At 54.8% G+C, this 57671-nt stretch carries 52 protein-coding genes and 7 tRNA genes (2 of these 59 running past the window's edge); 41 read left to right on the forward strand and 18 right to left on the reverse strand.

What is annotated here, in order from left to right; all coding sequences use genetic code 11:
- Nucleotides 1-154, reverse strand: the beginning of a protein-coding gene (locus OGX93_RS05995) for a DUF2264 domain-containing protein (RefSeq protein ID WP_286449704.1). 1628 nt of this gene lie to the left of the window's left edge; the window shows 154 of its 1782 coding nt (coding positions 1-154); it begins with the start codon at nucleotides 152-154; its stop codon lies off the left edge, out of view.
- Nucleotides 155-347: 193 nt separating this feature from the next.
- Between OGX93_RS05995 and OGX93_RS06000 the strand changes: the two genes are divergently transcribed.
- Nucleotides 348-1196 carry an AraC family transcriptional regulator gene (locus OGX93_RS06000; RefSeq protein WP_286449703.1) on the forward strand — a complete coding sequence of 283 codons (849 nt, stop codon included), beginning with the start codon at nucleotides 348-350 and terminating at the stop codon, nucleotides 1194-1196.
- Nucleotides 1197-1263: 67 nt separating this feature from the next.
- Here OGX93_RS06000 and nei read toward each other — a convergent pair whose 3' ends face one another.
- From nei to ybgI, 8 genes are all read right to left on the reverse strand, one after another.
- Complete coding sequence (nei, locus tag OGX93_RS06005) at nucleotides 1264-2055, reverse strand: endonuclease VIII (protein ID WP_153258602.1); 792 nt, start codon at nucleotides 2053-2055, stop codon at nucleotides 1264-1266.
- A gap of 14 nt (nucleotides 2056-2069) precedes the next feature.
- Entirely contained in the window at nucleotides 2070-2714 is a 645-nt protein-coding gene (gene pcp, locus OGX93_RS06010; RefSeq protein WP_286449702.1) for a pyroglutamyl-peptidase I, read from the reverse strand.
- Between the two features lie 9 nt (nucleotides 2715-2723).
- Nucleotides 2724-3719, reverse strand: a complete 996-nt coding sequence (locus tag OGX93_RS06015; protein ID WP_286449701.1) for a DUF979 domain-containing protein — start codon at nucleotides 3717-3719, stop codon at nucleotides 2724-2726.
- On the reverse strand, nucleotides 3716-4441 hold the full coding sequence (locus tag OGX93_RS06020; RefSeq protein WP_012133295.1) for a DUF969 domain-containing protein: 726 nt from the start codon (nucleotides 4439-4441) through the stop codon (nucleotides 3716-3718). Before OGX93_RS06020 ends, OGX93_RS06015 begins: the two co-directional genes overlap by 4 nt.
- Before the next feature lie 79 nt (nucleotides 4442-4520).
- Nucleotides 4521-5255 (reverse strand): 5-oxoprolinase subunit PxpA, encoded by a 735-nt coding sequence (gene pxpA / locus OGX93_RS06025; protein ID WP_200030883.1) that lies wholly within the window; start codon nucleotides 5253-5255, stop codon nucleotides 4521-4523.
- On the reverse strand, nucleotides 5245-6177 hold the full coding sequence (pxpC, locus tag OGX93_RS06030) for a 5-oxoprolinase subunit PxpC (protein ID WP_012133297.1): 933 nt from the start codon (nucleotides 6175-6177) through the stop codon (nucleotides 5245-5247). The genes pxpA and pxpC overlap by 11 nt, the downstream gene beginning before the upstream one ends.
- A complete protein-coding gene (gene pxpB / locus OGX93_RS06035; RefSeq protein WP_047458123.1) occupies nucleotides 6171-6827 on the reverse strand; it encodes a 5-oxoprolinase subunit PxpB in 657 nt (218 codons plus the stop codon). The genes pxpC and pxpB overlap by 7 nt, the downstream gene beginning before the upstream one ends.
- Nucleotides 6828-6852: 25 nt before the next feature.
- Nucleotides 6853-7596, reverse strand: coding sequence for a radiation resistance protein YbgI (gene ybgI / locus OGX93_RS06040; protein WP_024130534.1), 744 nt, complete (start codon nucleotides 7594-7596; stop codon nucleotides 6853-6855).
- A 266-nt stretch (nucleotides 7597-7862) separates the two neighbouring features.
- Here ybgI and OGX93_RS06045 point away from each other — a divergent pair, with 266 nt between their 5' ends.
- A complete protein-coding gene (locus OGX93_RS06045) occupies nucleotides 7863-9344 on the forward strand; it encodes an MFS transporter (RefSeq protein ID WP_114847761.1) in 1482 nt (493 codons plus the stop codon).
- A gap of 365 nt (nucleotides 9345-9709) precedes the next feature.
- Here OGX93_RS06045 and OGX93_RS06050 read toward each other — a convergent pair whose 3' ends face one another.
- The gene (locus tag OGX93_RS06050) at nucleotides 9710-9916 is read right to left on the reverse strand and encodes a YbfA family protein (RefSeq protein WP_024130535.1); all 207 of its coding nucleotides are present in this window, start codon (nucleotides 9914-9916) and stop codon (nucleotides 9710-9712) included.
- A 309-nt stretch (nucleotides 9917-10225) separates the two neighbouring features.
- On the opposite strand from OGX93_RS06050, the gene kdpF reads away from it, so the two are divergent.
- From kdpF to potE, 9 genes are all read left to right on the forward strand, one after another.
- Nucleotides 10226-10315: a K(+)-transporting ATPase subunit F gene (gene kdpF / locus OGX93_RS06055; protein ID WP_286449700.1), complete on the forward strand. Its 90-nt coding sequence runs from the start codon at nucleotides 10226-10228 to the stop codon at nucleotides 10313-10315.
- Nucleotides 10315-11994: a potassium-transporting ATPase subunit KdpA gene (gene kdpA, locus OGX93_RS06060; protein ID WP_286449699.1), complete on the forward strand. Its 1680-nt coding sequence runs from the start codon at nucleotides 10315-10317 to the stop codon at nucleotides 11992-11994. Before kdpF ends, kdpA begins: the two co-directional genes overlap by 1 nt.
- 20 nt (nucleotides 11995-12014) lie before the next feature.
- On the forward strand, nucleotides 12015-14063 hold the full coding sequence (gene kdpB, locus OGX93_RS06065) for a potassium-transporting ATPase subunit KdpB (RefSeq protein WP_286449698.1): 2049 nt from the start codon (nucleotides 12015-12017) through the stop codon (nucleotides 14061-14063).
- A gap of 8 nt (nucleotides 14064-14071) precedes the next feature.
- Nucleotides 14072-14638, forward strand: a complete 567-nt coding sequence (kdpC, locus tag OGX93_RS06070; protein ID WP_101743884.1) for a potassium-transporting ATPase subunit KdpC — start codon at nucleotides 14072-14074, stop codon at nucleotides 14636-14638.
- Nucleotides 14638-17325 carry a two-component system sensor histidine kinase KdpD gene (gene kdpD, locus OGX93_RS06075; RefSeq protein WP_058668770.1) on the forward strand — a complete coding sequence of 896 codons (2688 nt, stop codon included), beginning with the start codon at nucleotides 14638-14640 and terminating at the stop codon, nucleotides 17323-17325. Before kdpC ends, kdpD begins: the two co-directional genes overlap by 1 nt.
- Nucleotides 17322-17999: a two-component system response regulator KdpE gene (kdpE, locus tag OGX93_RS06080; protein ID WP_286449697.1), complete on the forward strand. Its 678-nt coding sequence runs from the start codon at nucleotides 17322-17324 to the stop codon at nucleotides 17997-17999. The genes kdpD and kdpE overlap by 4 nt, the downstream gene beginning before the upstream one ends.
- A 278-nt stretch (nucleotides 18000-18277) precedes the next feature.
- Entirely contained in the window at nucleotides 18278-18382 is a 105-nt protein-coding gene (gene speFL / locus OGX93_RS06085) for a leader peptide SpeFL (RefSeq protein ID WP_114149115.1), read from the forward strand.
- Between the two features lie 256 nt (nucleotides 18383-18638).
- Nucleotides 18639-20837, forward strand: coding sequence for an ornithine decarboxylase SpeF (gene speF, locus OGX93_RS06090; protein ID WP_024130539.1), 2199 nt, complete (start codon nucleotides 18639-18641; stop codon nucleotides 20835-20837).
- The gene (gene potE / locus OGX93_RS06095) at nucleotides 20834-22153 is read left to right on the forward strand and encodes a putrescine-ornithine antiporter (protein ID WP_012133311.1); all 1320 of its coding nucleotides are present in this window, start codon (nucleotides 20834-20836) and stop codon (nucleotides 22151-22153) included. Before speF ends, potE begins: the two co-directional genes overlap by 4 nt.
- Nucleotides 22154-22242: 89 nt before the next feature.
- Here the strand turns inward: potE and pgm are convergent, their stop codons facing one another.
- Nucleotides 22243-23883: a phosphoglucomutase (alpha-D-glucose-1,6-bisphosphate-dependent) gene (pgm, locus tag OGX93_RS06100; protein WP_012133312.1), complete on the reverse strand. Its 1641-nt coding sequence runs from the start codon at nucleotides 23881-23883 to the stop codon at nucleotides 22243-22245.
- A gap of 24 nt (nucleotides 23884-23907) precedes the next feature.
- Entirely contained in the window at nucleotides 23908-24453 is a 546-nt protein-coding gene (seqA, locus tag OGX93_RS06105) for a replication initiation negative regulator SeqA (protein ID WP_071259742.1), read from the reverse strand.
- A gap of 197 nt (nucleotides 24454-24650) precedes the next feature.
- Between seqA and ybfF the strand changes: the two genes are divergently transcribed.
- The 4 genes from ybfF to fur all read left to right on the forward strand — a co-directional run bounded on the left by ybfF (nucleotide 24651) and on the right by fur (nucleotide 27263).
- Nucleotides 24651-25424, forward strand: a complete 774-nt coding sequence (gene ybfF, locus OGX93_RS06110) for an esterase (RefSeq protein WP_049009846.1) — start codon at nucleotides 24651-24653, stop codon at nucleotides 25422-25424.
- 128 nt (nucleotides 25425-25552) lie between these two features.
- The gene (gene ybfE, locus OGX93_RS06115; RefSeq protein ID WP_012133315.1) at nucleotides 25553-25846 is read left to right on the forward strand and encodes a LexA regulated protein; all 294 of its coding nucleotides are present in this window, start codon (nucleotides 25553-25555) and stop codon (nucleotides 25844-25846) included.
- Nucleotides 25847-25996: 150 nt separating this feature from the next.
- Nucleotides 25997-26527 carry a flavodoxin FldA gene (fldA, locus tag OGX93_RS06120; protein WP_047458152.1) on the forward strand — a complete coding sequence of 177 codons (531 nt, stop codon included), beginning with the start codon at nucleotides 25997-25999 and terminating at the stop codon, nucleotides 26525-26527.
- A 289-nt stretch (nucleotides 26528-26816) separates the two neighbouring features.
- A complete protein-coding gene (gene fur / locus OGX93_RS06125; RefSeq protein ID WP_007373881.1) occupies nucleotides 26817-27263 on the forward strand; it encodes a ferric iron uptake transcriptional regulator in 447 nt (148 codons plus the stop codon).
- A 123-nt stretch (nucleotides 27264-27386) separates the two neighbouring features.
- On the opposite strand, the gene chiQ is transcribed toward fur, so the two are convergent.
- The 4 genes from chiQ to nagE form a co-directional block, all read right to left on the reverse strand.
- Nucleotides 27387-27719, reverse strand: a complete 333-nt coding sequence (chiQ, locus tag OGX93_RS06130; protein ID WP_286449696.1) for a ChiQ/YbfN family lipoprotein — start codon at nucleotides 27717-27719, stop codon at nucleotides 27387-27389.
- 49 nt (nucleotides 27720-27768) lie between these two features.
- Nucleotides 27769-29175 carry a chitoporin ChiP gene (chiP, locus tag OGX93_RS06135; RefSeq protein ID WP_012133319.1) on the reverse strand — a complete coding sequence of 469 codons (1407 nt, stop codon included), beginning with the start codon at nucleotides 29173-29175 and terminating at the stop codon, nucleotides 27769-27771.
- A 443-nt stretch (nucleotides 29176-29618) separates the two neighbouring features.
- Entirely contained in the window at nucleotides 29619-31286 is a 1668-nt protein-coding gene (gene glnS / locus OGX93_RS06140) for a glutamine--tRNA ligase (RefSeq protein ID WP_286449694.1), read from the reverse strand.
- A 404-nt stretch (nucleotides 31287-31690) separates the two neighbouring features.
- Nucleotides 31691-33640 carry a PTS N-acetyl glucosamine transporter subunit IIABC gene (gene nagE / locus OGX93_RS06145; RefSeq protein WP_071259749.1) on the reverse strand — a complete coding sequence of 650 codons (1950 nt, stop codon included), beginning with the start codon at nucleotides 33638-33640 and terminating at the stop codon, nucleotides 31691-31693.
- A 343-nt stretch (nucleotides 33641-33983) separates the two neighbouring features.
- On the opposite strand from nagE, the gene nagB reads away from it, so the two are divergent.
- From nagB to OGX93_RS06205, 12 genes are all read left to right on the forward strand, one after another.
- Entirely contained in the window at nucleotides 33984-34784 is an 801-nt protein-coding gene (gene nagB / locus OGX93_RS06150; RefSeq protein WP_012133326.1) for a glucosamine-6-phosphate deaminase, read from the forward strand.
- A 58-nt stretch (nucleotides 34785-34842) separates the two neighbouring features.
- Nucleotides 34843-35991, forward strand: coding sequence for an N-acetylglucosamine-6-phosphate deacetylase (gene nagA, locus OGX93_RS06155; RefSeq protein ID WP_012133327.1), 1149 nt, complete (start codon nucleotides 34843-34845; stop codon nucleotides 35989-35991).
- 8 nt (nucleotides 35992-35999) lie between these two features.
- The gene (gene nagC / locus OGX93_RS06160; protein ID WP_012133328.1) at nucleotides 36000-37220 is read left to right on the forward strand and encodes a DNA-binding transcriptional regulator NagC; all 1221 of its coding nucleotides are present in this window, start codon (nucleotides 36000-36002) and stop codon (nucleotides 37218-37220) included.
- A gap of 46 nt (nucleotides 37221-37266) precedes the next feature.
- Nucleotides 37267-38019, forward strand: coding sequence for a ribonucleotide monophosphatase NagD (nagD, locus tag OGX93_RS06165; RefSeq protein WP_012133329.1), 753 nt, complete (start codon nucleotides 37267-37269; stop codon nucleotides 38017-38019).
- 279 nt (nucleotides 38020-38298) lie between these two features.
- The gene (asnB, locus tag OGX93_RS06170; protein WP_047458165.1) at nucleotides 38299-39963 is read left to right on the forward strand and encodes an asparagine synthase B; all 1665 of its coding nucleotides are present in this window, start codon (nucleotides 38299-38301) and stop codon (nucleotides 39961-39963) included.
- Between the two features lie 222 nt (nucleotides 39964-40185).
- Nucleotides 40186-40262 (forward strand) — tRNA-Met (locus tag OGX93_RS06175).
- 8 nt (nucleotides 40263-40270) lie between these two features.
- A tRNA-Leu gene (locus OGX93_RS06180) sits at nucleotides 40271-40355 on the forward strand.
- Nucleotides 40356-40378: 23 nt separating this feature from the next.
- Nucleotides 40379-40453, forward strand: a tRNA-Gln gene (locus OGX93_RS06185).
- Nucleotides 40454-40489: 36 nt separating this feature from the next.
- Nucleotides 40490-40564: transfer RNA gene (locus OGX93_RS06190), tRNA-Gln, on the forward strand.
- A gap of 16 nt (nucleotides 40565-40580) precedes the next feature.
- Nucleotides 40581-40657, forward strand: a tRNA-Met gene (locus OGX93_RS06195).
- Between the two features lie 6 nt (nucleotides 40658-40663).
- Nucleotides 40664-40738: transfer RNA gene (locus OGX93_RS06200), tRNA-Gln, on the forward strand.
- Nucleotides 40739-40781: 43 nt separating this feature from the next.
- Nucleotides 40782-40856 (forward strand) — tRNA-Gln (locus OGX93_RS06205).
- A 101-nt stretch (nucleotides 40857-40957) separates the two neighbouring features.
- Here the strand turns inward: OGX93_RS06205 and ubiF are convergent.
- The gene (gene ubiF, locus OGX93_RS06210; protein WP_286449693.1) at nucleotides 40958-42133 is read right to left on the reverse strand and encodes a 3-demethoxyubiquinol 3-hydroxylase; all 1176 of its coding nucleotides are present in this window, start codon (nucleotides 42131-42133) and stop codon (nucleotides 40958-40960) included.
- Nucleotides 42134-42278: 145 nt separating this feature from the next.
- On the opposite strand from ubiF, the gene miaB reads away from it, so the two are divergent.
- The 10 genes from miaB to rihA all read left to right on the forward strand — a co-directional run bounded on the left by miaB (nucleotide 42279) and on the right by rihA (nucleotide 52609).
- The gene (gene miaB / locus OGX93_RS06215) at nucleotides 42279-43703 is read left to right on the forward strand and encodes a tRNA (N6-isopentenyl adenosine(37)-C2)-methylthiotransferase MiaB (protein WP_199976628.1); all 1425 of its coding nucleotides are present in this window, start codon (nucleotides 42279-42281) and stop codon (nucleotides 43701-43703) included.
- A 243-nt stretch (nucleotides 43704-43946) separates the two neighbouring features.
- Nucleotides 43947-44993, forward strand: coding sequence for a PhoH family protein (locus tag OGX93_RS06220; protein WP_012133334.1), 1047 nt, complete (start codon nucleotides 43947-43949; stop codon nucleotides 44991-44993).
- Entirely contained in the window at nucleotides 44990-45457 is a 468-nt protein-coding gene (ybeY, locus tag OGX93_RS06225; protein WP_275155546.1) for an rRNA maturation RNase YbeY, read from the forward strand. The genes OGX93_RS06220 and ybeY overlap by 4 nt, the downstream gene beginning before the upstream one ends.
- Before the next feature lie 84 nt (nucleotides 45458-45541).
- Nucleotides 45542-46420: a CNNM family magnesium/cobalt transport protein CorC gene (gene corC / locus OGX93_RS06230; protein WP_024130542.1), complete on the forward strand. Its 879-nt coding sequence runs from the start codon at nucleotides 45542-45544 to the stop codon at nucleotides 46418-46420.
- Nucleotides 46421-46444: 24 nt separating this feature from the next.
- Nucleotides 46445-47983: an apolipoprotein N-acyltransferase gene (lnt, locus tag OGX93_RS06235; RefSeq protein ID WP_110494537.1), complete on the forward strand. Its 1539-nt coding sequence runs from the start codon at nucleotides 46445-46447 to the stop codon at nucleotides 47981-47983.
- A gap of 360 nt (nucleotides 47984-48343) precedes the next feature.
- Nucleotides 48344-49252 (forward strand): amino acid ABC transporter substrate-binding protein, encoded by a 909-nt coding sequence (locus tag OGX93_RS06240; RefSeq protein ID WP_047458175.1) that lies wholly within the window; start codon nucleotides 48344-48346, stop codon nucleotides 49250-49252.
- A 162-nt stretch (nucleotides 49253-49414) separates the two neighbouring features.
- Entirely contained in the window at nucleotides 49415-50155 is a 741-nt protein-coding gene (gltJ, locus tag OGX93_RS06245) for a glutamate/aspartate ABC transporter permease GltJ (protein WP_110494538.1), read from the forward strand.
- Entirely contained in the window at nucleotides 50155-50829 is a 675-nt protein-coding gene (gene gltK, locus OGX93_RS06250; protein WP_012133340.1) for a glutamate/aspartate ABC transporter permease GltK, read from the forward strand. The genes gltJ and gltK overlap by 1 nt, the downstream gene beginning before the upstream one ends.
- On the forward strand, nucleotides 50829-51554 hold the full coding sequence (gene gltL / locus OGX93_RS06255) for a glutamate/aspartate ABC transporter ATP-binding protein GltL (protein WP_012133341.1): 726 nt from the start codon (nucleotides 50829-50831) through the stop codon (nucleotides 51552-51554). The genes gltK and gltL overlap by 1 nt, the downstream gene beginning before the upstream one ends.
- Before the next feature lie 116 nt (nucleotides 51555-51670).
- Nucleotides 51671-52609: a pyrimidine-specific ribonucleoside hydrolase RihA gene (gene rihA / locus OGX93_RS06260; RefSeq protein ID WP_286449692.1), complete on the forward strand. Its 939-nt coding sequence runs from the start codon at nucleotides 51671-51673 to the stop codon at nucleotides 52607-52609.
- Between the two features lie 93 nt (nucleotides 52610-52702).
- On the opposite strand, the gene OGX93_RS06265 is transcribed toward rihA, so the two are convergent.
- Complete coding sequence (locus OGX93_RS06265; protein WP_012133343.1) at nucleotides 52703-53185, reverse strand: zinc ribbon-containing protein; 483 nt, start codon at nucleotides 53183-53185, stop codon at nucleotides 52703-52705.
- A gap of 235 nt (nucleotides 53186-53420) precedes the next feature.
- On the opposite strand from OGX93_RS06265, the gene leuS reads away from it, so the two are divergent.
- The 4 genes in view from leuS to nadD are tightly spaced (at most 14 nt apart) and all read left to right on the forward strand, a layout consistent with a single transcriptional unit that may run on beyond the window.
- On the forward strand, nucleotides 53421-56003 hold the full coding sequence (gene leuS / locus OGX93_RS06270; protein ID WP_199976632.1) for a leucine--tRNA ligase: 2583 nt from the start codon (nucleotides 53421-53423) through the stop codon (nucleotides 56001-56003).
- A 14-nt stretch (nucleotides 56004-56017) separates the two neighbouring features.
- A complete protein-coding gene (gene lptE, locus OGX93_RS06275) occupies nucleotides 56018-56611 on the forward strand; it encodes an LPS assembly lipoprotein LptE (RefSeq protein WP_024130546.1) in 594 nt (197 codons plus the stop codon).
- Nucleotides 56611-57642: a DNA polymerase III subunit delta gene (gene holA, locus OGX93_RS06280; protein ID WP_012133346.1), complete on the forward strand. Its 1032-nt coding sequence runs from the start codon at nucleotides 56611-56613 to the stop codon at nucleotides 57640-57642. Before lptE ends, holA begins: the two co-directional genes overlap by 1 nt.
- Nucleotide 57643: 1 nt before the next feature.
- On the forward strand, nucleotides 57644-57671 hold the 5' end (the start) of the coding sequence (nadD, locus tag OGX93_RS06285) for a nicotinate-nucleotide adenylyltransferase (protein WP_114847778.1). It continues 614 nt past the right edge of the window; 28 of the gene's 642 nt are visible here — the first part of the coding sequence; it begins with the start codon at nucleotides 57644-57646; its stop codon lies off the right edge, out of view.

Raw genomic sequence — 57671 nt, forward strand, 5'->3', positions numbered from 1 at the left:
ACAGACGAGAGAAACCTTCCATTCCGGCGACATCCGCCGGATAGTGTGCGGACGTTTCTCCGGCGTCCAGACGCGTGTTTCCTCGCCTCAAATGGGGGACGGCTGACGCCAGCCATTGTTGCGCCAGTCCGACGTATTCTTGCCTTATTCGCATAATGAAACCTCGTTTCATTTGATAAATGTTGGACGCATAATAAGGATTCAGACGGACAGACAAATGTGATAATTGTCGTATTTTCGGACAACGTCGGTGATGAATAACAACATTCATCCGCTTTTAGCGACAAAAATTCGATTAGAGTGATAAAAGTTTAAGTTTATTCACATTACGGGAGAGGCGGGCAGAAATGCAGCGAATGGAAGACAGCAGTTATCTTGAGAATATCAACCTCAACGATAAGTCGATTTACTTTAACCGCATGAAGAATATGCCTGCCAACTACTACCACTGGCATCAGTGTGTGGAGTTCCTGTCAGTTTCTCAGGGAGTTGGCATCGCGCTAATGGAGCACCAGCAGTACACCGTTAAACCGGGGCGTATTTTTATTTTTCCGCCGGGAAAGCTGCATAAGGTGTTTGTCGAGCAGGACGATCGTAATGTTTATCACCGTACAACGCTGCATTTTAATGGCTCAATTATTGAGCAGTACCTGCGGGATTTTCCGCGTCAGCAAATGTTGCTGCGTCAGCTCTGCGGTCGGGGAGAAAAGGCGCGGGTATTTGATGTCGGCGACGTACAGCCGGTGATTGAAACGCTGCTGAGCCGTTTTGAAACGCTGGTAAAAAGCAAAACGTTCAGCGTCAGCGACAGCGCATTTCTGGTGATGCAGATTATCAGCCTGCTGCCGCATCAGGAGCAGGCGACGGGATACAATACCTTTTCGGTCAGCATTATCCGTTGGATAGAAACTCATTTTCACCAGCGCTGCTCGCTGGACGATATCGCCCGCGAGATGGGCTGCTCGCGCGGACATGCCTCACGCCGCTTTCACGAGGAAACGGGCGGCACCATTCAGGAGTATCTGATGATGCGCCGTATCCGTCAGGCATGTGAATTGCTGCTGCACACCAACAGCTCAGTGCGTGAGATTGCCGAACAGGTCGGTTTCTCCGAGTACGCCTGGTTTATTACCTGTTTTCGCAAGAATATGGGTAAAACGCCGTTGCAATATCGCAAAACCTATTCCCCCGCCTAGTTCCCACGCCGGATGGTCTGGCCTGTAGGCCGGATAAGGCGAAGCCGCCATCCGGCGCGTTGACGAATTACGTCTGGCAGTGTGGACACCAGTAGAACGGGCGCGAGGAGAGCGTCGTTTTCTCAATAATGCCGCCGCAGCGCTCGCAGGCTTCGCCGTCCCGGTGGAACACCTTAAAGCGAAACAGCGCGCCGTGATGCGTGTTCTCATCCGCCTGACCGCGCGTGGTATAAGAAAGACGCGGGATATCAAGCAGCGCATGAGATAACGCCTCCAGCTGTTGGTCACTGAGATCTTTCGCCTTATGCTGCCCCGTCAGCCCTACCTGCCAGAGAATTTCCACACGCAGATAGTTGCCCAGCCCGGCGAGAAACGCCTGATCCAGCAACAGCCCGGAAAACTGACGATTACGAAAACGCGCAGAGAGCAGACGCGCTTTTACATCATCGGGCGTCAGCCGCGGGTCCAGCACGTCCGGCCCGACGCGTTGCAGAAACGGGTGGGTGGCGAGCTGTTCCGGCGTCAACATTTCAATGTCGGACGCGCTGTAAAGCAGAATGGTTTTATCCGCCGTTTGCAGGTTAACGCGTAATACCCGGCTGGTTGCCGGGATGTTCCCCGTCTCCACTACTCGCCATACGCCATACAACTGGTTATGGCTGTAGAGCGTCAGCCCCTGCGAAAAGTGGGTCAGCAACGCTTTCCCCCGCGTTTCGATATGGGTGACTGTCTGCCCAATCAGCGGCGATTCATACGGTTTTAACTGCGAAAAGGCAAACCAGACGTCCGTCAACGGTTTGCCTTTGATCGCCGCCTCCAGGTTATCCGCCGCACGACGGATCTCCGGGCCTTCAGGCATAGTTCTGTCCTTTGTTAGTGAGTTGCTCCGCCTGTTACTGCAATGTCAGCTTCCACATGAAGCGCTGTGACAATGGCGATTTCCAACGCCTGACGCACCGTTTCCGCCGCCATGCTGGGCGCACCAGGATGTGCCGCCGCCTGTTCCGGCAGATAAGGAATATGGATAAATCCACCCTTCACGTCCTGAATATCGCGCAATTTATGCAACAGTCCATACATTACGTGGTTGCAGACAAAAGTGCCTGCGGTCTGAGAGACCGATGCCGGAATCCCCGCTTCGCGCATCGCCGAGACCATCGCTTTGATCGGCAGCGTGCTAAACCAGGCTGCCGGGCCTTCCGCCACGATGGGCTCATCAACCGGCTGCCTGCCGCGATTATCGGGGATACGCGCATCGTCAATATTAATCGCCACGCGCTCCACGGTAATATCCGTGCGCCCTCCGGCCTGCCCTATCGCCAGCACCAGCACCGGGGATAACGCGTCAATCGCCGCATTCAGCACGGTGAGAGAGTCGCCAAAGACGCAAGGGAGCTGGCGGGCCACCACGCGACACCCTGCGATAATAGCATTGTCGAGACGCGAGACCACTTCCCAGGAAGGGTTAACCTGCTCGCCGCCGAAAGGTTCAAACCCGGTGATTAATACCGTCTTCATCCTTCCTCCTTACAGAAACATCAGGAAATACATCAGGAACACGTTAACCAACAGCAGCACAATACCGGTCGGCACCTGCGCTTTAATCACCGCATTTTTATCCGGCAGTTCCAGCAGCGCCGCAGGCACGATATTAAAGTTTGCCGCCATCGGCGTCATCAGCGTTCCGCAGTAGCCGGAGAACATGCCGATTGCCGCCATCACCGCCGGGTTCCCGCCATGTTGCAGCACCAGGATTGGAATCCCAATCCCCGCCGTCACAATCGGGAATGCGGCAAAGGCGTTCCCCATCACCATCGTCAGTAGCGCCATACCGATGGTGTAGACCGCCACGGCGATAAAACGGCTATCGACGGCAAGATATTCCTGGGTGAGATACGAAATTCCACTGCCGACGCCTGCCGCGGTAAATAACAGCCCTAACGTGGCGAGGATCTGCGGTAAAATGAACGCCCAACCGATGGAATCCAGCAGACGACGCGCTTCCTGAATCGGCTGGTGCACCTTCTCATGCGTCATCTTTATCGCCATCCCCAGACCAATCAATGACCCCGCAGTCATGGAAAACAGCGTCACCAGCGTGGCGTGATTGCCCGGCCCGAATAGCGCCTCCTGCAATCCGGGAACATGGTTGAACATAAGCACGCCGATCACCGTGATCACCGGGATCGCCAGCGCCGGATAAAACAGGCGGTTGCCCAGACGACTGGCGCTTTCCTCACGCTGTTCGCGAGTTCGCTGGTGATAGCTTCCGAGCTTCACGCCGCCAAAACCGGCAATCAGCGCCATCACCACCACCGCCCCACCGACGGCGATGTTAACCATGCGTTTGTCGCCCACCAGCTGATAAGTCCAGTCGCCGAGCAGGAACAGTACGCCATAAACGCCCCAGAATAACCCCGTCGTCAGGCGACGCGGGTTGGCTTTGTCCTGCCACGACATGACGGCGACAATCAACAGCACCACACCGGCCAACCAATAGAGATAGCTTTGTTGAAAATTCATTTCGCCTCTCCTTTGCTCATCGCCGCGCTGACTTTCGCCACTTCACGTTGCAGATAATTGTCCAGACGCCACAGGCGCGCGCCGTGAATCAGAAAAGCGCAGATCGCCGTCGGAATCCCCCACAGCGCAATATGCAGCGGCTCGGTCTGAATCCCGCCGGACTCCAGCATGAAGTTGTGCATAAAGATGATGGCGCCAAAAGCCACGAAAATGTCTTCGCCAAAAAACAGCCCGACGTTATCGGTGGCTGCTGACATTGCCCGCAGCCGGTAGCGAACCGTGCCTGGCAGCTCCCCGTGTATTTTCTCTGCCGCCCCTTCCGCCATCGGCGCCAGCAACGGACGCACCATTTGCGGATGGCCGCCGAGACTGGTCAGCCCCAGCGCTGCCGTCGCTTCGCGGACAAACAGATAGACAATCAGCAGACGTCCTGCCGTGGCGCTGCGGATTTTCGCGATCCACGCCTGCGCGCGCTCTTTGAGCCCGTGGCGTTCCAGCAGACCGATAACCGCCAGCGGAATCAGCAGAATAAAGGGCAGGTTACGGGTATTGAGGAACCCTTCACCCAGTTTTTCGAGGATCGTGGCGATCGGCATCTGCGCCGCCAGTCCCGTGACGATCCCGGCAATAATGACCACTAATACCGGGTTAAAGCGTAAAAGAAATCCAGCCACAATGACGGCGATACCCATCAGTGGCCAGAGAGAAATTGCGTCTCCCATGATCCGTTCCTGTCAGTCGTGTTGCGTTGTTTTTATTTGCACAGCGCCTCTTCGGGCACTGTGTCAGCCTGGTTATTGGTTATGCCATAATCCTGATACTGCGTTCTTCAAACGCCGCGCGCAAACGACGGGCAAAAGCGAGTGCGTGCTCGCCGTCGCCGTGAATACATACCGTTTGCGCCACAACGTTCGCCCATTCACCGGTAATGCTTTTCACTCTACCGGATTCCACCATGCCCAGCGTTTGCGCCAACGCGTGCTCTTCGTCTTCTACCAGCGCGCCCGACTGGGTTCGCGGCACCAGGCTGCCGTCAGCCTGATACCCCCGATCGGCAAAAACCTCCTGACGCGTCGTCAGGCCATAATGCTCGCCTGCGCGAATCAGTTCGCTGCCCGCCAGCCCGACCAGAATCAGCGACGGATCGCAGGCATGTACCGCTCTGGCGATGGCATCCGCCAGCTGTGGATCTTTCGCCGCCTGGTTGTACAACATACCGTGCGGTTTGACATGACGCATAACGCCGCCTTCCGCGCGGGCTATCGCCGCCAGCGCGCCGATCTGGTACAGCGTCTGGCCGTAGACGGTTTCCGGCGGTAACGTCATGGCGGTGCGGCCAAAGTTTTCCCGATCCGGGAAACTGGGATGTGCGCCAATCGCTACGCCGTTTTTCAGCGCTTCGCGCACGCTCGCCAGCATGGTTTGCGCATCGCCCGCGTGAAACCCGCAGGCGATGTTGGCGGATGACACCAGTTGCAGTAACGCCGCATCGCTGGCGCACCCTTCTCCTAAGTCTGCGTTAAGATCAATGTTCATCATTAAGTCGCCATGTTAACTGTTCCAGATAACGCTGCTGGTCGTGACGCGCCTTAAGCGCCTCCTCCAGCGTACACTGAACAAAATGGATCGGTTGCCCGAGAGGGATCTGCGCCAGATGATACATATCCGCCTCAATGATGCAGGCGATACGCGGGTAGCCGCCGGTGGTCTGGGCATCGTTCATCAGCACGATCGGCTGACCATTATGCGGCACCTGAATAACGCCCGGCAGCAGCCCGTGCGACAGTAACTCACGTTCGGTGGTACGTTTCAGCGGTTGCCCCTGCAAACGATAGCCCATACGGTTACTTTGCGGGCTAAGCTGCCACGGCGAGCGCCAGAACGCCTCCTGCGAGGCCGCTTCAAACTCCTGGTATTCCGGGCCAGGCAACGCGCGAATCCGGTTCCCCCACAGCAGCTGTTTAACGCCCTGCGGGCCGCTGAACTGGCGTTCTGACCTTCCTGTCGCCAGCCGATCGCCATCTTTTAACAAGCGCCCTTCCAGCCCGCCAATGCCGACTTTCAGGTCGGTGCTGCACGACCCCATCACTTCAGGCACGTCAATGCCGCCCGCCACGGCCAGATAGCTGCGCATTCCGTGGAGCGGGCGCTTCAGCGCCAGACGCTGCCCCGCTTTCACCGGCAGCCGCCAGCCGGTCCAGACCGGTTGGTCGTCCAGACGGGCCTCGCACCCGGCGCCGGTCAATGCAAACCAGCCGTCGGATTCAAATTCCACCACCAGTTGGCCGAGCGTAATCTCCAGCGCCGGAGCACTGGCGTCATTCCCCACCAGCAGGTTCGCGATATGCAGCGCCGGTTTGTCCAGCGCGCCGCAATGGCTAATACCGGACTGACGATAGCCGTGTCGTCCCCCATCCTGCACTGAGGTGTACATACCCGCGCGAATAATGTTCAGCATACCCCCTCCTTCTGCGGGACAAAGCGTATGGTGTCGCCCGGACGTAACAGGATGGGCTCATCCCGCTGTGGGTCGAACAGCTTCAGCGGCGTATGGCCGATTAGTTGCCAGCCGCCCGGCGTCGGCAGAGGGTAAATCCCGGTTTGCGGGCCGCCAATCCCCACGGAACCCGCCGGAACAATCAGGCGCGGTTCTGCCCGTCTTGGCGTGTGTAATTGTTCCGGTAAGCCCCCGAGATACGGGAAGCCCGGCTGAAAACCTAAAAACCAGACGACGTACTCTACTGAAGCGTGCAGTTCAACCACCTGCTTTTCGCTTAATCCGCTGTGTCGCGCCACCTCCGCCAGATCCGGGCCGCCCTCGCCGCCGTAGGTCACGGGAATTTCGATAAAGCGTGAATCAGGCTCCAGCGCCTCGCTCTCTTCCCACCAGCGCTGCAAACGTTCAATCGCATCCAGCGCCAGCGTCTGCGGCTCGCGCAGGATCACCGTGATATTGTTCATACCCGGAATCGCTTCAACAACATTCGGCATATCGACCAGACGCTGCGCCAGTCGCCAGATGCGTTTCTGGGATGCCAGCGTGACCGGCGGCTCAAGCTCCAGCACCACCGCCGTTTCACCTAACAGATAACAACGCGCTCGTTGCACTTTCGTCCCTCTCGTGTTTTATGCGTTATGCCGGATTGGGAATATCAATAAAGGTCACATCCAGACTCGTATTTTCAGTCAGCCATTCGCTTAACGCGCGAATACCGCCGCGCTCGGTGGCGTGGTGTCCGGCGGCATAGAAATGCAGCCCCTGTTCGCGGGCGGAGTGAATCGTCTGTTCAGAGACCTCGCCGGTAATAAACGCATCCACGCCAAAGCGCGCGGCGCTGTCGATAAAACTTTGCCCGCCACCGGTACACCAGGCCACACGCTGCACTTTTTCCGGCCCGGTATCGCCGCACCATAACGGTTTACGCCCCAGGCGCGCTTCAATCCACGAGGCCAGTTCCAGCCCCGGCACCGGCATTGATAACTCTCCCCACGGCACCAGCGGCTCGATTTCCCCCATCACGGTTATGCCGAGCAGCGCCGCCAGCTGCACGTTGTTTCCCAGTTCAGGGTGCGCATCCAACGGCAGATGCCAGCCATAGAGGTTAATGTCATTCGCCAGCAGCGTTTTCAGCCGGTTGCGTTTCATACCGCGAATGACCGGAGATTCCCCTTTCCAGAAGTAACCATGATGAACGATGACCGCATCAGCCTGCTGGCGTACCGCTTCATCCAGTAAGGCCTGGCTTGCCGTCACGCCGGTCACGATTTTTTGCACCGTCTCTTTGCCTTCAACCTGTAAGCCATTCGGCGCGTAATCGCTGATGGCCGCGCTGTTCAGCTTTTCATTGATCAGTTGTTCCAGTTCGGTGTTTTTCATCATCGCTCCCTTCTTCATATGTGCACTACGTTAAAATAGCGTTCTCCCGTCACTTCGTCGATAGCCATTTCTTCGACACATTGAGAAACAATCACGCCGTTTTAAGATGCAAAATGCTTACCCTTACTCGATCTGATTCATGTATATTTATGCAATCAGACAGCATATTGCAAAAATAATCAGATCTGTATCGAAGTTATAACTTTAAGGAAACACACTCACGCCGCGGATTTCTTTTGCGGTGTGACATCCATCCCGGAATCACAATGAATAAACCATCTTCTCAACCGCGCGCCATTTATTACGTCGTCGCACTGCAAATTTGGGAATACTTCAGCTTTTACGGCATGCGCGCCCTGCTGATTCTCTATCTCACCAACCAGCTAAAATACGACGATAACCATGCGTATGCGCTGTTCAGCGCTTACTGTTCGCTGGTCTATGTCACCCCGATTCTCGGCGGGTATCTGGCGGATAAAGTGCTCGGTAATCGCATGGCGGTCATGCTGGGAGCATTTTTGATGGCCGTTGGTCATCTGGTGCTGGGGGCGAGTGAAATCGCGCCGACCTTCCTTTATTTGTCGCTGGCGATCATCGTCTGCGGTTACGGTCTGTTCAAATCCAACATCAGTTGCCTGTTGGGTGAGCTGTATAAACCGGAAGATCCACGCCGCGACGGGGGATTCTCACTGCTGTATGCCGCCGGCAATATCGGCTCGATCGTTGCCCCTATCGCCTGTGGTTATGTTCAGGAAGAGTACAGCTGGGCGATGGGTTTTGCGCTGGCCGCCATCGGCATGATCGCCGGGTTAATTATCTTCCTGTGCGGTAATCGCCATTTCGCCCACACCACTGGGGTGAATAAAGTCGCGCTGCACGCCAGGACGTTTGTTCTGCCCAACTGGTGTTGGCTGCTGGTGCTGTTGGTCGCCGCGCCGCTGCTGATCACGGTGCTGTTCTGGAAAGAATGGTCAGTCTATGCGCTGATTGTCGCCACCGTCATTGGTCTTGCGGTGCTGACAAAAATCTACCGTCAGGCACAGACGCAAAAACAGCGTAAAGAGCTGGGGCTGATTGTGGTTCTCACCTTCTTCAGCATGTTGTTCTGGGCGTTCGCCCAACAGGGCGGCAGCTCCATCAGTTTGTACATCGACCGATTTGTGAACCGTACGATTCTGGGTTACGAAGTACCGACGGCAATGTTCCAGTCAGTGAATGCCTTCGCGGTCATGCTGTGCGGCGTGGTGCTGGCCTGGCTGATTAAGGAGAGTATGGGCGGCAACCGTACCGTGCGGATCTGGGGGAAATTCGCCCTGGGTCTCGGTTTAATGAGCGCCGGATTCTGCATTCTGACCGTAAGCGCCCGGTTATCTGCCGCCTACGGTCACTCTTCTATGCCACTGATGATCTTAGGGTTGGCGGTAATGGGTTTTGCCGAGTTGTTCATCGACCCGGTCGCAATGTCGCAGATTACACGTATTGAGATCCCTGGCGTGACGGGCGTTCTGACCGGCATCTATATGTTGCTCTCCGGCGCGATCGCCAACTATCTGGCTGGCGTCATTGCCGATCAGACCTCGCAGAGCGCGTTTGATGCAAGCGGCGCGATCAACTACGCCATCAATGCCTATATCGATGTGTTCGACCAGATAACCTGGGGAGCGCTGGCCTGCGTGGCACTGGTACTGCTGATTTGGCTGTATCAGTCGCTCAAATTCAGAAACCGCCCGCTGGCGGTTGAGTCCTGAATGACATTACGCCCGGTGGCGCTACGCTTACCGGGCCTACAGCGTGGCACTATCTGTAGGCCGGATAAGGCATCACCGCCATCCGGCATAACGTATAAAAAAACCGCCACATTTCTTACGCCCGGTGGCGCGACGCTTACCGGGCCTACAGCGTGGCACTATCTGTAGGCCGGATAAGGCATCGCCGCCATCCGGCATAACGTATAAAAAAACCGCCACATTCCTTACGCCCGGTGGCGCGACGCTTACCGGGCCTACAGCGTGGCACTATCTGTAGGCCGGATAAGGCATCGCCGCCATCCGGCATAACGTATAAAAAAAACCGCCACATTTCTGTTGGCGGTTTTCTCGGACGATGCTGTATATCAGTAGAAATCGCAGGTCACTTTTTCTGCCTGCTCCATCCACACCGGTTTATCGCTGGTTTTCGACCAGACGCGATGCAGATAGCTGTAAAAACGAGCACGGTCTTTCCAGAACAACATGACCGGCAGCGCCAGAACCCCAGCCACAACGGCGAGAGTGCGGCGTAACAAAACAACATGAGCTGGATATTCTTTATAGAGTTCCATACTTTTCTCCCCTTTATCTGGCCGGTAATCATCACCGGTAAAGTCAAATTGGTTATCTGCTGAAAATAGTACCGCTTTGCGTGTAATTTTACCACTCATCCGACCACTTATTTTTGTCTATTTAAGCTTTATTTACATTCGCCCTGTAATTAAGTTACATAAAAGTTAAATTAATACTAATCATTAGTTAAATGATGGTCTTTTCCATTTTTATACTTTTTTTACACCCTACGCGCCGATTTTTGCGAAATCTTTGCAGGCAAAAAATTACCCTCCGCATATCAGAAGAAAAACCACTGGAGGTGCACCGTGAGTGCAGGCGTAATCATCGGCATCGTGCTGATTTTCTTACTTTTGGGTTACCTGGTGTATGTCCTGATTAATGCGGAGGCATTCTGATGGCGGCCCAGGGATTTTTACTGACAGCCAGTTTTTTACTGATCCTGTTCGTGCTCGCCCGCCCTTTAGGCGTGGGTCTGGCGCGACTTATCAACGACATTCCCCTGCCAGGCACCGCCAGCGCAGAGCGTCTGCTATGGCGCGGGTTGGGGATACCGACGCAGGAAATGGACTGGAAACAGTATCTGCTGGCCATTCTTACCCTGAATCTGTTGGGTCTGGCAGTGCTGTTTCTGATGCTGCTGGGGCAAAACCTGCTGCCGCTGAACCCGCAGCAGTTGCCTGGCCTTTCCTGGCATCTGGCGCTCAATACGGCCATCAGTTTTGTCACCAATACCAACTGGCAGTCCTACGGCGGGGAAACCACCTTAAGCTACTTCAGCCAGATGGCGGGACTGACCGTACAGAACTTCCTGTCGGCGGCTACCGGTATCGCAGTGATCTTCGCTCTGATCCGCGCCTTTACGCGCCAGAACATGGATACGCTGGGCAACGCCTGGATGGATTTGGTGCGCATTACGCTGTGGATCTTATTGCCGCTCGCCCTGTTAATCGCCCTGCTTTTCATCCAGCAGGGCGCACTGCAAAACCTGCTGCCCTATCAATCGTTCACCAGCGTTGAAGGTGTGAAACAGCTTTTGCCGATGGGGCCGGTAGCTTCACAGGAAGCCATAAAGATGCTCGGCACCAACGGCGGCGGGTTCTTCAACGCCAACTCATCGCATCCGTTTGAAAACCCGAGCGCATTAACCAACATGGTACAGATGCTGGCGATCTTTTTGATTCCCGCCGCGCTTTGCTTTGCCTTTGGCGATGCGTCAGGCGATCGCCGTCAGGGGCAGATGCTGCTGTGGGCGATGTCGATCATTTTCGTGATCTGCGTCGCCGTGGTGATGTCGGCGGAAGTCCAGGGCAATCCTCATCTGCTGAAGTTTGGCGCCGACAGCAGCCTCAATATGGAAGGCAAAGAGAGCCGCTTTGGCGTGCTGGTCAGCAGCCTGTTCGCCGTCGTGACCACGGCGGCCTCCTGCGGGGCGGTTATCGCTATGCATGACTCCTTTACCGCGCTGGGCGGCATGGTGCCAATGTGGCTGATGCAAATCGGCGAAGTGGTCTTTGGCGGCGTCGGTTCGGGTTTGTACGGCATGCTGTTGTTCGTATTGTTAGCCGTATTTATCGCCGGGCTGATGATTGGCCGCACGCCAGAATATCTGGGTAAAAAAATCGACGTGCGCGAAATGAAAATGACCGCCCTGGCGATTCTGATTACCCCGACGTTGGTATTGCTCGGTACGGCGCTGGCGATGATGACCGAAACCGGCCGCAGCGGAATGCTCAACCCCGGCCCACACGGTTTTAGCGAAGTGCTGTACGCCGTCTCTTCGGCGGCCAACAACAACGGCAGCGCCTTTGCCGGTCTGAACGCCAACACGCCCTTCTGGAACTGCCTGCTGGCCTTCTGCATGTTTGTCGGTCGCTTCGGGGTGATTATCCCGGTCATGACAATTGCCGGATCGCTGGTCGGTAAAAAGCGCCAGCCGGCCAGCCCCGGCACACTGCCGACGCACGGCGCGCTGTTTGTCGGCCTGCTGATCGGTACGGTGTTGCTGGTGGGCGCACTGACCTTTATTCCTGCGCTGGCGCTTGGGCCGGTTGCTGAACACCTCTCTTTATATTGAGCGAAGCGGAGTACATGGTGATGAGTCGCAAACAACTGGCGCTGTTCGAGCCCTCCCTGGTCGCTCAGGCGCTGATCGAGGCCGTGAAAAAATTAAGCCCACATACCCAGTGGCGCAATCCGGTCATGTTTATTGTCTGGATCGGCAGTCTGCTGACGACCCTTATCACGGTGGCGATGGCAACCGGGCAGATGCCAGGTAATCCCCGGTTTACTGGCGCGATAAGCCTCTGGCTGTGGGTTACCGTCCTGTTCGCAAACGTTGCCGAAGCGCTGGCGGAAGGTCGCAGCAAAGCGCAGGCCAGCAGTCTGAAAGGGGTGAAGAAAACGGCATTTGCCCGCAAACTGCGTGAACCAAAGTATGGCGCGCAGGCGGATCGCCTCCCTGCCGATGAGCTGCGTAAAGGGGATATCGTCCTGATTGAAGCGGGCGATATTATTCCCTGCGACGGCGAGGTCATTGAAGGCGGCGCATCGGTGGACGAAAGCGCCATTACCGGTGAGTCCGCGCCGGTGATTCGTGAATCCGGCGGCGACTTTGCCTCAGTGACCGGCGGAACACGTATTCTCTCCGACTGGCTGGTCATCGAATGCAGCGTGAATCCCGGCGAAACCTTCCTTGACCGGATGATCGCGATGGTGGAAGGCGCGCAGCGCCGTAAAACGCCAAACGAAATCGCGCTGACCATTCTGCTGATTGCCCTGACTATTGTCTTTTTACTGGCAACCGCCACGCTCTGGCCCTTTTCCGCCTGGGGCGGCCATGCCGTCAGCGTGACGGTGCTGGTCGCCCTGCTGGTTTGCCTGATCCCCACCACTATCGGCGGATTACTTTCGGCGATCGGCGTCGCCGGGATGAGTCGAATGCTGGGAGCAAACGTCATCGCCACCAGTGGGCGGGCGGTAGAAGCCGCAGGCGACGTGGACGTGCTGCTGCTGGATAAAACCGGCACCATCACCCTCGGCAACCGTCAGGCCTCGGACTTTCTGCCCGCTCAGGGCGTGGATGAAAAGACGCTGGCCGACGCGGCGCAACTCTCTTCGCTGGCCGACGAGACGCCGGAAGGCCGCAGCATCGTCATTCTCGCCAAACAGCGTTTTAATCTGCGCGAGCGCGATGTGCAGTCGCGCCATGCCACCTTTGTTCCCTTTACCGCGCAAAGCCGGATGAGCGGCATCAACATTGATAACCGAATGATCCGTAAAGGTTCCGTGGATGCCATTCGTCGCCACGTTGAAGCCAGCGGCGGTCACTTCCCTGCTGACGTGGAGCAAAAAGTGGATAGCGTCGCCCGTCTTGGCGCCACGCCGCTGGTGGTGGTGGAAGGTTCCCGCGTGCTGGGCGTTATCGCGCTGAAAGATATTGTCAAAGGCGGGATTAAGGAACGTTTTGCCCAGTTGCGCAAAATGGGCATCAAAACGGTGATGATCACCGGCGACAACCGCCTGACGGCCGCGGCGATTGCCGCAGAAGCCGGTGTGGATGATTTCCTGGCGGAAGCCACACCAGAAGCCAAGCTGGCGTTGATCCGCCAGTATCAGGCTGAAGGTCGCCTGGTGGCGATGACCGGCGATGGAACCAACGATGCACCGGCGCTGGCGCAGGCTGATGTGGCGGTGGCGATGAACTCCGGTACTCAGGCAGCGAAAGAAGCCGGTAACATGGTGGATCTGGATTCCAACCCGACCAAGCTGATCGAAGTGGTGCATATCGGTAAACAGATGTTGATGACGCGCGGTTCGCTCACCACGTTCAGTATCGCCAATGACGTGGCGAAATATTTCGCCATCATTCCGGCGGCGTTTGCCGCGACGTACCCGCAGTTGAATACGCTGAACATTATGCGTCTGCATTCGCCGGATTCCGCAATCCTCAGCGCGGTGATCTTCAATGCGTTGATTATCGTTTTTCTGATCCCGCTGGCATTGAAAGGGGTGAGCTATAAGCCGCTTTCGGCCTCTGCCATGCTGCGCCGTAATCTGTGGATCTACGGCCTGGGTGGTCTGGTTGTGCCGTTTATCGGCATTAAAGTGATTGATTTACTGCTGACTCTGCTGGGTCTGGTGTGAGGTTTATAATGAGTGGATTACGTCCTGCATTATCAACGCTGGTGTTTCTGACGCTGCTAACCGGCGGCATTTACCCGCTGCTTACCACCGCGCTGGGGCAATGGTGGTTCCCGCATCAGGCTAACGGCTCACTGATTGTTGATGGCAGTCTCGTGCGCGGCTCTGCGCTTATCGGGCAGAATTTTACCGCCGACGGCTATTTTCAGGGACGCCCGTCAGCAACGGCGGAAATACCCTATAATCCCATGGCTTCTGGCGGCAGTAATCTGGCGGTCAGCAACCCGGAGCTGGATAACCAGTTGCAGCAGCGGGTGAAGGCGCTGCGGGCCGCTAACCCGGACGCCAGCACGACGATTCCGGTGGAACTGCTCACCGCCTCCGCCAGCGGGCTGGACAATAACCTGACGCCAGCGGCGGCGGCGTGGCAGATCCCGCGCGTCGCCAAAGCGCGAAATCTCAGCGTTGAAGCCGTGACGCAGTTGGTCGCAGAATATACGCAAAAGCCGCTGGTGAGTTTTATCGGCCAGCCAGTGGTCAATATCGTGGAACTCAATTTAGCGCTGGATAAGCTCTGATGGTTAATGAAGAACCGCTACGCCCTGACCCCGATCGCCTGCTGGAACAGACCGCCGCACCACACCGGGGAAAACTGAAAATCTTCTTCGGCGCCTGCGCAGGCGTCGGGAAAACCTGGGCGATGCTGGCTGAGGCGCAGCGACTGCGGGCGCAAGGGCTGGATATTTTGACGGGTGTCGTGGAAACCCACGGGCGTAAAGAGACCGCCGCGCTGCTGGACGGCCTCAGCATCCTGCCGCTAAAACGGCAGACGCGTCACGGACGCCATCTCAGCGAGTTCGATCTCGACGCGGCGCTGGCCCGTCGCCCGGCGCTTATTCTCATGGACGAACTGGCGCACAGCAATGCGCCAGGCTCGCGCCATCCCAAACGCTGGCAGGATATTGAAGAGCTGCTGGAAGCGGGTATTGACGTCTTTACCACCGTCAACGTCCAGCACCTGGAAAGCCTCAACGATGTGGTCAGCGGCGTGACCGGCATTCAGGTTCGTGAAACCGTGCCAGACCCTTTCTTCGATGCCGCCGACGAGGTGGTTCTGGTCGACCTGCCGCCTGACGATCTGCGAGCGCGTCTGAAAGAGGGCAAGGTGTACATTGCCGGTCAGGCTGAACGCGCCATTGAGCACTTCTTTCGCAAAGGCAATTTGATCGCCCTGCGTGAACTGGCGCTGCGCCGCACGGCCGACCGGGTGGACGATCAAATGCGCGCCTGGCGGAGCCATCCGGGCGAAGAGAAAGTGTGGCATACCCGCGACGCCATTCTGCTGTGCATCGGGCACAACACCGGCAGTGAAAAACTGGTGCGTGCCGCCGCGCGGCTGGCTGCCCGCCTCGGCAGCGTCTGGCACGCGGTGTATGTCGAAACCCCGGCGCTGCATCGCCTGCCGGAAAAGCAGCGGCGCGCCATCTTGAGCGCCCTGCGTCTGGCGCAGGAGCTGGGCGCAGAGACCGCCACGCTTTCCGATCCCGCCGAAGAAAAAGCGGTTGTGCGTTACGCCCGGGAACATAACCTCGGCAAAATTGTGCTGGGGCGTCCGGCAACGCGACGCTGGTGGCGCAGAGATTCGTTTGCCGATCGCCTGGCGAAACAGGCGCCGGATCTCGATCAGGTGGTTGTCGCCCTTGATGATCCCCCGACTCGCCCGTTGAATCAGACACCGGATACCCGTGCCTTCAAAGATAAGTGGCGGGTGCAGATACAGGGCTGCCTGGTCGCGATCGCTCTTTGCGCGGTGACCACCGTCATCGCCGTACAGTGGATGGTCGCCTTTGATGCCGCTAACCTGGTGATGCTGTATCTGCTGGGCGTGGTGATTATCGCTCTGTTTTATGGGCGCTGGCCTTCGGTAGTGGCAACCTTTATTAACGTCGCCAGCTTCGATCTCTTTTTTATTGCTCCTCGCGGCACGCTTGCCGTTTCCGATGTGCAGTATCTGTTGACCTTCGCCGTGATGCTGACGGTGGGGCTGGTGATCGGTAACCTGACGGCGGGCGTGCGCTATCAGGCGCGGGTTGCCCGCTATCGGGAACAGCGTACGCGCCATCTGTACGAGATGTCCAAAGCGCTGGCGGTGGGGCGAAGCAGGCAGGATATCGCCGCCACCAGCGAACAGTTTATCGCTTCCACGTTTCAGGCCCGCAGCCAGGTGTTATTGCCGGATGAAAACGGCACGCTGACGCCGCTGACCCACCAGCAGGGCATAACGCCGTGGGATGACGCCATCGCCCGGTGGAGCTTTGACAAAGGCCAGCCGGCCGGGGCGGGCACGGATACCCTGCCCGGCGTGCCGTATCAAATTTTACCGTTAAAAAGCGCCGATAAAACGCATGGACTGGTGGTGGTCGAGCCGGGGAATCTTCGTCAGTTGATGATCCCGGAGCAACAGCGGCTACTGGAAACATTCACCTTGCTGGTCGCCAGCGCGCTGGAGCGTCTGACGCTTACCGCCAGTGAAGAGCTGGCCCGACTCGCCAGCGAGCGCGAGAGCATTCGCAATGCCCTGCTCGCCGCCCTCTCCCACGACTTGCGCACGCCGCTGACGGTGCTGTTTGGTCAGGCGGAGATTTTAACCCTGGATTTGGCAAGTGAAGGGTCGCCACATGCGCGCCAGGCCAGCGAAATCCGCCAGCACATTCTCAACACCACCCGGCTGGTGAATAACCTGCTGGATATGGCGCGCATCCAGTCCGGTGGATTTAATCTTAAAAAAGAGTGGCTGACGCTGGAAGAGGTTGTCGGCAGCGCTCTACAAATGCTGGAGCCGGGACTATCCCACCCCATTAACCTGTCGCTGCCAGCGCCGCTGACGCTGGTACACGTTGACGGCCCGCTGTTTGAACGGGTACTGATCAACCTTCTGGAAAACGCCGTCAAATACGCCGGTTCACAGGCAGAGATCGGCATTGATGCCCATGTTGAAGACGAACATCTTCAGCTTGACGTCTGGGATAATGGCCCCGGCATTCCTGACGGGCAGGAGAAAAGCATCTTCGACAAATTTGCCCGGGGAAATAAAGAGTCTGCCGTACCGGGCGTTGGGCTGGGGCTGGCTATTTGCCAGGCGATTGTTGAAGTGCACGGTGGAACGATTTCCGCCCACAATCGCCCGCAGGGCGGAGCCTGTTTCCGTGTTACACTCCCGCAGGAAACTGCACCTGAACTTGAAGATTTTCATGAGGATATGTGACCAACGTTCTGATTGTTGAAGACGAACAGGCTATTCGTCGCTTTCTGCGCAACGCGCTGGAAAGCGACGGGCTGCGCGTGTACGAAGCAGAGACGCTAAGCCGTGGGTTGCTGGAAGCCGCCACGCGGAAACCCGATCTCATCATTCTTGATCTTGGCCTGCCTGACGGCGACGGCATCGATTTTATTCGCGACCTGCGACAATGGAGCGCAATTCCGGTGATTGTGCTTTCTGCTCGCAGCGAGGAGAGCGATAAAATCACTGCGCTGGATGCGGGCGCCGATGACTATCTGAGTAAACCCTTCGGCATTGGCGAACTACAGGCGCGCTTACGCGTGGCGCTGCGCCGTCACGCCAGCGGCCCTTCTCCTGACCCCATCGTGCAGTTTTCCAGCATAAAAGTGGACTTAGCAGCACACCTTGTCCACCGTGATGAAGAAGAAATTCACCTGACGCCGATTGAGTTTCGCTTACTGGCCGTGTTGCTGAATAATGCGGGCAAAGTGCTCACCCAGCGGCAGCTGTTGAACCAGGTCTGGGGACCGAACGCCGTCGAGCACAGTCACTATTTGCGTATTTATATGGGTCACCTGCGACAGAAACTGGAGAAAGATCCCGCCCGCCCCCGCCATTTCATTACCGAAACCGGAATCGGTTATCGTTTTATGCCATGAATGGTTATTCATTTTTTTTAATTAATTCCTAAATATCATTTTTATCATTAACCACACTGCAAATAATGTATTTTGCAGTGTAAGCTCATTCCTTAAAAAATATAAAAATACAAACCCATAACATATAAACAACAATACGATATCTTATCGTGTGATATGCATAAACAACGACTAAATATTTTAGAAATGATCGTTTTTTATTGATCTTCTTCACAGATCAGGCTCATTTCCTGGATAAAATACCCTCACCTTCCACTTATCCAGTAAAGGTAACCAAAATGGAAAATAATAGCCGTACAATGCCCCATATAAGGCGGACAACTCATATTATGATGTTTGCTCACCGTAACAGCTTCGACTTTCATTTCTTTAATGCCCGTTAGTCTTTCGACTAAGGGCACTCCAGCATACAGGTCTTCCTGACCCCTTGTATCGCAGGCTAACGCCTGTATCTCGTGGTGCTCACACTGCATAACCCTGTTTTACCTGTGACCGGAAAGGTTAGGGTTTATTGCATCTTCTAAAAAGCAATTTACTGATTTATTTATCAGTGGCGTCGTATTGCTTTTTTTCCGGAGCTATCAGTTTCTCATTCGAGAAATTGAGGACCTGCTATTACCTGAAAATAAAGAGATGAAAATGTCTGAATTAAAAATTGCCGTCAGTCGTTCCTGCCCTGATTGTTTTTCTACACAGCGCAGTATCGTTAATGTTGATGAAAGTAATTTCATTGATGTTGCCGCTATCGTGTTATCCATCAATGATATTGAACGAGGTAAACTCGATGAGATTGATGCGACGGGCTACGGTATTCCCGTGTTTATCGCGACACAAAATGAAGAGCGCGTTCCGGCAGAATATCTGCCGCGGATCTCGGGCGTATTCGAACATAATGAAGCCCGTAACGCCTTCTATGGCCGCCAACTGGAGACCGCTGCCAGCCACTATGAAACGCAACTGCGCCCGCCGTTCTTCCGGGCGCTGGTGGACTACGTAAACCAGGGCAACAGCGCATTTGACTGTCCGGGGCATCAGGGCGGTGAATTCTTCCGCCGTCACCCCGCAGGGAACCAGTTTGTTGAGTACTTTGGCGAAACGCTTTTCCGCTCTGATTTGTGTAATGCCGACGTGGCGATGGGCGATCTGCTTATCCATGAAGGTGCGCCGTGCATCGCGCAACAACACGCCGCGAAAGTGTTCAACGCCGATAAAACCTACTTTGTGCTGAACGGCACCTCATCGTCAAACAAAGTGGTACTTAACGCGCTGCTGACCCCAGGCGATCTGGTGCTGTTCGATCGTAATAACCACAAATCGAACCACCACGGCGCGCTGTTGCAGGCGGGCGCGACGCCGGTTTATCTGGAAACCGCGCGCAACCCGTACGGCTTCATCGGCGGGATCGACGCCCACTGCTTTGAAGAAGACTATCTGCGTGAACTGGTCAGCGAAGTGGCGCCGCAACGCGCGCAAGACGCCCGTCCGTTCCGCCTGGCGGTGATCCAGTTAGGCACCTACGACGGCACCATCTATAACGCCCGTCAGGTGGTGGATAAGATTGGTCATCTGTGCGACTACATCCTGTTTGACTCCGCATGGGTCGGCTACGAGCAGTTTATTCCGATGATGGCCGATTGCTCGCCGTTGCTGCTGGACCTGAACGAGAACGATCCGGGTATCCTGGTCACGCAGTCTGTTCACAAACAGCAGGCCGGTTTCTCCCAGACCTCGCAGATCCACAAGAAAGACAGCCATATCAAAGGTCAGTCTCGCTATGTGCCGCATAAACGTATGAATAACGCGTTCATGATGCACGCCTCCACCAGCCCGTTCTACCCGCTGTTCGCCGCCCTGGACATCAACGCCAAAATGCACGAAGGCGTCGGTGGCCGTAACATGTGGATGGACTGCGTGGCGAACGGCATCAATGCACGCAAGCTGATCCTTGATAACTGCCATCACATCCGTCCGTTTGTGCCGGAACTGATCGACGGTAAACCGTGGCAGTCTTACCCCACGGCGGAGATCGCAAACGACCTGCGCTTCTTCCACTTTGTGCCGGGCGAACACTGGCATGCCTTCGAAGGCTACGCCGAACACCAGTACTTTGTTGATCCGTGCAAACTGCTGCTCACGACGCCGGGCATCAATGCGCGCAACGGCGAATACGACACCTTTGGCGTTCCGGCGACCATCCTTGCCAACTTCCTGCGTGAAAACGGCGTGGTGCCGGAAAAATGCGATCTCAACTCGATCCTGTTCCTGCTGACGCCAGCGGAAGACATGGCGAAATTGCAGCAACTCGTCGCCCTGCTGGTGCGCTTTGAGAAACTGCTGGAAGCCGATGCGCCGCTGGCTGACGTTCTGCCGTCAATTTATAAGCAACATGAAGCGCGTTATGCCGGCTACACCCTGCGTCAGCTGTGCCAGGAGATGCACGATCTGTACGCACGCCATAACGTGAAACAGCTGCAAAAAGAGATGTTCCGTAAATCCCATTTCCCACGCGTCAGCATGAACCCGCAGGACGCCAACTACGCCTATCTGCGCGGTGAAGTCGAACTGGTTCGCCTGCCGGACGCGGAAGGACGGATCGCGGCAGAAGGCGCGCTTCCGTATCCGCCAGGGGTTTTGTGCGTTGTTCCGGGTGAAATCTGGGGCGGTGCGGTGCTGCGTTATTTCAGCGCGCTGGAAGAAGGGATCAACCTGCTGCCGGGCTTTGCGCCTGAACTACAGGGCGTTTACATCGAAGAACACGACGGCCGTAAACAGGTGTGGTGCTACGTCATTAAACCGCGCGAAGCACAGAACACCCTGCTGAAAGGGGAAAAATTATGAGTAAAGCCAAATCCAATAAAATGGGCGTCGTTCAGCTCACCATCCTGACAATGGTCAATATGATGGGCTCCGGGATTATCATGCTGCCCACCAAACTTGCGGAGGTCGGCACCATCTCGATCATCTCGTGGCTGGTGACTGCCGTTGGTTCAATGGCGCTGGCATGGGCTTTCGCCAAATGCGGGATGTTCAGCCGTAAATCCGGCGGCATGGGCGGCTACGCGGAGTATGCCTTTGGTAAGTCCGGCAACTTTATGGCGAACTACACCTATGGCGTTTCGCTGCTGATTGCCAACGTCGCTATCGCCATCTCCGCCGTCGGCTACGGCACCGAGCTGTTCGGCGCCACGCTGTCACCGGTGCAGATCGGTCTGGCGACCATCGGCGTGCTGTGGCTGTGCACCGTCGCCAACTTCGGCGGCGCGCGCATTACCGGGCAAATCAGCAGTATCACCGTCTGGGGCGTGATTATTCCGGTTGTCGGTTTGTGCATCATCGGCTGGTTCTGGTTTAGCCCGACGCTGTACGCCAACTCCTGGAACCCGCATCACGTACCGTTCTTCACCGCCGTCGGTTCTTCTATTGCGATGACGCTGTGGGCCTTCCTCGGTCTGGAATCTGCCTGTGCCAACGCCGAAGTGGTGGAAAACCCGGAGCGTAACGTACCGATTGCGGTATTAGGCGGTACGCTGGGCGCGGCGGTGATTTACATCATCTCCACCAACGTGATTGCCGGGATCGTACCAAACATGGATCTGGCCAACTCCACCGCGCCGTTCGGTCTGGCGTTCGCACAGATGTTTACCCCGGAAGTCGGTAAAGTGATCATGGCGTTGATGGTGATGTCCTGCTGCGGTTCGCTGCTGGGCTGGCAGTTCACTATCGCCCAGGTCTTCAAATCCTCGGCGGATGAAGGTTATTTCCCGAAAATCTTCTCTCGCGTAACGAAAGTGGATGCGCCGGTTCAGGGGATGCTGACCATCGTGATTATCCAGAGCGGATTATCGCTGATGACCATCAGCCCATCGCTGAACAGCCAGTTCAACGTGCTGGTTAACCTGGCGGTGGTAACAAACATTATCCCGTACATTCTGTCGATGGCCGCGCTGGTGATCATTCAGAAAGTGGCAAATGTTCCGTCGTCAAAAGCCAAAACGGCGAACTTCGTGGCATTCATCGGCGCGCTGTACAGCTTCTATGCGCTGTATTCCTCCGGTGAAGAAGCGATGCTGTACGGCTCCATCGTGACCTTCCTCGGCTGGACGCTGTATGGACTGGTATCGCCGCGCTTTGAGCTGAAAAACAAACACGGCTAAAAAAAAGCCCGGTGGCGCTAACGCTTACCGGGCCTACGATCGTTGTTGTAGCCGGGCAAATGCAGTACCGCCCGGCACACAAACCGCACTTACGCGTTTTTCAGCACTTCGCTGACAATCTCAACCGCTTCTTTTTCGATCTGCTTGCGGTGTTCCTCGCCGAGGAAGCTTTCGCAATAAATCTTATAAGCGTCTTCCGTACCAGAAGGCCGCGCGGCGAACCAGCCGTTGTCGGTCATCACTTTCAGGCCGCCAATCGACGCGCCGTTACCCGGCGCCGCCGTAAGACGCGCGGTGATCGGATCGCCCGCCAGCGTGCTGGCGCTCACCATTTCTGGAGAGAGCTTAGACAACGCGGCTTTCTGCGCAGACGTTGCGCTTGCCTGCAAACGGTTATAGCTCGGCGCGCCAAAGCGAGCCGCCAGCTCGTTGTAGTGCTCCTGCGGGTTTTTCCCGGTGACGGCCGTGATTTCCGCCGCCAGCAGGCACATGATGATGCCGTCTTTATCGGTAGACCACGGCGTGCCGTCGAAACGCAGGAAAGACGCCCCGGCGCTCTCTTCGCCGCCGAAGCCGAAGCTGCCGTCGAACAGACCGTCAACGAACCATTTAAAGCCGACCGGCACTTCCACCAGTTTACGCCCCAAATCGTTCACCACGCGGTCGATCATCGCAGAGGAAACCAGCGTTTTACCGACCGCCACCTCTTTGCCCCACTGCGGACGGTGCTGGAACAGATAGTTGATCGCTACCGCCAGATAGTGGTTCGGGTTCATCAGCCCTGCCGGAGTCACGATGCCGTGGCGGTCATAGTCCGGGTCGTTGGCGAACGCCAGATCGAACTTATCACGCAGCGCCAGCAGACCCGCCATCGCGCACTCGGAGGAACAGTCCATACGGATTGCACCGTCTTTGTCGAGATGCATAAAGCGGAACGTCTGGTCAACGTGATCGTTAACGATAGTCAGGTTCAGGTTGTAGTGCTTAGCAATACGCTTCCAGTATTCGATACCGGAACCGCCCAGCGGATCGACGCCCAGCGTCAGGCCCGCTTTCTGAATCGCCGCCATATCGACGATATCCGCCAGCCCTTCAACGAACGGCTGCACCAGATCCTGCTCTTTAACGTGGCCTGAGGCCATCGCCGCATCCAGAGAGATACGCTTCACGCCCTTCAGACCGTCAGCCAACAGCGCGTTGGCCCTGTCTTCCACCACTTTGGTGACGTTGGTATCCGCCGGGCCGCCGTTTGGCGGGTTGTACTTAATACCGCCGTCTTCCGGTGGGTTGTGAGATGGCGTGATCACGATGCCATCAGCCAGCGGGCCGCCTTTTTTATTGTGAACCAGGATAGCGTTAGAAACGGCAGGCGTTGGCGTGAAGCCATTGTTTTCCTGCACGATGACATCAACACCGTTCGCCGCCAGCACTTCCAGTACAGAGATAAATGCCGGTTCAGACAGCGCGTGGGTATCTTTGCCCACATAACAAGGACCAGTGATACCGTTTTTTGCACGCTCTTCCGCAATCGCCTGGGCGATCGCCAGGATGTGCGGCTCGTTAAAACTATGACGACCTGCGCTACCGCGATGCCCGGACGTACCGAACTTCACGGCGTGCTCTGCATTCCCTGCTTCGGGTTTCAGTACATAGTACTGTGCCGTCAGTTGGGCGACGTTAATCAAATCACTCTGTTGCGCAGGTTGACCTGCACGGTTGTGGATTGCCATTGCCTGGTCCTTTTAATGCAAGGATTAAATTGTTCCGCAAACCTTCTCAATCAATTCCGCCGGGAATTGCATTGACTGCATGATGTGTTCAACCATGCTGCATTTACGGCCGGTGTTGGTGTTGGTAATCACCCAATACGGAGTGCCGGGCACATGTTTCGGTTTAGTTTGATTACCATTTTTCAGCAGCGTTTGTTCATCAGCCGCAAAATAGACGCGCGTACGGCCATGCAACGACTCCGTCGCTTCGGCAAACGCGCGATTATCCAGTGAGTAGAGTGTAGACAGCACCAGCATGAAGCGGTTTACCGCTTTCTTCTGCTCCGCGTACTCGTCGGAAAGCAGCAGTTCACGCATGGCGCGGACTTTATCTTTTACGGGGTTGACGGGCTTCGCTTCCACGATAGCAGGTTGCGCGATGCGAACCTCTTTCGCCGCCGGAGTGACAGGCTGTGATACGGCGGAAAACTTCAACATGCGCCGTAAAATGTCGGATGCGCTCTCGCCAATATGCTTGGTGTGGCTGGCAATATAGCTATAGAGTTCATCATCAACTTCAATCGTTTTCATCTTAATCCAGTGCGGTGTCTTATCTGAATACAAGTCGTTGGGATTACCTGCACGTAGTGTAAAGGCAAATTCCAACAGCGGATAGCGTCAAACCTGGCTGACGGAAAAACTCGGAGTAAACCGTAGTTGTTGCAGCCCTGTGGCAGAATAGTCAACATAATACCCTAACCCGACAGAGCGAAAAAAAGAACTTTGCCATGAAATTGAATATCCGAGCGCAAACTGCACAAAACCTGCACAATAATTCTCCCATCGTCCTCGTTCACGGTTTGTTTGGCAGCCTGGACAACCTCGGCGTGCTGGCGCGCGACCTGGTGACCGATCACGATATCATTCAGGTTGATATGCGCAACCACGGTCTCTCCCCTCGCGATCCGGTGATGGACTACCCGGCGATGGCGCAAGATTTACTGGATACCATCGATGCCGAAGGCATTGAGAAAGCCACCTTTATCGGCCACTCTATGGGCGGTAAAGCGGTAATGGCGCTCACCGCGCTGGCGCCGGAGCGTATTGACCAGTTGGTCGCGATCGACATCGCGCCGGTCGATTACCACGTTCGCCGCCACGATGAAATCTTCGCCGCCATCAATGCCGTCACCGACGCGGGCGCCGAAACCCGTCAACAGGCCGCCACCGTTATGCGTCAACACCTGCAAGAAGAAGGCGTCATCCAGTTTCTGCTGAAATCGTTTATCGACGGCGAATGGCGCTTTAACGTACCGGTGTTGTGGGAACAGTATCCACATATTGTGGGCTGGGAGACTATTCCAGCCTGGGATCGCCCGGCGTTGTTTATCCCCGGCGGCAACTCGCCTTATGTGACCGAAGCATATCGTCACGATCTGCTGGCGCAGTTCCCTCAGGCGCGGGCGCACGTCATCGCCGGAGCGGGCCACTGGGTTCACGCGGAAAAACCCGATGCGGTGCTGCGCGCCATTCGTCGCTATCTGGCAGATAAGGCCAACTGATTAAAAACTCAGCGTCCGCGCGCGATTACGTCCGCGGGCGTTGGCGTGTCTGCCTTGCTGATGTATGATGGCGCGCTATCCATCCGGGCAGACGCCTGGCTGATTGTTTCCCCGAAGTCACCAAAATCATGGCCAAAGAACAAACGGACCGTACGACATTAGATCTGTTCGCACACGAGCGTCGCCCGGGACGACCCAAAACCAATCCGCTTTCGCGTGATGAACAGCTGCGCATTAATAAGCGTAACCAGCTAAAACGCGACAAAGTACGTGGCCTTAAGCGTGTCGAACTGAAACTCAACGCTGAGGCTGTCGATGCGCTGAACGAGCTGGCCGAATCCCGCAATATGAGCCGTAGCGAACTCATCGAAGAGATGCTGATGACTCAACTGGCAGCGCTGCGCGGCCAGGGCGTAGTCTGAAAAACTGCTCAATATCATAAATCATGTAGCACAGAGTGCAGTCCCGCGTGATTGCTGTTTCCGCATGCCTGACTGTTCTGCTATGATTGCCCTTATCTGCGGGCAATACGCCACCACCATTTCAATAAGTTTCAAGAGGTTATTTTACTCATGGCAATCACTGGCATCTTTTTCGGCAGCGACACCGGTAATACCGAAAATATCGCAAAAATGATTCAAAAACAGCTTGGTAAAGACGTTGCCGATGTGCATGACATTGCGAAAAGCAGCAAAGAGGACCTGGAAGGGTACGACATCCTGCTGCTGGGCATCCCGACCTGGTACTACGGTGAAGCGCAATGTGACTGGGATGACTTCTTCCCGACTCTCGAAGAGATTGATTTTAACGGTAAACTGGTGGCGCTGTTCGGCTGCGGCGACCAGGAAGATTACGCAGAATATTTCTGCGACGCGTTAGGCACCATCCGCGACATCATTGAGCCGCGCGGCGCGACCATCGTCGGCCACTGGCCAACGGCGGGCTACCATTTTGAAGCGTCCAAAGGTCTGGCTGACGACGATCACTTTGTTGGTCTGGCTATCGACGAAGACCGTCAGCCTGAACTGACCGCAGAGCGCGTTGAAAAATGGGTTAAACAGATTTCCGGCGAACTGCACCTCGACGAAATCATTAACGCCTGATTTTGTGCGGCGCAGAAAAGCATCTGCGTCGCATCAATAGATAAAACCAATTAAAATAATTGCTACAAATTTGTAACTTTCTTGCCTGACCCTGTACAATGTCCGGGTGTTATTCTGGTATTGCACAGTGTGTTTGTTGGCGATACCTCGTTTTTATTAACAATATTTGCCGGAGGCTTGCAGTTTTCATTTAGGCGTGGCAGTTCTATAATGAAACGCATTATCTCAAGTGCAATTTCTGTCACTTCTTTGTTTGAAGTGAATCGTTTAGCAACAGGACAGATTCCGCATGACTGACAACAATACCGCATTAAAGAAGGCTGGCCTGAAAGTAACGCTTCCTCGTTTAAAAATTCTGGAAGTTCTTCAGGAACCGGATAACCATCACGTCAGTGCGGAAGATTTATATAAACGTCTGATCGACATGGGTGAAGAGATTGGGCTGGCGACCGTGTACCGCGTGCTGAACCAGTTTGATGACGCCGGTATCGTAACCCGCCACAATTTTGAAGGCGGTAAATCCGTTTTTGAGCTGACCCAACAGCATCATCACGATCACCTTATTTGCCTCGATTGTGGCAAAGTGATCGAATTCAGTGATGATTCTATCGAAGCGCGCCAGCGTGAGATTGCGGCTAAGCATGGCATTCGTTTGACGAACCACAGCCTCTATCTCTACGGGCACTGCGCTGAAGGCGATTGCCGGGAAGACGAGCACGCGCACGACGCGAAGTAATGTGAAACCTGCTAAAAAGCCAACCGACCGGTTGGCTTTTTTTATGCCTCCGACCCGGTAGCGGCCTTAAAAAACGCAAACGGGCGGAGAGTTCTCTCCGCCCGCCATTAACCCGCCCTGCTTTTATTTGGCGCTACTTTTACTGCGAATTTCCTGCCAGATTTTGTCGCAATCGGCGGTCACCGCCTGATCGTTCCCCGTACGCGTAGCCTGAATGCACTGCTGGTAATCCAGTACGCGCACGCTCTCTTCTGTAGCAAACTGCTTGTGCTGGTCATCTTTCTTCAGCACGTTCAGTACACTCTGACAGGCCTCGATTTTCTCTGGCGAACCTTGCGCCGTATTGATGCAGGCGCTGTACGCCTCTTTTAACTGACTGTCTTCTTTGGGCGCGGTTGGCTGCGCGCAGGCCACCAGTCCCGATGCCATCATGGCGATGAGTAACAGTTTTTTCATATCAGTGTCCTCAACGTTGCGGCAGACAAATCGCCTGCCGCAACGGGCATCAGAAAATAGTGAACGGAGCGATAACCATGAACTTCACGTCACGTTCATCCTGGAAGATGTTGCCGTAACCGCCGCCCCAGCTTGGGATGTTGGAGTGGTTGTCATATTCCGTGAAGTGCAGTTTAAACATGGTGCCTTTGGCACGGCCTTCCTGTAGGGTGTAGACCGCATCAAGGCTGTAAGAAGACTCTTCAATGGTACGGTTTTTGTCATAGTACGCATCCGGGGTAATCTGCCAGGTTGATGGCTTCGCGTCCCAGGCGTAAACGTATGACGCCCCCACTGCCCAGCCCGGCAGGTTCCAGTTTTTCAGATCGTACATCGCACCGAAGAAGACGGCTTTTTCGCCGTTGGCGTTAAAGTCTGAGCGGTTATCCCACCAGATATCCAGACGACCGTTTGAGGATGCGTAAGTTGGCGTCATACGTTGCAGGAAGTAACCTTGTTGACCGTCCGCCTTAACCCAGGTCCCTTCCAGGCGCAAATCGACGACTTCGGCCACTTTGTAACCGAAAGTCAGCGCCTGCAACCAGGCGGTGCCGTCATAAATATCGTTTACGCTGCGATCATCAACTTTGTCGCGCGCACCATAGAACTGATAGCTGGTGGTGAACGGGTTGCCGCCCAAATCAAATTTGTAGCTGGCTTTGGCAAAATACTGGTCGACATACCCTTCTGACTGACCAAATGCCGCTTCCAGCACGAGGTCATTTTTGAAATCGTATTTAGCGCCGATAGAGTGGAGGTAATCCACTTTGGTCTTTTTATCGGCCTGATAGAATTTATCAACATCGGTGTGCCACGGCGCTTTATATTGGTTGGCCCACATATAGGAGAAACTCAGCGCGCCCGCATCACCGTAGTCAAAATTCGCTCCGGCTTCCGCGCCCTGATAAGTACCCGGCATAAAGCTCCAGTGCGGCGCTAACAGCGTCTGACCGGTCGGCTGGATATACCCCGCACGCGCCCAGGTTGGCCCGTACTTAAATTTTGCCGCGGCTTTATAGAGGCTGATCCCGCTCTTATCGCCAGAATAATCTTCATCGTAACCTTTATTCTTTTTCGAGAAGGCGATTTCGTTGGGGTGTCCGCTGTCGCCGTTTTCCGCCATTTCTATCGCGGTAAATGCCGCGATATCCAGACCGAACATATCAGCCGCATAACCAGACTGGAAATCCAGATTGGCGTTCCAGGTAGCGTGTGAAAGGTTGGTTTTATATTTGTCGTCGTCGGTGACATCTTTACGGTCACGCTCACGCTGCCAGTAATAGATGCCGCCTGTTAACGTGGAATCGTCAATAAAGCCTTCGGCCTGAGCCTGTGGAACGACGACCAAACCTGACATTGCTGTGATACCGGCGATAGCCAGCGCCAGCGTACTACGTTTGCCACTAAACGTACGCATGTGTTAATCCTCTTTGACGTATAAAATGCTGCCGAACAAAAGCGGACAGCGAAAAATAAAAATGTAAAAGTAGCGTTGAGAAAAACCTCGCAGACTACAGTGAATAGACTATTTTTCGCGACGCGAATTATCAATCTCTTTCTGTAACGAGAATGTAAGAGTATGAGCAACCGCACATATTTCATTGCTTTCTGTTACATTTTCATCAGGCGCTAAAAAAGATGAACAAAAGTTAAAATTGTCTTGTTTTCCATGCACATGAAATCGGTTTCACATGAAATGATATTCATTCCATAAATTCACTATGCCAAAACTATTTTGTTGCGAAATTATTTTCCTGGCGGCATTAATTCGCTCTGCAAACAGAGAGTGGGATGACAAAATGGAAAGGATAAAAAAACGCCGCAAAATGCGGCGTTGGAAGGTGATGTGATGCGGTGGCTTTACTCGCCCGCTTTAGCCCACGTATCGCGCAGACCTACGGTACGGTTAAACACGCGTTTATCCGCCGTTGTGTAGCGGCTGTCCAGGCAGAAGTAGCCTTCACGCTCAAACTGATACGCTTTACCCGCTACGGCGTTCTGCAACGACGGTTCCGCGTAACCCTGCTTAATTACCAGCGATTCAGGGTTGATCACGGACAGGAAGTCCTCTGCGGCGCCCGGGTTCGGCACGCTGAACAGACGATCGTACAGACGAATTTCAACCGGCAGCGCGTGTGCCGCGCTTACCCAGTGAATGACGCCCTTCACTTTACGGCCATCGGCCGGATCTTTGCTCAGGGTGTCCGCATCATAGGTACAGAAGATGGTGGTGATATTGCCTTCCGCATCCTTCTCCACGCGCTCAGCTTTCACCACATAGGCGTTACGCAGACGCACTTCTTTCCCCATCACCAGACGCTTGTACTGCTTGTTCGCTTCTTCGCGGAAGTCAGCACGATCGATCCAGATCTCACCGCTAAACGGTACTCCACGGCTGCCCATTTCCGGTTTGTTCGGATGGTTCGGCATGGTGACCATTTCGCTTTCGCCCTGCGGGTAGTTTTCGATAACCAGTTTCACCGGATCGATAACCGCCATCGCGCGCGGTGCATTTTCGTTCAGATCTTCACGAATGCAGGACTCCAGCGACGCCATCTCAATGGTGTTGTCCTGCTTGGTAACGCCGATGCGTTTGCAGAATTCACGGATGGAGGCCGCGGTATAGCCACGACGACGCAGGCCAGAAATGGTCGGCATACGCGGATCGTCCCAGCCTTCAACGTGTTTGTCCGTCACCAGCAGGTTCAGCTTACGCTTGGACATCACGGTGTATTCCAGATTCAGGCGCGAGAATTCGTACTGACGCGGGTGAACCGGGATGGTGATGTTGTCCAGCACCCAGTCGTACAGACGACGGTTGTCCTGGAATTCCAGCGTACACAGAGAGTGCGTAATGCCTTCCAGCGCATCGCTGATGCAGTGGGTAAAGTCGTACATCGGGTAGATGCACCACTTGTTGCCGGTCTGGTGGTGTTCGGCAAATTTAATGCGGTACAGCACCGGATCGCGCATCACGATAAACGGCGACGCCATATCAATCTTGGCGCGCAGGCACGCTTTACCTTCTTCAAAACCACCGGTACGCATTTTTTCAAACAGCGCCAGGTTCTCTTCCACGCTGCGATCGCGGAACGGGCTGTTTTTACCCGGCTCTTTCAGCGTACCGCGATATTCGCGGATCTGATCCGGCGTCAGCTCATCGACGTACGCCAGACCTTTGGTGATCAGCTCAACCGCATACGCATGCAGCTGATCGAAGTAATCTGAGGAGTAGCAAACGTTGCCAGCCCAGTGAAAACCTAACCACTCGACGTCGTTTTTGATCGAATCAACGTACTCGATATCTTCTTTTACCGGGTTGGTATCATCGAAACGCAGGTTGCACAGACCCTGATAATCTTGCGCGATGCCAAAGTTCAGACAAATGGATTTCGCGTGGCCGATGTGCAGATAGCCATTCGGCTCCGGCGGAAAACGGGTGTGGATTGTGGTGTGCTTACCACTGGCCAGATCTTCATCGATGATCTGACGAATAAAGTTAGTCGGGCGGGCTTCAGCCTCACTCATCGTGGATTCCTCAAAGCGTAAACAACGTATAACGGCATATGATCTTATAAGCCGGACAGACTGACAACCTTTAGTTACTTAAAAAGTGGCTTTGAAGAAAATATGGGGGCTGATTGCTGTAAAAAAAAGCGACGGCGCTTTGCCGGATGACGGCTACGCCTTATCCGGCCTACAAACTGCGTCGAACCGTAGGCCTGATAAGCGCAGCGCCATCAGGCACATTTACCGGATAGCGGCTATACCTTATCCGGCCTACAAACTGCATCGAACCGTAGGCCTGATAAGCGCAGCGCCATCAGGCGCATTTGCCGGATAGCGGCTATACCTTATCCGGCCTACAGGCTGCAAAAAAAGCGGCGGAGGTTTCCCCCCGCCGCTCAGGCACAAACTCTACTCAGGAGCGATTATTTGCCTTTAATCTCATACAGTGGCGTTTGACCCGCAACCACCTGACCTTCAGCTTTAATCACCAGACCGCTGAAATCGTCAATGTTGCTGCAAACCACCGGGCTAATCATCGAGCGCGCATTGGCGTTCAGGAACTCCAGATCCATTTCCAGGATCGGCTGACCGGCAACCACTTCGGCACCCTCTTCCACCAGGCGTTTGAAGCCCTGACCGTTCAGCGCAACGGTATCGATCCCCATGTGGACAACGATTTCCGCGCCTTTTTCGGTTTCCAGGCAGAACGCATGATTGGTGTTGAAGATTTTCACAATGGTGCCTGCCGCCGGAGAAACAACGGTTTTATCCGTTGGTTTCACCGCCACGCCGTCGCCAACCGCTTTGCTGGCGAACGCTTCGTCAGGAACCTGTTCCAGCGCAACCACGTCACCCGTGACTGGAGAAACCAGCGTCGCGATAGTCACCGCATTAGGAACCGCCTGCGGTTTTGCCGCCGGCGCCGCAGTCACTGGCGCGCTGTCAGCAGACGCTGCCGCAACCGGGCCACGCGCCACCACTTTCTTCATTTCGTCGCCGATAGATTCCGCTTTCGCGCCGACGATAACCTGGATGGTCTGTTTGTTCAGTTTCACCACGCCGGACGCACCAAGACGTTTACACATCGCATCGCTCACGCGAGCCGCGTCGGCAACGGTCAGACGCAGACGGGTGATGCAGGCATCGATCGCTTTCAGGTTATCCGTACCGCCAACCGCAGCAATGTAGTTGGTCGCCAGTTGGGTCATACCTTCTTCAGTGTTGCTGTTCGCTTCGTCAGTCACGATATCGTCGTCTTTATCTTCACGACCTGGCGTTTTCAGGTTGAACACGCGAATTACCGCGCTGAACAGCAGGAAGTAGATGACGAAGAAGACCGCGCCCATCACCAGCAGCATCCAGACGTTTTTGCTGGCCGCAGGCAGGCTATACATCAACACGTAGTCAATTGCGCCTGCGGAGAAGGAGAAGCCCGCATGAATACCCAGCAGCGTCGCGATGAACAGGCTGATACCGGTCAATACTGCGTGCAGGAGGTACAGCAACGGCGCCAGGAACATGAACAGGAATTCCAGCGGCTCAGTAACACCGGTCAGGAACGCGGTGATCGCAACGGACAGCAGCATACCGCCAACCATTGGACGACGCGCTTTCGGCGCAGCGAAGTACATCGCCAGCGCCGCACCCGGCAGACCGAACATCATGATCGGGAAGAAGCCGGACATGAACATCCCCGCCGTGCCGTCACCCGCGTAGAAGCGGTTGATGTCGCCGTGGAATACCGTACCTGCCGTGTTAGTGAACTCGCCAATCTGGAACCAGGCGATGGTGTTCAGCACCTGATGCAGACCTGTCGGGATCAACAGACGGTTGATGAAACCGAAGATACCGGAACCCAGCGCGCCCGCGCCGACGATCCATTCACCGCCCGAATGAATAGCGTGCTGAACCGGAGGCCAGACGTAACCGAAAATCGCCGCCAGCACCAGACAGAAGAAGCCCGTGGCGATCGGCACAAAACGTTTGCCGCCAAAGAAGCTCAGGAAATCAGGAAGTTTGATACCGGACCAACGGTTATAAACGGCGCCGCCCACCAGACCGGTAATGATACCCGCCAGGACGCCCATGTTGATTTCCGGGTTAATCGTCACCATCGCTTTGGTCAGGACGAAGTACCCGACCGCACCCGCCAGCGCTGCTGCACCCGCGCTGTCCTTAGACCAGCTGGATGCCACACCGATGGCGAAGATCAGTGCGAGGTTATCGAAGATCGCCCCGCCCGCCTGCGCGATAAAGGCGACATTCAGTAAATCTGGTTGACCGAATCGCAGCAACAGTGCCGCCACCGGCAGCACTGCGATAGGGAGCTGTAACGCCCTACCCAGTCGCTGGAAAAAACCTAAAATATTCATCTTATTCCCCCTACGAGACCCCGATTAGGCTTCTGGAAGCCATTTTTTTATTGTGCGACAAATCGTTAAAGCGTGATGTTTGGCAACAACGGTATGAATTATTCATCTACGCTCAGAGTGTGTGAAAAATTAATTCGTATCGCAAATTAAACGCGTGTTTTTTGTGATTTGAATCACCAAATATCGTTATTCACCCTCCCTTATACTGGCTAACTGCGAAAACTTATTTTATCATTCAAAAAATCAACACGGATTAGCGCCTGTCCATACGAATCCAGGTTACGCTTACTAACGTACAGATGCTCAATCCGCCAATTTATTACTTTTACTTTTGAGGTGAAGAATGAGACTGATCCCCCTGACGTCCGCTGAACAGGTCGGCAAATGGGCTGCTCGCCATATCGTTAACCGTATTAACGCCTTCAAACCTACCGCCGATCGCCCGTTCGTCCTGGGCCTGCCGACCGGCGGCACGCCGCTGACGGCGTATAAAGCATTAGTCGAAATGCACAAAGCGGGCCAGGTCAGCTTTAAGCATGTGGTGACGTTCAACATGGACGAATATGTTGGCCTTCCGAAAGAACACCCGGAAAGCTACCACAGCTTCATGCACCGCAATTTCTTCGATCACGTTGATATTCCGGCAGAAAATATTAACCTGCTCAACGGTAACGCGCCGGATATCGATGCGGAATGCCGTAATTATGAAGAAAAAATCCGTTCTTACGGTAAAATTCACCTGTTTATGGGCGGCGTAGGCAACGACGGCCATATCGCGTTTAACGAACCGGCTTCTTCCCTGGCTTCCCGTACGCGTATCAAAACGCTGACCCATGACACCCGCGTGGCAAACTCCCGCTTCTTTGACGGCGACGTCAACCAGGTGCCGAAATATGCGCTGACCGTAGGCGTGGGTACGCTGCTGGACGCAGAAGAAGTGATGATTCTGGTGCTGGGCCATCAGAAAGCGCAGGCGCTACAGGCGGCCGTCGAAGGCAACGTCAACCACATGTGGACCATTAGCTGTCTGCAACTGCATCCGAAAGCAGTCGTGGTGTGCGACGAACCTTCCACTATGGAACTGAAAGTTAAGACACTGAAATATTTCAACGAGTTAGAAGCCGAAAATATTAAAGGTCTGTAATGTTATCTCCGCCCTGTACGCAGACGCAGGGCGGCATTTTTTGAAATCGGGGGTCGGAATGTATGCTTTAACCCAGGGCCGGATTTTTACCGGTCACGAAATTCTTGATGACCATGCGATTGTTGTCGCCAATGGCCTGATTGATCGCATCTGTCCAGTGGCGGAACTGCCGCCAGAGATAGAACAACGCGCGTTGAATGGGGCCATTCTCTCCCCCGGTTTTATTGATGTGCAATTAAACGGCTGCGGCGGCGTCCAGTTCAACGATACCGCTGACGCGGTGACTGTCGAAACGCTGGAAATCATGCAGAAAGCCAATGAGAAATCAGGCTGCACCAGCTACCTGCCGACGCTGATTACCACCAGCGACGATCTGATGAAACAGGGCATTCGCGTCATGCGTGAATACCTGGCGAAATACCCGAATCAGGCATTAGGTCTTCATCTTGAAGGTCCGTGGTTGAACCTGGTCAAAAAAGGCACCCATAATCCGAGTTTTGTCCGCCAACCTGACGCTGCGCTGGTGGACTTCCTGTGCGATAATGCCGATGTGATCACCAAAGTCACGCTGGCGCCGGAAATGGTGCCGGCGGAAGTGATCGCCAAACTGACGGCGGCGGGCATTGTGGTTTCAGCCGGTCACTCCAATGCGACGTTAAAAGAGGCGAAAGCCGGTTTCCGCGCAGGGATCACCTTTGCCACCCACCTGTTCAACGCGATGCCGTATATTACGGGCCGTGAACCGGGTCTGGCGGGCGCCATTCTTGACGATGCCGATATTTATTGCGGCATCATCGCGGATGGTCTGCATGTTGATTACGTCAACATTCGTAACGCTAAACGTCTGAAAGGTGACAAACTTTGCCTGGTGACCGATGCAACCGCCCCGGCGGGTGCAAACATTGAACAGTTCATTTTTGCTGGTAAAACAATATACTACCGTAATGGACTGTGTGTGGATGAGAACGGTACGCTGAGCGGATCATCATTAACCATGATCGAAGGCGTGCGTAATCTGGTTGAACATTGCGGTATTGCGCTGGATGAAGTGCTGCGTATGGCGACGCTCTACCCTGCGCGCGCGATTGGCGTCGATAAGCAGCTCGGCAGCCTCGCGCCGGGTAAAGTTGCGAACCTGACCGCCTTCACCCACGACTTTAAAATCATCAAGACCATCGTTAATGGTAACGAGGTCGTTACTGAGTAAGAGAAAGTATGACACCAGGCGGACAAGCTCAAATAGGTAATGTTGATCTCGTAAAACAGCTTAACAGCGCGGCCGTTTACCGCCTGATTGACCAGCACGGGCCAATCTCGCGTATTCAGATTGCCGAGCAAAGCCAGCTTGCTCCCGCCAGCGTAACCAAAATTACGCGTCAACTCATTGAACGCGGGCTGATCAAAGAAGTTGATCAGCAGGCCTCCACCGGGGGCCGCCGCGCCATCTCCATCGTTACCGAAACCCGTAATTTCCATGCGATTGGCGTGCGGTTGGGTCGTCATGACGCAACCATTACCCTGTTTGACCTGAGCAGTAAAGTGCTGGCTGAAGAGCACTATCCATTGCCAGAGCGCACTCAGGAGACGCTGGAACATGCCCTGCTCAATGCCATCACCACATTCGTCGACAGTAATCAGCGTAAACTTCGCGAGTTAATCGCGATTTCCGTGATCCTGCCGGGTCTTGTCGATCCCGAAAGCGGCGTGATCCGCTATATGCCGCATATTCAGGTTGAAAACTGGGGATTAGTTGAAGCGCTGGAAAAACGTTTTCACGTAACCTGTTTTGTCGGTCACGATATCCGCAGTCTGGCGCTGGCCGAGCACTATTTCGGTGCAAGCCAGGATTGCGAAGATTCCATTCTGGTGCGCGTACACCGGGGGACTGGCGCCGGGATTATCTCAAATGGCCGCATTTTTATTGGTCGCAACGGCAACGTCGGGGAGATCGGTCATATTCAGGTCGAGCCGCTGGGCGAGCGCTGTCACTGCGGCAATTTTGGCTGTCTGGAAACCATCGCCGCCAACGCGGCCATTGAACAACGCGTACAGCACTTACTCAAGCAGGGCTACCAAAGTCGCGTTACGCTGGACGACTGCACGATTAAAACCATCTGCAAGGCAGCTAATAAAGGTGACAGCTTAGCGGCAGAGGTGATTGAACACGTTGGTCGTCATCTGGGCAAAACCATCGCTATCGCTATCAACCTGTTTAATCCGCAAAAAATCGTGATTGCCGGTGAAATTACCGAAGCGGATAAAGTGCTGCTGCCGGCGATTGAAAGCTGCATCAACACACAGGCGCTGAAAGCGTTTCGCAAAAATTTGCCGGTTGTCCGTTCCACGCTGGATCACCGCTCCGCCATCGGCGCATTTGCGCTGGTGAAACGCGCCATGCTCAACGGCATTTTGTTGCAACATTTGCTGGAAAATTAATGAGCTTTTATAGTGGCGCATTATGACTAAATCCTTTGGGTAGTTCATGACCATCAAGAATGTAATTTGTGATATTGACGGCGTGCTGATGCACGACAATGTTGCCGTACCCGGTGCGGCAGAATTTCTGACGGATGTAATGGAAAAAGGTCTGCCGCTGGTGCTGCTGACCAATTACCCTTCGCAGACCGGCCAGGATCTGGCGAACCGCTTTGCTACCGCAGGGGTTAACGTACCGGACAGCGTTTTTTATACTTCCGCGATGGCCACCGCCGATTTCCTGCGTCGTCAGGAAGGCAAGAAAGCCTATGTGGTCGGTGAAGGCGCACTAATTCACGAATTGTATAAAGCAGGTTTTACCATTACCGACGTCAATCCCGATTTTGTGATTGTCGGTGAGACCCGTTCCTATAACTGGGACATGATGCATAAAGCGGCCTTCTTCGTCGCCAACGGCGCCCGTTTCATCGCCACCAACCCCGATACCCACGGTCGTGGTTTCTATCCGGCCTGCGGCGCGCTCTGCGCAGGTATTGAAAAAATCTCTGGCCGTAAACCTTTTTACGTCGGTAAACCCAGCCCGTGGATTATCCGCGCCGCGTTAAACAAAATGCAGGCGCACTCGGAAGAGACCGTTATCGTCGGCGACAATCTGCGCACCGATATTCTGGCAGGATTCCAGGCCGGTCTGGAAACCATTCTGGTGCTCTCTGGCGTCTCAACGCTCAACGATATCGACGACATGCCGTTCAGACCAAGCTGGATTTATCCTTCCGTCGCCGAAATCGACGTTATCTAAACGCCCCCCAGCCTGATGGCGCTGCGCTTATCAGGCCTACAATATTGTTCTGTTCGAATCGTAGGCCTGATAAAAAACATCGTTTAATAAAATCGCCATAAAATTATCGATTCATCAATAAACACGCTCATTACGTAATCTTTTTTCATCATTCAACAACTGCCATTGCATTTTTTGCTTTCATCACGCCAAATCTCTTGCGAACCCTGCGGCTTTGCGGCATTTTCATAAACAAGCAAACACAAAAAAGCACCACGCAACGGGTTAATGGAGAAGGTTATGTGTTCTATTTTTGGCGTATTCGATATCAAAACAGACGCGGTTGAGCTGCGTAAAAAAGCCCTTGAGCTGTCACGTTTGATGCGCCATCGCGGCCCAGACTGGTCCGGTATTTACGCCTGCGATAACGCGATTCTGGCACACGAGCGTCTGTCTATTGTCGACGTCAACGCCGGTGCGCAGCCGCTGTACAACGAAAAGAAAACACATGTGCTGGCCGTTAACGGTGAAATTTATAACCACCAGGCATTACGCGCGGAATATGGCGATCGCTATCAGTTCCAGACCGGGTCTGACTGTGAAGTGATCCTCGCGCTGTACCAGGAAAAAGGGGTGGAATTTCTCGACGACTTACAGGGTATGTTCGCCTTTGCGCTGTACGACAGCGAACAGGATGCCTGGCTGATTGGTCGCGACCACATCGGGATCATCCCGCTTTATATGGGTCATGACGAACACGGCAACTTTTATGTCGCCTCTGAAATGAAGGCGCTGGTGCCGGTCTGCCGCACGATTAAAGAGTTCCCGGCAGGCAGCTACCTGTGGAGCAAAGACGGTGAGATTCGCCAGTACTACCAGCGCGACTGGTTCGAGTTCGACGCAGTAAAAGACAACGAAACGGACAAAAACGTGCTGCGCCAGGCGCTGGAAGAGTCCGTCAAAAGCCACCTGATGTCAGACGTGCCATACGGCGTATTGCTCTCGGGCGGCCTGGACTCCTCCATCATTTCCGCCATCACCAAGAAATTCGCCGCACGCCGCGTGGAAGATCAGGAACGTTCGGAAGCCTGGTGGCCTCAGTTGCACTCCTTTGCTGTCGGTCTGGAAGGCTCCCCGGACCTGAAAGCCGCGCAGGAAGTGGCAAACCATCTCGGCACCGTGCATCACGAAATTCACTTCACCGTGCAGGAAGGTCTGGATGCGATTCGCGACGTGATTTACCACATCGAAACTTACGATGTCACCACCATCCGCGCCTCGACACCGATGTATTTAATGTCGCGTAAAATCAAAGCGATGGGAATCAAAATGGTGTTGTCCGGCGAAGGTTCCGATGAAGTGTTCGGCGGCTATCTCTACTTCCATAAAGCGCCAAACGCCAAAGAACTGCACGAAGAGACCGTACGTAAACTACAGGCGCTGCATATGTTTGACTGTGCTCGCGCCAACAAAGCGATGTCTGCCTGGGGCGTCGAAGCCCGCGTCCCGTTCCTGGATAAGAAATTCCTCGATGTGGCGATGCGCATCAACCCGGAAGACAAAATGTGCGGCAACGGCAAAATGGAGAAACATATCCTGCGTGAATGTTTTGAATCCTACCTGCCCGCAAGCGTGGCATGGCGTCAAAAAGAGCAGTTCTCTGACGGCGTCGGCTACAGCTGGATCGACACGCTGAAAGAGGTTGCGGCGGAGCAAATTTCCGACCAGCAACTGGAAACCGCCCGCTTCCGTTTCCCGTACAACACGCCATCTTCTAAAGAAGCGTACCTGTACCGTGAAATCTTCGAAGAGTTGTTCCCGGTACCCAGCGCGGCAGAATGTGTACCAGGCGGCCCGTCCGTCGCCTGTTCTTCTGCGAAGGCCATCGAATGGGATGAGGCGTTCAAAACGATGGACGATCCATCAGGCCGCGCCGTCGGCGTACACCAGTCCGCTTATAAATAAGTTATCGTGATAAAAAGAGTCCTGCGGGACTCTTTTTTTACGCCGTTTTTTCACCGCAAAAAACGATTAATAACCAATAATTGCCGAATATTGCGTCACGCTGTTCGCAACCTAACCAAACAGTCACATTCCGGCCATTTTCAATGAAAAAGAGGTTGACGCTTCAAGGCTCAATACGCATAATGCGCCCCGCAACGCCGATAAGGTAACGCGAAAAAAGATGGCTACGTAGCTCAGTTGGTTAGAGCACATCACTCATAATGATGGGGTCACAGGTTCGAATCCCGTCGTAGCCACCATCTTTTTTGCGGGAGTGGCGAAATTGGTAGACGCACCAGATTTAGGTTCTGGCGCCGCAAGGTGTGCGAGTTCAAGTCTCGCCTCCCGCACCATTCACCAGTACGCGTTGCACGGATGGGGTATCGCCAAGCGGTAAGGCACCGGTTTTTGATACCGGCATTCCCTGGTTCGAATCCAGGTACCCCAGCCATATTTCTTCGAGTTTGCGGATTGCCGCGACGGTCATTGGGGTATCGCCAAGCGGTAAGGCACCGGTTTTTGATACCGGCATTCCCTGGTTCGAATCCAGGTACCCCAGCCATCGAAGAAAACAATCTGGCTACGTAGCTCAGTTGGTTAGAGCACATCACTCATAATGATGGGGTCACAGGTTCGAATCCCGTCGTAGCCACCAAATTCTTGGGGTATCGCCAAGCGGTAAGGCACCGGATTCTGATTCCGGCATTCCGAGGTTCGAATCCTCGTACCCCAGCCAAATTTGAAAGACGTTCGGATGACGAACGCAAAAACCCAACCATTGGGGTATCGCCAAGCGGTAAGGCACCGGATTCTGATTCCGGCATTCCGAGGTTCGAATCCTCGTACCCCAGCCACATTAAAAAAGCTCGCTTCGGCGAGCTTTTTGCTTTTCTGCTCGGCGCGCCGGGGGGCGGTGTAAGCCTGATAAGCGCAACGCTATCAGGCACAGAACATCCTACAACCCTAACGCATATTTCAGGGCCTGACGTTTCAACACGCCTGCGCGCTCTGCCGCCATCAACCCAATATTACGCATAATGCGCAGCGGCTGAAGATTATTGCTGAAACCGGCATAGAACAGATCCATCCCGCTTTGCATAATGAAGTTATCCGCCATGCGGCGCGTCTGATAGCGTTTCAGCACCTGGTGACTGGCCCAGACCTCGCCATGACTGCGGGCGCTGATCAACACATCCAGCAGCGCATCCACATCACGATACCCCAGGTTTACCCCCTGCCCGGCTAATGGATGAATGGTATGCGCCGCATCCCCCACCAGCGCCAGACCAGGCTGTACGTATTGCAACGCATGGCGGCGCGTCAGCGGAAAAGCGCCTGCCGCAACCGGTGTGACCGCCCCCAGACGCGACGGAAAATGTTGCATAATTTCCGCCTGCAACTGCGGCATACTCAGGTTCTGCAACTGGCGAATACGCGCTGGTGAGTCATACCACACCAGCGATGCCCAGTTGTCGAACAACGGTAAAAAGGCCCGTGGGCCGTCTGGCGTAAATTGCTGCCAGGTGCTGTCACCGGGATCGCTCTCACACTGTACGGTAATCAGCATGCAGGACTGAGCATACTGCCAGGCATGAATACCAATCCCCGCCAGCTGTCGTACCTGCGAGTTCGCACCGTCAGCGCCGATCACCAGTTTTGCGGTAAGACGCTCGCCATCCGCCAGCTCCAGCTCATGTCGATCATTGTGGCGATGCAACGCAATCAGTGAAGCAGGCGCGCGCAGCGTCACTTTCGGGTGCACGTCCAGCGCCTGCCACAGCGCCTGTTGCAGCACGATATTCTCAACCATATAGCCAAGCAGCGGTAACTTAAGCTCGGCGGCGTCAAACACCACATGGGCGTTTTCCCACTCCCAGGTCTCCAGACGACGGTACGGATGGCTGCGCATCCCCTGCACCGCATCCCAGACGCCCAGGCCTTTAAGCAGCGACACCGACGCCGCGCTGATCGCTGAAATACGCACATCAGGCTGGCTGTCGGCCACAAACGGCGCAGGCTCAGCATGTTCAATCACCGTGACGGTAAATCCATGCTGCGCCAGTCCCAGCGCCAGCGCGCCACCGACCATCCCCCCGCCAACAATGGCAATTTCCGTTGGTTGATTTGTCATGGTCACTCATCCTGTTACGTTGATAAGACAAGTTTACAGGATTTTTTACCTCTAAGGGCTGATAAGCGTCATACTGGTCACAACCGCGCCAAAGCATTACACTATGCGCCCTGCAATTCAGCCACTATTTCGCAAGAGCAAGTCGATGACCAAAAAACTCCATATTAAAACCTGGGGCTGTCAGATGAACGAGTACGATTCATCGAAGATGGCCGATCTGCTGGATGCTACCCACGGGTATCAACTGACCGAGGTCGCGGAAGAAGCGGATGTGCTGCTGCTGAATACCTGCTCAATCCGCGAGAAAGCTCAGGAAAAAGTCTTCCATCAATTAGGCCGCTGGAAACTCTTAAAAGAGAAGAACCCGGATCTGATTATCGGCGTCGGCGGTTGCGTGGCCTCCCAGGAAGGCGACCATATCCGTCAGCGTGCGCACTATGTCGATATTATTTTTGGCCCGCAAACGCTGCACCGCTTACCGGAAATGATCAACTCCGTTCGTGGCGACCGCAGCCCGGTGGTGGACATCAGCTTCCCGGAAATCGAGAAGTTCGACCGCCTGCCGGAACCGCGTGCGGAAGGCCCGACCGCGTTTGTCTCCATCATGGAAGGGTGTAATAAATACTGCACGTACTGTGTGGTGCCGTATACCCGTGGTGAAGAGGTCAGCCGTCCGTCTGACGACATCCTGTTTGAGATCGCCCAGCTTGCCGCTCAGGGCGTGCGTGAAGTCAACCTGCTCGGTCAGAACGTTAACGCCTGGCGCGGTGAAAACTACGACGGCACCACCGGCTCCTTTGCCGACCTGCTGCGTCTGGTTGCCGCCATTGACGGGATCGATCGCATCCGCTTCACTACCAGCCACCCGATCGAGTTCACCGACGACATCATCGAAGTTTACCGTGATACGCCGGAACTGGTGAGCTTCCTGCACCTGCCGGTACAGAGCGGCGCGGATCGCGTACTGAACCTGATGGGACGTACCCACACGGCGCTGGAGTACAAAGCGATCATCCGTAAACTGCGCGCGGCGCGCCCGGATATTCAAATCAGCTCGGACTTCATCATTGGTTTCCCGGGCGAAACGACTCAGGACTTCGAACAGACCATGAAGCTGATTGCCGACGTCAATTTCGACATGAGCTACAGCTTTATCTTCTCGGCGCGTCCGGGAACACCGGCGGCCGATATGGTTGACGATGTGCCGGAAGAAGAGAAAAAGCAGCGTCTGTATATTCTACAAGAGCGTATTAACCAGCAGGCGATGGCCTGGAGCCGTCGGATGCTCGGCACCGTCCAGCGTATTCTGGTGGAAGGCACCTCGCGTAAGAGTATTATGGAACTGTCAGGCCGTACCGAAAATAACCGCGTGGTGAACTTTGAAGGCACCCCGGAGATGATCGGTAAGTTTGTGGATGTGGAAATCACCGATGTCTACACCAACTCTCTGCGCGGCAAGGTTGTACGCACCGAAGATGAGATGGGACTGCGCGTGGCTGAAACGCCGGAGTCAGTCATTGCCCGTACCCGTAAAGAAAACGAGATTGGCGTCGGTTTTTACCAGCCTTAATCCTGCTGAAAAGCGAAAAAATGCCCGATGGCGCTGCACTTATCGGGCCTACGGCACAATATGGTTCGTAGGCCGGATAAGGCACTTGTGCCGCCATCCGGCAAATAACAGACAGGCCTTGTAATTCCCCCCTACGCCCCCATCTTCATTGCAATGCTTGCGCCTTTATCCTGTGGCGTGAATAATTTCCTTATCTGCCGGTGAATTTTCATTTTCCGGCGACTCAGGCATAAGAGGAACAGTTTGAACATAGACACTCGCGAAATTACCCTTGAGCCCGCAGACAACGCCCGTCTGTTGAGCCTTTGCGGCCCGTTTGACGACAACATCAAACAACTGGAACGCCGTCTCGGCATCGAGATCAACCGTCGTGACAATCACTTTAAGCTGACCGGTCGCCCGATTTGCGTCACCGCCGCGGTAGATATCCTGCGCAGCCTGTACGTCGATACCGCCCCGATGCGCGGTCAGATTCAGGACATCGAGCCGGAACAAATCCACCTTGCGATTAAAGAAGCGCGCGTGCTGGAACAAAGCGCGGAGAGCGTTCCTGACTATGGCAAGGCGATAAATATTAAAACCAAGCGTGGCGTGATTAAGCCGCGCACGCCGAATCAGGCGCAGTACATCGCCAACATTCTCGATCACGACATTACTTTCGGCGTTGGCCCTGCCGGTACGGGGAAAACCTACCTCGCCGTTGCCGCCGCCGTAGACGCTCTTGAGCGTCAGGAAATTCGTCGTATTCTGCTGACCCGTCCGGCGGTGGAAGCTGGGGAAAAACTGGGCTTTCTGCCAGGCGACTTGAGCCAGAAGGTCGACCCGTATCTTCGCCCGCTGTACGACGCGCTGTTTGAGATGCTCGGCTTCGAGAAAGTAGAAAAGCTGATTGAGCGCAACGTCATTGAAGTCGCGCCGCTGGCCTATATGCGCGGTCGTACGCTGAACGACGCCTTTATTATTCTCGATGAGAGCCAGAACACCACCATCGAACAGATGAAGATGTTCCTGACGCGTATCGGCTTTAATTCGAAAGCGGTTATTACCGGCGACGTCACGCAGATTGACCTGCCGCGCAACACGAAGTCTGGCCTGCGCCATGCGATAGAAGTGCTGGCGGAAGTCGAAGAGATCAGCTTTAACTTTTTCCACAGCGAAGACGTGGTGCGCCATCCGGTGGTTGCCCGTATCGTTAACGCCTATGAAGCCTGGGAAGAAGCGGAGCAAAAACGCAAGGCAGCGCTGGCGGCAGAACGCAAGCGTGAAGCGCAGGAGCAGGAACAAAAATGAGTCAGGTGATCCTCGATTTACAACTGGCATGTGAAGACCATTCCGGCCTGCCGGAAGAGAGCCAGTTTCAGACGTGGCTGAATGCGGTGATCCCACAGTTTCAGGAAGAATCAGAAGTGACGATTCGCCTGGTGGATGAAGCCGAAAGCCACGATCTTAACCTGACCTACCGCGGGAAAGATAAGCCAACCAACGTGCTCTCTTTCCCGTTTGAAGCGCCGCCAGGTATGGAGATGCCGCTGCTGGGCGATCTGATCATCTGCCGCCAGGTAGTGGAGCAAGAAGCGAAAGAACAAGATAAGCCGCTGGAGGCCCACTGGGCGCATATGGTCGTGCACGGCAGCCTGCATTTGCTGGGCTACGACCATATCGAAGATAATGAAGCGGAAGAGATGGAGGCCCTCGAAACAGAGATTATGCTTGCTCTGGGCTATGAGGATCCGTACATTTCCGAGAAAGACTAAGTACGATGAACAAACATGCCGTCAGCCGTTAAGTATATGCATGACGAGCGACCTATTAACCAACATGAGAACCCATACGACGCCATGAGCGACGACAATTCACACAGTAGTGACACGTTAAACAGCAAAAAGGGATTTTTTTCCCTGTTACTGAGCCAACTTTTCCACGGTGAACCCAAAAACCGTGACGAACTGCTGGCGCTGATCCGTGATTCCGGGCAGAACGACCTTATCGATGAAGATACGCGCGATATGCTCGAAGGGGTGATGGACATTGCGGACCAGCGCGTTCGCGACATCATGATCCCCCGCTCCCAGATGATTACCCTGAAACGCAACCAGACGCTGGATGAGTGCCTTGATGTCATCATTGAGTCAGCACACTCGCGTTTCCCGGTCATCAGCGAAGACAAAGATCACATTGAAGGGATTCTGATGGCGAAGGATCTGCTGCCGTTTATGCGCAGCGATGCCGAAGCCTTCAGCATGGAAAAAGTGTTACGCCAGGCCGTTGTTGTCCCGGAGAGTAAGCGCGTTGACCGCATGCTCAAAGAGTTCCGCTCCCAGCGTTACCATATGGCGATCGTTATCGACGAGTTTGGCGGGGTGTCGGGTCTGGTGACCATTGAAGACATTCTCGAACTGATCGTGGGTGAAATTGAAGACGAGTATGATGAAGAAGATGATATCGACTTCCGTCAGCTCAGTCGCCACACCTGGACCATTCGCGCTCTCGCACCGATTGAAGACTTCAACGAAGCCTTCGGCACCAGCTTCAGCGATGAAGAGGTCGATACCATTGGCGGTCTGGTGATGCAGGCGTTCGGTCATCTGCCTGCGCGCGGTGAGACCATTGACATTGATGGTTACCAGTTCAAAGTCGCTATGGCCGACAGCCGTCGTATTATTCAGGTTCATGTCAGAATACCGGATGACTCGCCCCAGCCTAAACTGGACGAATAAAACCAAAAGTGGACTAAAGACTAAATGGCATTTGCCTCACTGATTGAACGCCAGCGCATTCGCCTGCTGCTGGCGTTATTATTCGGCGCCTGCGGAACGCTGGCTTTTTCTCCGTATGACGTCTGGCCCGCCGCGCTTATCTCGCTTATGGGCCTACAGGCGTTAACCTTACACCGTCGCCCGCTCCAGTCGGCTGCTATCGGCTACTTCTGGGGGCTGGGACTCTTTGGCTCCGGCATCAACTGGGTCTACGTCAGTATCGCGCAGTTCGGCGGTATGCCCGGCCCGATAAACGTCTTTCTTGTGGTGCTGCTTGCCGCATACCTTTCCCTCTACACGGGCCTGTTTGCCGGTATTCTGTCGCGTCTGTGGCCGAAAACCACCTGGCTACGCGTGGCGATCGCCGCCCCCGTAGTCTGGCAAATCACCGAGTTTCTGCGTGGCTGGGTACTGACTGGCTTCCCGTGGCTACAGTTCGGCTATAGCCAGATTGACGGCCCGCTGAAGGGGCTGGCGCCGGTGATGGGCGTTGAGGCCATCAACTTCCTGCTGATGATGGTCAGCGGCCTGCTGGTGCTGGCGGCAGTTACCCGCAACTGGCGTCCTCTGGTCGCCGCGCTGGTGTTATTTGCCCTGCCCTTCCCGCTGCGTTACATCCAGTGGTATACGCTGGAGCCGGAAAAAACAACGCAGGTCTCGCTGGTTCAGGGCGACATTCCCCAATCACTGAAGTGGGATGAGAGTCAGCTTATCAATACGCTGAAAATCTATCTCGACGCCACCCAGCCGGAAATGGGTAAATCGCAACTGATTATCTGGCCAGAGTCCGCCATTCCCGATCTGGAGATTAATCAGCAGCGTTTTCTCGGCATGATGGACGATCTGCTGAAATCCAAAAACAGCACGTTGATTACCGGCATCGTCGATGCGCGTCTGAACAAGCAGAACCGCTACGACACCTACAACACGATTATCACGCTGGGTAAAGACAGCCCGTACAGCTACGATTCCAGCAATCGCTACAACAAAAACCACCTGGTGCCGTTTGGCGAGTTCGTGCCGCTGGAGTCGATTCTGCGCCCGTTAGCGCCGTTCTTTGACCTGCCGATGTCCTCATTCAGCCGTGGGCCGTACATACAGCCACAGCTGCATGCGCATGGCTTTAAACTGACGGCGGCGATTTGCTACGAAATCATTCTGGGTGAACAGGTTCGGGACAATTTCCGCCCGGACACTGACTATCTGCTGACCATCTCTAACGACGCCTGGTTCGGAAAATCTATCGGCCCGTGGCAGCACTTCCAGATGGCGAGAATGCGTTCTCTGGAGCTGGCGCGCCCGCTGTTGCGCAGCACCAACAACGGCATTACGGCAGTCATTGGCCCGCAAGGTGAAATTCAGGCGATGATCCCGCAGTTTACCCGCGACGTGTTGACCACCCACGTTACGCCAACCCGTGGTTTAACGCCTTATGCCCGTACCGGCAACTGGCCGTTATGGTTGCTCACCGCGCTGATGGGCTTTGGCGCCGTGGTGATGAGCCTGCGTCAGCGTCGTAAATAATCTCCCTTATTACCGGGTAAGACGCGATGCGTCTTACCCGGCCTGGCTATATCCCTCCATTCTGGCACGCCTATTGCTTTGTTAAACAAGGTAAACCTTGTTTTGGCTATATGTGCAACCTGGTCGCACCAATATCGATCATCGGTAGCACCCAAACAGTGCAATGAAAGATTTTTGCCTCTAAACGGTGCGGCGCACTTCGCAAAAACAAACAATAAAGCAGCAAAATCTTTACATTCAGCCAAACTAAATGTTAACAAACACGCATAACACTGCACGCTCAAGTTGCAGACGATAACAACACAAACACTCACAATGGGTATCAATGCGTCGATGGCGCAGACGATAAAGGAGTTGGATATGCAATTACGTAAGCTAGCCACAGCAATGCTGGTCATGGGAATGTCTGCCGGTCTGGCACACGCGGAAGACGCCGCGCCGGCGGCGGGCAGTACGCTGGATAAAATCGCGAAGAATGGCATTATCGTCGTCGGCCACCGCGAGTCCTCCGTGCCGTTCTCTTACTACGACAACCAGCAAAAAGTGGTCGGTTATTCACAGGACTACTCCAACGCCATCGTTGAAGCCGTGAAGAAAAAGCTTAACAAACCTGACCTGCAGGTGAAGTTGATCCCAATTACCTCCCAGAACCGTATTCCGCTGTTGCAGAACGGAACCTTCGACTTTGAATGTGGCTCCACCACCAACAACGTCGAACGCCAGAAACAAGCTGCGTTCTCTGACACCATTTTCATCGTCGGTACGCGTCTGCTGGCGAAAAAAGACGGCGATATTAAAGACTTCCCGGACTTGAAAGGAAAAGCGGTCGTGGTCACCTCCGGTACCACCTCTGAAATTCTGCTGCACAAGCTGAATGAAGAACAAAAAATGAATATGCGCATTATCAGCGCGAAAGACCACGGCGACTCCTTCCGTACGCTGGAAAGCGGTCGTGCCGTCGCCTTTATGATGGATGATGCCCTGCTGGCGGGTGAACGTGCGAAAGCCAAAAAACCAGACAACTGGGAGATCGTCGGTAAGCCGCAATCTCAGGAAGCCTACGGCTGTATGCTGCGTAAAAACGATCCTGAGTTTAAAACGCTGGTAGATGACACGATTGCCCAGGTGCAGACCTCAGGCGAAGCGGAAAAATGGTTTGATAAGTGGTTTAAAAACCCAATCCCGCCGAAAAACCTGAACATGAATTTCGAACTGTCCGACGAGATGAAGGCGCTGTTCAAAGAACCGAATGACAAAGCACTTAACTAACTAAAATAAATGGGGCGGGATCTCCTTGCCCTCTCGATTGTCATTCAGCACGGACAGACTATAAGCCTGATGGTCGTTCCCCATCAGGCCTGAAAACCGCAAAACGCTGGATAACAATCTTCGAGGGTAGCGCTGCTACCCTTTTTTTTCTGGAGTAGATTTATGTCAATAGACTGGAACTGGGGGATTTTTTTACAACAAGCCCCGTTCGGCAACACCACGTATCTCGGCTGGCTCTGGAGCGGCTTCCAGGTCACCGTCGCGTTATCCATCACCGCCTGGATTATTGCTTTCCTCGTCGGCTCGTTATTCGGCATTTTACGTACTGTACCTAACCGCTTCCTCTCGGGAATAGGGACGCTTTACGTGGAACTGTTTCGTAACGTCCCGCTGATTGTTCAGTTCTTTACCTGGTATCTGGTTGTGCCTGAGCTGTTGCCGGAAAATATCGGCATGTGGTTCAAGGCGGAACTGGACCCGAACATTCAATTTTTCCTCTCATCAATGATCTGTCTGGGGCTGTTTACCGCTGCGCGCGTCTGCGAGCAGGTACGCGCCGCGATTCAGTCGCTGCCTCGCGGGCAGAAAAACGCTGCGCTGGCGATGGGGCTGACGCTGCCTCAGGCTTATCGCTATGTTCTGCTACCGAACGCCTATCGGGTGATTGTCCCGCCGATGACCTCGGAAATGATGAACCTGGTGAAAAACTCCGCCATCGCATCGACCATTGGTCTGGTGGATATGGCGGCGCAGGCGGGCAAGCTGCTGGATTACTCCGCCCACGCCTGGGAGTCGTTCACCGCGATTACGCTGGCCTACGTGCTGATTAATGCCGTCATTATGCTGGTGATGAATCTGGTGGAACGTAAAGTCCGCCTGCCTGGCAATATGGGAGGCAAATAATGTACGAGTTTGACTGGAGTTCGATCGTTCCTTCCATGCCGTATTTGCTGGCCGGGCTGGTGATCACCCTGAAAATTACCGTCACCGCCGTGGTGATCGGGATTCTCTGGGGCACTATTCTGGCGGTAATGCGTCTCTCAAGTTTCGCCCCTGTCGCCTGGTTTGCGAAAGCTTACGTCAACGTTTTCCGCTCCATCCCGCTGGTGATGGTGCTGCTATGGTTCTACCTGATTGTGCCGGGGCTGTTGCAGGACGTACTGGGTATTTCGCCCAAAACGGATATTCGCCTGATTTCAGCGATGGTCGCGTTTTCCATGTTTGAAGCGGCGTATTACTCGGAGATTATCCGTGCGGGTATTCAGAGCATTTCACGCGGGCAGTCCAGCGCTGCGCTGGCGCTGGGGATGACCCACTGGCAGTCGATGAAGCTCATCATCCTGCCGCAGGCGTTCCGTGCGATGGTGCCGCTGCTGCTTACCCAGGGTATCGTACTGTTCCAGGATACCTCCCTGGTTTACGTGTTAAGCCTCGCGGATTTCTTCCGCACCGCCACCACCATTGGCGAGCGTGATGGTACGCAGGTCGAAATGATCCTGTTTGCCGGTGCCGTCTACTTTGTTATCAGCCTGAGCGCGTCGTTGTTGGTCAGCTATTTGAAGAAAAGGACAGTTTAATGATTACCCTGAAAAATGTTTCTAAATGGTATGGTCACTTTCAGGTGCTGACCGACTGCTCCACGGAAGTGAAAAAAGGTGAAGTGGTGGTGGTCTGCGGCCCGTCGGGTTCCGGTAAATCGACCCTGATCAAAACGGTGAACGGACTGGAACCGGTGCAACAGGGTGAAATCACCGTTGACGGCACCAAAGTGAATGACAAAAAAACGGATCTGGCGAAGCTCCGCTCACGGGTCGGAATGGTGTTCCAGCATTTTGAACTGTTCCCGCATCTGTCGATCATTGAAAACCTGACGCTGGCGCAGGTGAAAGTGCTCAAACGCGGCAAAGCGCCCGCCCGTGAAAAAGCGCAGAAGTTACTTGAGCGCGTAGGACTTTCGGCCCATGCCAATAAGTTCCCGGCGCAGCTTTCCGGCGGGCAGCAACAGCGTGTGGCAATCGCGCGCGCGCTGTGCATGGACCCTATCGCTATGCTGTTTGATGAACCGACATCCGCACTCGATCCTGAAATGATCAACGAAGTGCTGGACGTTATGGTCGAGCTGGCAAACGAAGGGATGACCATGATGGTCGTCACTCACGAAATGGGCTTTGCCCGTAAGGTGGCCAATCGGGTGATCTTTATGGACGAGGGAAAAATTGTCGAAGACTCACCGAAAGAGGAGTTCTTCGCCAACCCGAAATCGGACCGCGCCAAAGACTTCCTGGCGAAAATCCTGCATTAATCCTCCCGGCGCGCACGACAGAGTGCGCGCCATATCACGCTTTATCTCTTCATATCTCGAATCGCACTCATCCCGGCGTTACCCTTGTCACAAAGTACCACTTACAAGGAGCAACAATGGCACTTCCAGTCCTTTTTGATTGCGATCCAGGTCATGACGACGCCATCGCAATTGTTCTCGCCCTCGCATCGCCTGAACTGGATGTGAAAGCGATCACCTCTTCCGCCGGTAACCAGACGCCTGACAAAACGCTGCGTAACGTATTGCGTATGCTGACGCTACTGGGGCGTAACGATATTCCTGTCGCGGGTGGCGCGATAAAACCGCTGATGCGAGATCTGATCATCGCCGATAACGTACACGGCGAAAGCGGACTGGACGGCCCGGCGCTACCGGAGCCGTCATTTGCGCCGCAGACCTGCACCGCCGTTGAGCTGATGGCGAAAACCCTGCGCGAAAGCCCGGAACCGGTAACCATCGTCGCCACCGGGCCGCAAACCAACGTCGCCTTGCTGCTGAACAGCCATCCAGAATTGCACCGTAAAATCGCCCATATTGTGATCATGGGCGGCGCGATGGGATTAGGTAACTGGACGCCAGCGGCAGAATTCAATATTTACGTCGACCCCGAAGCGGCAGAGATTGTTTTCCAGTCAGGGATTCCCGTGGTGATGGCCGGGCTGGACGTAACGCACAAAGCGCAGATTCACGCTGAAGATACCGAGCGTTTCCGGGCGACGGGCAATCCTGTTTCCACGATCGTGGCGGAGCTGCTGGATTTCTTCCTCGAATATCACAAAGACGAAAAGTGGGGCTTTACCGGCGCGCCGTTGCATGACCCTTGCACCATCGCCTGGCTGCTAAAACCCGAGCTTTTCACCACCATTGAACGTTGGGTCGGCGTGGAGACTCAGGGGAAATACACCCAGGGAATGACGGTCGTGGATTATTACTTCCTGACGGGCAACAAACCGAATGCGACGGTGATGGTCGATATCGACCGGCAGGGCTTTGTGGATTTACTGGCGGAGAGGCTGGCGTTCTACGCATCATAACCAGCCGGATGGCGCTAACGCTTATCCGGCCTACATCAGCGTACAATTTGTAGGCCGGATAAGACGCTTCGCGTCGCCATCCGGCACTGCCGATTACGGCTCAAACGGTCTGCGCTGGAACTGGTCGTGGCCGCATTTCGGGCACAGCGGCAGTACATCCGGCGTATACACCGCTAAATGGTAATGACACTTCTCGCACACAAGGTTGCCCAAGCCAACCACCTCGCCGCTGTGGTAGACCCCGTGGTGATTGAGATCCTGGAACACTTCGCGCCACTCCAGTTGCGTTTTGTCGGTGATGTCCGCCAGTTCCTGCCAGAGGCTCTCTTTAATCACCCGCATAAAGACGCTGTCGCTCTCCTCTTCCTGGCTCTCCTCGTAGCTCATGGCGAACTCTTCCAGGTCGCGTCTGACGGCGCGCGTCAGTTCGTCCACCTCGATTCGCGTTAACTCCCCTGCTTTCATTACGCTCTGACGCGCCTGTTCCACCAGCGCGTCAATATCGCGCTCGCCATTACGCAGGCGTTCGCTTAATGACGTCACCAGTTCACGGTAATATTGAGCAACCTTGTTCATCGCTTCGCCTCCTGGGTCGTTAACTGTCTATAATAATAGACGTTATTTACGCCGCGCTTTGCAAGACCGCCCACAGACTGTGTAAATTCATGCAAGGATTAGCATGGCGGGAATTCAATGCAGAATGCGCGAAAGGCTGTTTTGGCGCGGGCGTTTGGGCTATGCTATGCGGATCTGAAACACCACATCTAACGCTACGTTTGTAGCCGTAATGAAAACAGGACCACTGGCTGCCATGCAAGAGCAATACCGCCCGGAAGAGATAGAATCAAAAGTCCAGCAACACTGGGACGAGAAGCGCACCTTTGAAGTAACCGAAGACGAGAGCAAAGAGAAGTATTACTGCCTGTCGATGCTTCCCTATCCTTCTGGTCGACTACACATGGGCCATGTGCGTAACTACACCATCGGTGATGTGATTGCCCGCTACCAGCGCATGCTGGGTAAAAACGTTCTACAGCCCATCGGCTGGGATGCTTTCGGCCTGCCTGCTGAAGGCGCGGCGGTGAAAAACAACACGGCACCGGCGCCGTGGACCTATGACAACATCGCCTACATGAAAAACCAGCTCAAAATGCTGGGCTTCGGCTATGACTGGAGCCGCGAGCTGGCGACCTGCACCCCGGAATACTACCGCTGGGAGCAGAAATTCTTCACCGAGCTGTATAAAAAAGGCCTGGTGTACAAAAAGACCTCTGCGGTGAACTGGTGCCCGAACGACCAGACCGTACTGGCGAACGAGCAGGTTATCGACGGCTGCTGCTGGCGCTGCGACACCAAAGTTGAGCGTAAAGAGATCCCGCAGTGGTTCATTAAGATCACCGCCTACGCTGACGAACTGCTGAACGATCTGGATAAACTGGATCACTGGCCAGACACCGTTAAAACCATGCAGCGCAACTGGATCGGCCGTTCTGAAGGCGTCGAGATCACCTTTGACGTGAACGGCTACGACAATACGCTGACGGTGTACACCACGCGTCCAGACACATTCATGGGCGCCACTTACCTGGCGGTTGCCGCAGGTCACCCGCTGGCGCAGAAAGCGGCTGCCAACAACCCGGAACTGGCTGCCTTTATCGACGAATGCCGCAACACCAAAGTGGCGGAAGCCGATATGGCGACGATGGAGAAAAAAGGCGTCGACACCGGTTTTAAAGCCATTCACCCGCTGACCGGCGAAGCGATCCCGGTATGGGCCGCCAACTTCGTGCTGATGGAGTACGGTACTGGTGCGGTCATGGCCGTTCCGGGCCACGATCAGCGCGACTACGAATTTGCCACCAAATATGGCCTGACCATCAAGCCGGTTATCCTGGCGGCTGACGGCTCTGAACCGGATCTGTCCGAGCAGGCGCTGACCGAGAAAGGCGTACTGTTTAACTCCGGCGAATTTAACGGTCTGGGCTTTGAAGACGCCTTCAACGCGATTGCCGATAAACTGGCGGCAAAAGGCGTCGGCGAGCGTAAAGTCAACTACCGTCTGCGCGACTGGGGCGTTTCCCGTCAGCGTTACTGGGGCGCGCCGATTCCGATGGTGACTCTGGAAGACGGCACCGTTCTGCCGACCCCGGAAGATCAACTGCCGGTCATCCTGCCGGAAGATGTCGTCATGGACGGCATCACCAGCCCGATCAAAGCCGATCCTGAGTGGGCGAAAACCACCGTTAACGGTCAGCCTGCGCTGCGTGAAACCGACACCTTTGACACCTTTATGGAGTCCTCCTGGTACTACGCGCGCTACACCTGCCCGCAGTACAACGAAGGGATGCTGGACCCGGAAGCAGCAAACTACTGGCTGCCGGTCGATATCTACATCGGCGGTATTGAACACGCGATCATGCACCTGCTCTACTTCCGCTTCTTCCACAAGCTGATGCGCGACGCGGGCATGGTGAACTCTGACGAACCGGCGAAACAGCTGCTGTGCCAGGGTATGGTGCTGGCAGACGCGTTCTACTATGTAGGCGAAAACGGCGAGCGTAACTGGGTCTCCCCGGTTGATACCATCGTTGAGCGCGACGAGAAAGGCCGCATCGTTAAGGCGAAAGATGCGGCGGGCCATGAGCTGGTGTACACCGGCATGAGCAAGATGTCCAAGTCCAAAAACAACGGCATCGACCCGCAGGTAATGGTTGAGCGTTACGGCGCGGACACCGTGCGTCTGTTCATGATGTTTGCTTCCCCGGCCGATATGACGCTGGAATGGCAGGAATCTGGCGTGGAAGGGGCAAACCGCTTCCTGAAACGCGTCTGGAAACTGGTCTATGAACACACCGCGAAAGGCGAGGTTGCGGCACTGAACGTTGATGCGCTGAGCGAAGATCAGAAAGCGCTGCGTCGCGACGTCCACAAAACCATCGCGAAAGTGACCGATGATATCGGCCGCCGTCAGACCTTCAACACCGCGATTGCCGCAATTATGGAGCTGATGAACAAACTGGCGAAAGCGCCGCAGGAAGGCGAGCAGGATCGCGCCCTGATGCAGGAAGCGCTGCTGGCTGTCGTGCGTATGCTCAACCCGTTCACCCCACATGCCTGCTTCACGCTGTGGGAAGCGCTGAAAGGCGAAGGCGATATCGATAACGCGCCGTGGCCGGTCGCTGACGACAAAGCAATGGTAGAAGACTCTACGTTGGTTGTGGTTCAGGTGAACGGTAAAGTCCGTGGCAAAATCACCGTACCGGTGAACGCCACTGAAGAACAGGTTCGTGAACGTGCTGGCCAGGAACATTTGGTCGCAAAATATCTTGATGGCGTTACCGTGCGTAAAGTGATTTACGTTCCGGGTAAACTCCTCAATTTGGTCGTTGGCTAAGCGCGGGAGGAAGCGTGCGACATCTGACAACATTGTTGTTATCCCTGGCGGTGCTGGTCACCGCCGGGTGCGGCTGGCATCTGCGTAGCACTACGCAGGTGCCCAGCACGATGAAAACTATGATTCTTGATACAAGCGATCCGAATGGACCATTAAGCCGGGCGGTACGTAACCAACTGCGTCTTAACAATATTGAATTGCTTGAAAAAGATACAACGCGCCAGGATGTTCCGTCACTGCGCCTTGGCCGGACCAGTATCTCTAAAGATACCGCCTCCGTGTTCCAGGATGGCCGTACGGCGGAATACCAGATGGTCATGAGCGTCAGTGCAAGCGTTCTGATCCCGGGTCATGATATTTATCCGATCAGCACGAAAGTGTACCGTTCATTCTTTGATAACCCGCAAACCGCGCTGGCGAAGGATAATGAACAGGATATGATCATCAAAGAGATGTATGACAAAGCGGCCGAACAGTTGATTCGCAAGCTGCCGAGTATCCATGTCGCTGATGCTCAGTCATCCCAGGAAAACGCGGACGCCGCTGAAAACACCACGGCGACGCCAGCATCTTCCCCGGCACGCGTGTCCACCACGCTGGGTAACTGATGATCCGGTTGTACCCTGAACAACTCCGCGCACAGCTCAATGAAGGGCTGCGCGCGGCGTATTTGCTCCTGGGCAACGACCCTCTCTTGTTGCAGGAAAGCCAGGACGCTATTCGTCTGACGGCCGCTGCGCAAGGGTTCGAAGAACACCACGCCTTTACGATCGACACCAGCACCGACTGGGGAACTCTGTTCTCACAGTGTCAGGCAATGAGCCTGTTTGCCAGCCGTCAAACGCTGCTGTTGTTGCTACCGGAAAATGGCCCGAATGCGGCGATCAATGAACAGCTCGCAACGCTCAGCGGTTTGCTGCATGACGACCTGCTGCTGATCGTGCGCGGAAATAAGCTCACTAAAGCCCAGGAAAACGCCGCCTGGTATACCTCGCTGGCGGGCACTGGCGTGCAGGTAAGCTGTCAGACGCCGGAGCAGGCGCAGCTACCGCGCTGGGTTGCCGCCAGAGCAAAGCAGAATAATTTGCAACTGGATGACGCCGCGAATCAGCTGCTGTGTTATTGCTACGAAGGCAACCTGCTGGCGCTGGCGCAGGCGCTGGAGCGGCTTTCACTCCTCTGGCCTGACGGTAAGCTCACGCTTCCACGCGTAGAGCAGGCCGTCAACGACGCGGCGCACTTTACGCCATACCATTGGGTGGATGCGTTATTGATGGGCAAAAGCAAACGCGCCCTGCACATTTTGCAGCAACTGCGCCTTGAAGGCAGTGAGCCCGTGATCCTGCTGCGCACCCTGCAACGCGAATTACTGATGCTGGTTAACCTTAAACGGCAATCCGCCCATACGCCTCTGCGCACGCTGTTTGATAAACATCGGGTATGGCAAAACCGTCGCGGCATGATTGGCGATGCGTTGAATCGGCTCCAGCAGACCCAGCTTCGCCAGGCAGTGCAACTGTTGACGCGGACGGAAATTACGCTAAAACAAGATTATGGACAGTCAGTGTGGGCTGAGCTGGAGGGGCTTTCTCTCCTTCTCTGCCACAAAGCGCTGGCAGATGTTTTTATTGATGGTTGATATGAAATCGTTACAGGCTCTGTTCGGCG

This window comes from Citrobacter sp. CK195 (genome assembly GCF_030333365.1).
GTDB lineage: Bacteria > Pseudomonadota > Gammaproteobacteria > Enterobacterales > Enterobacteriaceae > Citrobacter_B > Citrobacter_B koseri.

What these genes read in the sequence shown, in the direction of transcription:
- OGX93_RS06000 (WP_286449703.1), top strand. Translation starts at nt 348, where the DNA reads ATGCAGCGAATGGAAGACAGCAGTTATCTTGAGAATATCAACCTCAAC.
- nei (WP_153258602.1), bottom strand. Translation starts at nt 2,055, where the DNA reads ATGCCTGAAGGCCCGGAGATCCGTCGTGCGGCGGATAACCTGGAGGCG.
- pcp (WP_286449702.1), bottom strand. Translation starts at nt 2,714, where the DNA reads ATGAAGACGGTATTAATCACCGGGTTTGAACCTTTCGGCGGCGAGCAG.
- OGX93_RS06015 (WP_286449701.1), bottom strand. Translation starts at nt 3,719, where the DNA reads ATGAATTTTCAACAAAGCTATCTCTATTGGTTGGCCGGTGTGGTGCTG.
- OGX93_RS06020 (WP_012133295.1), bottom strand. Translation starts at nt 4,441, where the DNA reads ATGGGAGACGCAATTTCTCTCTGGCCACTGATGGGTATCGCCGTCATT.
- pxpA (WP_200030883.1), bottom strand. Translation starts at nt 5,255, where the DNA reads ATGAACATTGATCTTAACGCAGACTTAGGAGAAGGGTGCGCCAGCGAT.
- pxpC (WP_012133297.1), bottom strand. Translation starts at nt 6,177, where the DNA reads ATGCTGAACATTATTCGCGCGGGTATGTACACCTCAGTGCAGGATGGG.
- ybgI (WP_024130534.1), bottom strand. Translation starts at nt 7,596, where the DNA reads ATGAAAAACACCGAACTGGAACAACTGATCAATGAAAAGCTGAACAGC.
- OGX93_RS06045 (WP_114847761.1), top strand. Translation starts at nt 7,863, where the DNA reads ATGAATAAACCATCTTCTCAACCGCGCGCCATTTATTACGTCGTCGCA.
- OGX93_RS06050 (WP_024130535.1), bottom strand. Translation starts at nt 9,916, where the DNA reads ATGGAACTCTATAAAGAATATCCAGCTCATGTTGTTTTGTTACGCCGC.
- kdpA (WP_286449699.1), top strand. Translation starts at nt 10,315, where the DNA reads ATGGCGGCCCAGGGATTTTTACTGACAGCCAGTTTTTTACTGATCCTG.
- kdpB (WP_286449698.1), top strand. Translation starts at nt 12,015, where the DNA reads ATGAGTCGCAAACAACTGGCGCTGTTCGAGCCCTCCCTGGTCGCTCAG.
- kdpC (WP_101743884.1), top strand. Translation starts at nt 14,072, where the DNA reads ATGAGTGGATTACGTCCTGCATTATCAACGCTGGTGTTTCTGACGCTG.
- kdpD (WP_058668770.1), top strand. Translation starts at nt 14,638, where the DNA reads ATGGTTAATGAAGAACCGCTACGCCCTGACCCCGATCGCCTGCTGGAA.
- speFL (WP_114149115.1), top strand. Translation starts at nt 18,278, where the DNA reads ATGGAAAATAATAGCCGTACAATGCCCCATATAAGGCGGACAACTCAT.
- speF (WP_024130539.1), top strand. Translation starts at nt 18,639, where the DNA reads ATGTCTGAATTAAAAATTGCCGTCAGTCGTTCCTGCCCTGATTGTTTT.
- potE (WP_012133311.1), top strand. Translation starts at nt 20,834, where the DNA reads ATGAGTAAAGCCAAATCCAATAAAATGGGCGTCGTTCAGCTCACCATC.
- pgm (WP_012133312.1), bottom strand. Translation starts at nt 23,883, where the DNA reads ATGGCAATCCACAACCGTGCAGGTCAACCTGCGCAACAGAGTGATTTG.
- seqA (WP_071259742.1), bottom strand. Translation starts at nt 24,453, where the DNA reads ATGAAAACGATTGAAGTTGATGATGAACTCTATAGCTATATTGCCAGC.
- ybfF (WP_049009846.1), top strand. Translation starts at nt 24,651, where the DNA reads ATGAAATTGAATATCCGAGCGCAAACTGCACAAAACCTGCACAATAAT.
- ybfE (WP_012133315.1), top strand. Translation starts at nt 25,553, where the DNA reads ATGGCCAAAGAACAAACGGACCGTACGACATTAGATCTGTTCGCACAC.
- fldA (WP_047458152.1), top strand. Translation starts at nt 25,997, where the DNA reads ATGGCAATCACTGGCATCTTTTTCGGCAGCGACACCGGTAATACCGAA.
- fur (WP_007373881.1), top strand. Translation starts at nt 26,817, where the DNA reads ATGACTGACAACAATACCGCATTAAAGAAGGCTGGCCTGAAAGTAACG.
- chiQ (WP_286449696.1), bottom strand. Translation starts at nt 27,719, where the DNA reads ATGAAAAAACTGTTACTCATCGCCATGATGGCATCGGGACTGGTGGCC.
- chiP (WP_012133319.1), bottom strand. Translation starts at nt 29,175, where the DNA reads ATGCGTACGTTTAGTGGCAAACGTAGTACGCTGGCGCTGGCTATCGCC.
- glnS (WP_286449694.1), bottom strand. Translation starts at nt 31,286, where the DNA reads ATGAGTGAGGCTGAAGCCCGCCCGACTAACTTTATTCGTCAGATCATC.
- nagE (WP_071259749.1), bottom strand. Translation starts at nt 33,640, where the DNA reads ATGAATATTTTAGGTTTTTTCCAGCGACTGGGTAGGGCGTTACAGCTC.
- nagB (WP_012133326.1), top strand. Translation starts at nt 33,984, where the DNA reads ATGAGACTGATCCCCCTGACGTCCGCTGAACAGGTCGGCAAATGGGCT.
- nagA (WP_012133327.1), top strand. Translation starts at nt 34,843, where the DNA reads ATGTATGCTTTAACCCAGGGCCGGATTTTTACCGGTCACGAAATTCTT.
- nagC (WP_012133328.1), top strand. Translation starts at nt 36,000, where the DNA reads ATGACACCAGGCGGACAAGCTCAAATAGGTAATGTTGATCTCGTAAAA.
- nagD (WP_012133329.1), top strand. Translation starts at nt 37,267, where the DNA reads ATGACCATCAAGAATGTAATTTGTGATATTGACGGCGTGCTGATGCAC.
- asnB (WP_047458165.1), top strand. Translation starts at nt 38,299, where the DNA reads ATGTGTTCTATTTTTGGCGTATTCGATATCAAAACAGACGCGGTTGAG.
- ubiF (WP_286449693.1), bottom strand. Translation starts at nt 42,133, where the DNA reads ATGACAAATCAACCAACGGAAATTGCCATTGTTGGCGGGGGGATGGTC.
- miaB (WP_199976628.1), top strand. Translation starts at nt 42,279, where the DNA reads ATGACCAAAAAACTCCATATTAAAACCTGGGGCTGTCAGATGAACGAG.
- ybeY (WP_275155546.1), top strand. Translation starts at nt 44,990, where the DNA reads ATGAGTCAGGTGATCCTCGATTTACAACTGGCATGTGAAGACCATTCC.
- corC (WP_024130542.1), top strand. Translation starts at nt 45,542, where the DNA reads ATGAGCGACGACAATTCACACAGTAGTGACACGTTAAACAGCAAAAAG.
- lnt (WP_110494537.1), top strand. Translation starts at nt 46,445, where the DNA reads ATGGCATTTGCCTCACTGATTGAACGCCAGCGCATTCGCCTGCTGCTG.
- OGX93_RS06240 (WP_047458175.1), top strand. Translation starts at nt 48,344, where the DNA reads ATGCAATTACGTAAGCTAGCCACAGCAATGCTGGTCATGGGAATGTCT.
- gltJ (WP_110494538.1), top strand. Translation starts at nt 49,415, where the DNA reads ATGTCAATAGACTGGAACTGGGGGATTTTTTTACAACAAGCCCCGTTC.
- gltK (WP_012133340.1), top strand. Translation starts at nt 50,155, where the DNA reads ATGTACGAGTTTGACTGGAGTTCGATCGTTCCTTCCATGCCGTATTTG.
- gltL (WP_012133341.1), top strand. Translation starts at nt 50,829, where the DNA reads ATGATTACCCTGAAAAATGTTTCTAAATGGTATGGTCACTTTCAGGTG.
- rihA (WP_286449692.1), top strand. Translation starts at nt 51,671, where the DNA reads ATGGCACTTCCAGTCCTTTTTGATTGCGATCCAGGTCATGACGACGCC.
- OGX93_RS06265 (WP_012133343.1), bottom strand. Translation starts at nt 53,185, where the DNA reads ATGAACAAGGTTGCTCAATATTACCGTGAACTGGTGACGTCATTAAGC.
- leuS (WP_199976632.1), top strand. Translation starts at nt 53,421, where the DNA reads ATGCAAGAGCAATACCGCCCGGAAGAGATAGAATCAAAAGTCCAGCAA.
- holA (WP_012133346.1), top strand. Translation starts at nt 56,611, where the DNA reads ATGATCCGGTTGTACCCTGAACAACTCCGCGCACAGCTCAATGAAGGG.